Source organism: Arthrobacter sp. FW306-1B-F12A (assembly GCF_058781865.1).
This window is the reverse complement of sequence record NZ_JBYSXD010000015.1, coordinates 1-56,972: the sequence shown is the minus strand read 5'-3', so window position 1 is coordinate 56,972 and position 56,972 is coordinate 1. Positions and strand designations below refer to the sequence as shown.

The following is a 56,972-nucleotide window of genomic DNA, read 5'->3' as shown; positions in this document are numbered from 1 at the left end:
CTCAATGGGCGTCCCGATACCCGGCTGTCCAAGGATGCGCACGAGCGTGTGCTCGCGGCCGCGGCCGAACTGAACTATCGCCCCAACGTTGCGGCAAGAGGTTTGAGGACGCAGAAGACGCGGACCATCGGTTTCATATCGGACCGCGTTGCCACCACCAGATTCGCAAGCGGCCTGATCGAAGGTGCACTTGCGGCAGCGGGAGCCGCCGATCATGTCATGCTTGTGCTCGAAACCGGAGGCGAAGCCAAATTGGAAGCCTCGGCCCTTGAGGCCGTGCTCGATAGGCAGGTAGACGGAATCGTCTTCGCCTCCATGCGCGCTCGAGAGCTTTACATCCCCGAACTGCCTGCCGGAACGCGTTCAGTTCTTTTGAACGCCACCAGCCAGGGGCACGCTGTCAGTGTGCTGTCCGACGAGTACACCGGGGGGAAGACCGCGGTGGAAGTACTCGCGCGCCATGGGATCACCGAGGGGGTGGCCGTGCTCGGGTACTCCGAAGAAGCTGAGCAAGGCCTGTTCCGTTCGGTCGCCGTCAATCGCCGCGTGGAGGGCATCAAGGATGCCCTCGCCGAAAACGGCATTGATGTCTCCGTCTGGGAATCAGTCTGGCTCTGGGACGCGGATCCCGGTTATGCCGCGGCGAAGAAGATCCTCCGCCGGCACCCGGGCGTCCGCGCCCTGCTATGCATGAACGACCGGCTCGCGTTCGGCGCTTATCAGGCGCTTCAGGAGAAAGGTCTTCGGATTCCGGACGATATTTCGATCGTGTCTTTCGATAACGACGAGTTGGCCTCGTATCTGCGTCCTGGCCTCACTACGGTTGCCCTCCCCCACGAACAGATGGGCAGGGATGCCGTCCGTTTGCTCCTATCCGATGATGCGGCTCCAGGCGAGCGGCTGGTTCCGATGCCGCTGATCGAGCGTTCATCGGTCATTCGCTAGGCTTCCATGATTCTTCGCAGGGCGCGCACGATGGATGTCGCCCGGGGATCGTCTTGGTTTTCGAGGGTGTTTGTGACGTATCCAAAGCCGACCTTATGAACGGGATCTGCGAAAGCGACCTGACCGCCCGCCCCGTCGTGCCCGAACGAAGATGAGGTGAGGAACTCCCGTCGCTCGGACGAGAGCATGAAGCCAGTTCCCCACCGGGGGTAAGGGCCCGGAAGCCACCAAACGGGCTCCCCCTCGCTCTGGACCTGGGTCATGTCATTGACGACATCGCTCTCCACGAGGGCGATGCCCTCCGTCGGAACTACCATCGCCGACCAGATCGTGGCGAGGCCAGCGGCGGTTGCGATACCGCCTGCCCCCGGAACTTCGGCCTGATGCACCTCGGGCGAGTCGAATCCCGCGCCAGCCACAACCAGCTCGGGCGGGAACGCTGCTCCAAGCGTCATCGCCCGACCTGCCCAAAAGAGGTCGTCCTCACTTGGTTGGCGGGTGCCGCTCGCTGGCGGATTCCGGATAGAGTCCCCCGCAAGGAGTCGGGCTACCCGCGGCTCCACCGACGGCGGTACCCCGATCCACGCGTCGACGCCCAACGGACCACTTACGGACTGTTGCAAGAACGAGCCCACGCTGGTACCCGTGATGCGGCGGATGACCTCTCCTACATACCAGCCGTAAGTCAGCGCGTGGTAGCCATAAGCCGTTCCAGGTTTCCACAGCGGCTCCTGCGTGGCCAGGACGGATACAATCGAGGGCCAGTCGAGCGCGGTCTCGAGACTGATGTCTTCGCGGGGCGCGGCAAGCCCGGCGCGGTGGCTCAGGAGCTGACGGACTGTGACCGCCTCCTTGCCGGCAGCCGCGAACTCCGGCCAGTAATCGGCAACCGGCCTGTCCAGCCCGAGCCGGCCCTGGCCAACGAGCATGGCAACAAGGACCGCGATGAGGCCTTTGGTGCAGGAGAAGATCACCGTAGGCGTATCACGTGCCCAAGGTCTCCCCTCGTGCCGGTCGGCGAGGCCGGCCCACAGGTCGACGACCGTCTCACCGCCGACCCTGATGTTCAGCGCAGAGCCGCCTTCGCCGTCACCGACGCTTTTACGGTAGGCATCGGCCACCGGGCCGAAGCCATCGGCCACGAACCCATGTACTTCATTCATGTGCATTTTCTCCTCGGATTTGGCGGAATCGGGGCGCGAAAGCTCAGCCCTTAACGCCGGAACTTGCCACGCTGGCGACGAAGGATCTCTGGAAGATCAGGAAGACAACAAGCACCGGCAACACGAAGAGGACTCCGAACGCTAGCACTGGCCCCCATTCCGGCGGCTGCGCGTTTTGGAAAACGCTCAGCTCAAGCGGAAGGGGCCGGAGTTTGGTGTCGGTAATCATGAGTACTGGCCAAAGATATTGGCCCCACTGGCCCAGGAAGGTCAGAATGGCTACCGTCGCGTAAGCTGGCAGGCTCATGGGTGCCACCACTTGGAAGAGTGTCCGCACCGGTCCGGCCCCATCGATCGTTGCCGCTTCTTCCACTTCCACGGGGATGCTGAGGAAGTACGTGTAGAAGAGGAAAATCGAGAACGCATTGGCCAGGAACGGCAGGGCCTGGACGTATAGTGTGTTCCGTTGACCGGAGAGCATGTAGTAAAGAGGCAGTGCCACCGCCTCGAACGGGATGATTGTCATGATGGTCACCAGGAGGAGCACGATGTTGCGTCCCCGCCACTTCATGCGTGCCAGCGCATAGCCGGCGAGCGAGTTCACCAGGAGGCCTCCGAGTACAACAATGGCGGTCACCGCCAGGGAGACCCCAGCGAATTGCCACACATACCCTGTGGTGTCGTTTGAGAACCGGTTGAACACGCCGGCATAGTTGTCGAGCGACAGGTCCGAGGGAACCAAGGCGCTCAGGCCGCCCAGGACCTTGTCACCAGGCCTGAGGCTTCCAACCAACAAGTAGTAGACCGGAACGAAGAAGATCAGGCCGAAGAAGACCAGCAGGACATAGCGCCCGGTCGTCGAGAGCAGCCGGGACCGTTTGATGCTTCGGACGCGGGTCATCGGATGCTTCCTTCCTGACGGACAAGCCGGCGTTGGATGACGGCGACGATGGTGACAATGACGAGGAAGACCACGGCCATGGCTGCGCCTTGGCCGATGTTGTTCTGGTCATAGCCAGTAGTGATGACCTGGTACATCATTGTCTGGGTCGATTCGATGTCAACGGATCCGCTTTGGCCGAGAAGGTACACCTGGTCAAAGAGGCGGAAAGAGAAGACCGTGGTCAGCAGGGCCACGAAGATGAGGGTGTTTCGAATTCCGGGCACGGTAACGTGCAGGAATTGACTCCATCGTCCAGCGCGGTCCAGGGACGCAGCCTCATATAGGTCATGAGGAACAGCTTGCAGTCCTCCGAGGAGGATGATCATCTGGAAGCTCACGCTCTGCCAAATCGACATCACGATGATCGCCCCCATGGCAGTTGCGCTGCTTCCAAGCCAATCGTGCGGACCGATGGAACCGCCCGTGAACAGGGAGATTGCGGAATTCAGCAGACCGTGGTCATCCCGTGCGAAAATGAGCCGCCACACGACGGCAACCAGGGCCAGCGGGAAGACGAGCGGCATGAAGAACATTGTGCGGAACACGGCCATGCCACGGAGCTTGCCGTTCACCAGAAGCGCGAGTCCTAGGGCGAGCGCCGTCTGGACGGGCACCACCACGGCCGCGAAGGTGAAGTTGTTGCCTAGCGAATGGAGGAAGGCTGCGCTGATGTCAGGGTCGGCGAAGAGCCTTGAATATTGCTCCAGCCCGATGAATCGTGGGGCCCGGGTGCTATTGAGCTGAAGCCGGTAGAACGACATCGCGATCGCACCAAGGAACGGAATGGCGAGGAAAACAGCGAGAAGGATGAGCGCGGGAGCTGCCATCGCGGGGCCCATGATCGAATGGGACGAGAGTCGCCTTCGCCGCTGGGTGGGCGGCGGCGCCGTCCGCCCGGCCTGGGATCGAATAAGAAGAGTCATAACCTTGCCTTCGACGGTCGCCGTACGGGGTAGGCAAGCCCACCCCGTACGGTAGCGATCACTTGTAGTTGTTGTTGTCCGCGAAATCGCGGTCGATCGCACGTGCAGCCGCCTGGAGACTTGCAGCCACGTCGGCCCCGCCCCAGATGGCGGTAAGAGCCTTGCCGAACGATGACGTCACCACCGGGTAACCCGCCGTTACGGGCCGCGAAACGGCAACGCACTGCTGGGTCAGCCGATCCTCGGTGGGGCAAGCTGCGTCGAGCTGGTCCCGCAGGAAAGCCAGGGGCTTGCCTGCTCCGTAAAGCGGAGAGGATGCGGCTGTGGTCTTCGTCGCCGGCGGAGCCCCGTTAGCTGCGGTGTACGTGGAAACGACGGGGTCGCTCATGAGGAAGTCAAGCAATTTGCCCGCTGCCGCCCCGTTCTTCGTGTGCCCTCCAAGGCTCCATGCGATCGTTCCGGAACCGGTCTTTGCCCCCTTGCCAAAGTTGGGCAGCGGGCCCACGACGAGGTCGTTCCCGAGTGCCTTGTCATAGGCCGGGTACATCCAGTTGCCCATCCAGTTCAGCGCCACCTGGCCGGACTGAAAGGCCGTGCCGTCGCCGTCGGGGTTGGTGAACTGCTTCCACGAGGCGAACTTCTTCAGGGCACCCACCGCAGTGTCCGAATCAAGCGCACCGGAGGCCTTGCCGTTGGCTATCATCGGCGTGCCGGCAGACCACAGGACCGGAGAGAAGCCGTAAATGCCGTATTCGGAGCTCAGTCCGTTGTTCTCCGCGATGCCGAGCGGCTTTCCGTTCGGCACCACGGCGGAGAGCTTCTTGAGGACCTCGGTGAATTCGTCTGCCGTCCAGGCTTCAGACGCGCTCTTGGGCATCGTCACGCCAGCTTTGTCGAGCAGCTTCTTGTTGCCCCACATGGCCAGACCGGAGTTCATCATGCTCACGGCGTAGAGTTTCCCGTCCACGGTGTTCTGGCCTTTGACGGCGTCGGTCTGGTTCTGCACTGTGGCCGCTGAGACGTAGTCCGATAGTGGAGCGATCTTCTGTCCGTAGGCCAGGTTCGCGATCTGCGGTCCGTCCACTTCAAGGACATCGGGAAGATCAGCAGGACTGGAGGTCTGCAGGGCCTTCGCGAAAGAGTCGGCCGGCAGGAACTGCATCTTGACCTTGATGTCCGGGTGGCTGGATTCGAAGTCGGAGACGATCTTCTGGATCGCGGTGTTCTCTGCGGACTGGCCGTCCAGGGCCCAGACCTTCAGGGTGCCCGTACCCGATCCAGCAGAAATGTTCGATGCTTCCGAGGGCGAATCCGACACCGATGGTCCGCCGCAAGCCGCCAAAGCGACTGAGACGAGCGCAGCAAGCCCGCCTGCTGCGATGCCTCGCAGCCGCGGACGCGGGGTTGAACGGAGGGTACTAACTGTCATAGCGGGTGACTCCTTCGTCGTGTACTCCAGGCCCGAGGTTTGTGCCCGGCGGCACATCCTCTGTCCTGTCCTTGAATAGATGGCTAAATAATTTGCTAAATGGATTTAGCTATGGTGACGAACCTCTCCCAAGTTGTCAAGAGGAGTCCTGTTTTTTGCCTGCCGTTACAACGTGGGCAGGAGGTATGTCAGGTGCGCTCAGTCCCGCCGCACGGCGCGGAGCGCGTCAATAATCTGCGTCGCGCGATCGTCGCCCGCTTCCATCCAGTTGGTGATGAAGGCAAAACCGGTCTTCGAATCGGGGTCCGCGAAGGCTACCTGCCCGCCGGCGCCGTCGTGGCCGAAGCTTCGGGGGCCGCGGTATCTCCGGGCTGCGGAGTCGAGTTGGAAACCGGCGCCCCAGCGCGGCCACGGACCGGGCGCGTGGTAGACCGGTGCGCCTTGGCTCATCGGCACAAGAGCACGATCGAGCGTCGCGTCATCGAGAAGACGGGCGCCCTCTGTGTCGACGATAGTCGCGGACCAGATGGACGCGAGTGCATGTGCTGTCGCCACGCCTCCAGCCCCGGGAATCTGGGCCGCGCGCACTCGGGGGTCGTTGAAACCGGTGCCGTCCCCTACAAGCTCAACGGGCAGCGCACCCCCGAGAGTCATCGCCCGCAGAGTCCACTCGTCCGGCGCGTCCCGGAGCAGGCGCCCGGCTTGCGCCTGGCTCTCACCCACTTGGATATGCGCGACTCGGCCAGCTTCGGAGGCCGGCAGCCCTATCCATGCATCCCGGGTCCACGGGGCGGTCGCACGGCGGAAGTAGTCGCCGACCGACTCGCGTGCCACACGGCGAATGACTTCCCCGACGAGCCACCCATGCGTGATCGCATGATAGGCGTAGCCGGTGCCAGGTTTCCAGAGCGGGTCCTGCTTTGCCAATTGCCCGGTCACGTACTTCCAGTCGAGGATCTCCTCGGTGGTGAATGAAACCCGGGGAGCCGAAAGGCCAGCCCTGTGGGCGAGGAGCTCGCCCACGGTGACTTTCTCCTTGCCCGCTGTGGCGAACTCGGGCCAGTAGCGGTGGACTGGGGCGTCGTAGCAAAGCCGCCCTTCCTGGACCAGCCTGGCGGCAAGGATCGAGACGAGCCCTTTGGTACAGGAAAACACCACTGTAGCGGTGCCTTGCTCCCACAGAGATCCCGTCCTTTCATCCGCGACTCCGCGCCAGAGGTCCACGACGGTTTCTCCGCCGACGAGGATGGCCAGGGCCGCGCCCATGGTTGGACGGCCGTCGAATGCTCGGGTGAAAGCTTCGGCTACGCGCTCGTAGCCAGGGGCGATAGTTCCTTGTGTCTGCATCACCTAGCAGCCGGCCTCTCGTGACGTTCCGTGGCGAGCACGAAGGCCTCACCGTCCCATTCCAGATCGAGTGGATCGGAAATTCGGCCGCCGAAGCCACCCTCGGCGGAAAGGTTCTCGAAGGCAAGAAGAACCGGACGCCCTGAACGGTTATGCACGATCCGACCACTGTAGAGGTGCTCGTCTGCCAGAAGTCTGGCTTGGTCGAGGTCGAAGGGACCCAGTGGAGACGCGGCGGGGGCGAGCCATATCCCGCCCGGTAGTCCCGCCCGCGACCCGGCGAGATGATTCCCGTCGCACGAAAAAAGCAGCCAGTGGCTCCCAGACAGCTCGACGATTTGGGGAACTTCGAGGTGAGCGAACCCGGCACTTCCTGTCAGCGCCGGGCCCACACTCCAGTTCTCAAGGTCGTCGGAACGCGCATATCCGATAACACCCCGGTTTCGTTCGTCGGGTCCGCTCCTGCCGCGGGCGGTGATGAGCATATGCCAGGATCCCGGCGGGCTCTGAAATACCCAAGGGTCGCGCCAAGCCTCTTCATGCCAGACGCCGTCGTCCACGGTTTCATAGCAGCGCGGATCAGCATTCAGGGCGAAGTCGTCGGACTTGTGCCAGGCATGCAAGTCTGGAGAAACCGCTACGCAAATGGTCTCGATGTTAGTGATCGCGTCCGGACGTAGGAATCTCGAACCCGTATAAAACATCCGCCAGAGCCCATCGTCCCCACCCACAACACTTCCCGTCCAGGTTGCCGAGGCGTCCGGTTCCGACGGTTCTCCGTGGACGAGGACTGTGCCGTGGTCCCGCCAAGTACGCAGATCCGCGGAGGTGGCATGGCCGATGGAAGCGTTGCGGTGCCGAAGGTCAGGGTTGCCGAGCGATTTCGGGGCCTGTAGGTAGTACAGATGGTATGCCTCGCCATCGTCGGCGAGCCAGAAATCCCAAACCCAGTGGTCGTCTTTTGCGAAAGTCATCCGGCCAGCACCTGCTGGTGCGTCGCATCGGAATCATGTCGCCGGATGGCGGTCGAAGGCATAAAGGTCTCCCTTGTCTTTGTGCTCTGAAGAGATTTGTCAGAAGGCGTGCTCTCCAAGGCTAAATCCATTTAGCGTCATGTTCAAGACCTAGATACGAGTGTCAAGCGGCATGTCGGAAGTGTCTTCTTGGATGGGTTCGCGCATGGCAATGACGCCAACAAGTGCGGGCACGACCCTGTGCACGGCTCGCGGTTCACGGCCGCGGGGAGGTTGTCAGAAGGACCGGTGTCAACAGCTTGATGAATATGCAGCGGGGCCTGAGATGTTGAACGCCGGTCACCTGCAAGCGGACAGGAAGATCCTCGGGGTCCGAGAGCGAGTCGCTCCGCCGCTCAGCTTGGGCTGAGGCTTAAGCGTGCCGCCACGGTCGCCTCGAGAGCGTCGGGGTCGGAGGCGAAGAGGGTTCCGGGCGGCAGTGGTTCGGCGTCGACGGCGTCATAGATCGAAGCGAAATTGGTGTTGAACGCCTATGCGGTGGGGCCGCCGACAATCGCTTTGACCTGTTGGGCGATCGAGTCTCCCGGGATGGCGACCACCACGACGTCGGCGCCGGTGGCATCACCGCCGTCCCGGCCGAGCGTAGTCACGTCATGGCCCGCAGCTGTCCAGCGCCGCGCGAGGGCGCCGCCGTCGTGACCCGCGCAATCAGGGTAATCCGCATGGATTCCATCTATTCATTTGGAGCGAGTGCCGACGAACGACACCTCTCGGAGGCATCACCGCCGACTATTCGCTGGGGCCCGCCGGCTCGTGGCCACCGGATTCACTACTCGAATTTCGTTCGGCGTCGCGGCAATCATCGCAGCGACCGACGAATTGATGTGGGCAATCGGGCCGGTCATCGCCCTCCCCGCGGAGCAACGTAACTTTCATTCCGGCATCCTAGTCCCGTGTGCGGGTCGCCGGAAGGCTTCGCAGCCTGTGTCCTTCCGGGGGAACTGCGAGAGACCAACGAGGCGTAGATCGAGAAATCTAACCACAGCCGACTGGCTAATCCTCCTTTTGAAATGCAAATTTAAGAACTCACGTAAGACGAGTTTTGCTCGAAATTCCCTTCCAACAAAGGCAAAAAGACCGTATGAATTCTTGCAAGCTGCGGGTCTCAGGGGGCACCTATATGAATAGGAGCCTCAATTGCGACGTCTACATATTTTTGCCTCAGCTACCGCATGTCTTTCTTTGATTGCGACCATCCTTATTGCCGCACCGGCACATGCAGGTAGTGCCCAAAGGAACAGGCACCCCAGGAACAGGAAGATCAGCGGATACGAGCTGATACCGGCCGTGGAGTCCAGCCTGTCGCCTGGGATCAGGGGTTGTCGCCCGGGCCAAGTGCCCTTCCGCTACATGAAATCGCCAAGAAGTACGACGGCGTGGATGTGATGGACGGGAACGCCCCCGGAACCGCGGCAGTCCAAACGCAACCCCCCTGGGGTGCGGTACGGATTACCGTTCCCGGCAAAAGGTCAGAGACGAGACCTGCCCAGCTTAAGGGCGTCCCGATCGGGCACTTTATTGGCGAAGGCGCACCACTTCTAACAACCGCCCTGTCCGGCGCGACAACGACCACCTACAGCACCCCACACGGCTCGCAAACGCTGATCACGGTCGAATCGGACAAAGCACTGCGCGATTACCGATTCCCATTAGCTCTCGCGGCCGGATCCACCGCAAAGGTGGAAGCTGACGGTTCGGTCCCGTGGCCAGTCCTCGCTCTCACCGGCGCCGAGTTGCAGGTGCTAGCGGGACTCTCGGCCGCGGTGTTCGTCGGTGGAACGTGGGTAGGCTGCACATTCAGCAAGCTAACCGGATGGACCGCAACGGTCGTGAATCTGATGTGTAGGGTGAGCGGTGTTAGCGGAGCCATATCGGCCATCGGTATCATCAGTGGCGCGTTCAGGGGCGCCAGTCTGGTTGCCACAAAGTGCTATGGAATCAACCTTTCTAAACCGTCCGCTTCGCTCCGGGATATGCCAGGTCGAGACTGCGGCTTCTGAGAGAAGGCAATCGTGAAATGGTACTCGTGCGCGCATGCGCCGATGTTTGGAGCATCCTTGGCGCCCCTTTTTATGACCAATTGGGACCTGTGGCTTCAAATTCTCTTGCCATCTCTGGTCCTGGTTTCCTACGTGATCAATGAAGTAGTACTTCACCGGAGGAAGAAGGCCGCGCGTGCGCGCGCAGCCGAGCTGGATCACGCCGACCCTATGGTGCACGCCTACCGCGAGCCGGATTCGTGAACTCTGGTGAGATCTACTAGGACAGGGGTTTCAAATTGACCGCGAACGTAAATGGTACCGAAAGCGGCATCCGGTTTTCCCGACTGTGCCTAATTGTCGGGGTCATTGGGGGCGTCCTGACAGTCCTTCACCCGCTTCTGGGGGCTGCGCTGTCCGTGCTTGCGTTGGTGTGGGCTATTGCCGGTCAGCGCAGCACCGGTCAGCACGCGTACCGCATAGCACTCTTAGTCAGTCTGGCCGCTCTGGTGATGAACATTGCAAACACCACATATTTTTGCGCACGTAAGAAACCGGCTACTCATTATTGGCGTGATAGTTTGCGCGGGCGGGGTTCTGGGTGGATGGACTATGGGACACAGTAACCGGTAGTCCATCCTGTCGAATGGTGTGGCCGGCCAGTCGGTTTGGCCGGCCACAGACTTGGCTGCTCCGAAAGCAAAGTCTCACGCCCGGTATCTCAGGGGGCTGACGTATCGGGCGCACCATCCGGGGGGCGGCTACCCCACTCCGGGGGCGGCTAACCCACAACGAACGCTATCGTCGAAAAGGACCGATAGGTGGCCGTTTGCTCGAATTTGAGTGGTAATCCCTGCGAATTTGAGTGGTGATCGCTGCGAAATTGAGTGGTCAGCCGCGCTACCCCGGAGTAGGCGGGCAGCCAAACCGGTCGCAATAACCGAACCCCTGGAGGCGAGGGCAAATTCACCGGGGCTATCCTCGCGGCATGGGGAACTACAGCACGGGATATTTGGCCAGGGATGAACGGCGCGAGCGCCGGAGAAGGGTTCAGCGGAAGCTGTCCTACGTTGGATTGGCGATTCTGGCTGCCGCCACCATCTTCGTCGTCACGATCGCCCTCCGCCACTGAGGCCGAAGCCTGAGGCGAGCACTCCGGCAGCCGCCGTCGCGAAACGTAACGCGAGCGCGTCGCCGTCGTGATCTGTCCTGAGCCGTAACAACTGGCTGCTGCCGGTGAATCACTCGGTGTGCTCGGATACCCTTCAACCATGGGGGCTATGGGGTGGGTTCGGCGGGTGCTGGTTGTCGAAGATCAGCCGTTCATGCGCGGGCTTGTTGCCGAGGCTTTGAGGGGCGCGGAATTCGACGTGCATGACTGTGCCTCCGCGTCAGAGGCCATATCCATGTTTGCCGCCGTCGATCCCGATGTTCTTGTGACTGACATCGACCTGGGAACCCGGCCCAACGGCGTCGAACTGGCGCACGTGGTGAAGGCGCTCTCACCGGGGTGCGCCATCGTTTTCCTGACGAACTATCCGTCGGAAGCTCCCTTTTCCGAGTTGCCGGCGGGATCAACGTTCGTCAACAAGTCGTCCCTCGACTCCGTGGACGGCCTCATCAGTGCAGTCAACTCGACCCTGGTGGAGCTTCCCGTCACGGTGACTCCCCCTGTGGAGTCTGGCGCAGCGAAGCTCGGCGCGCTGACCCGCGTGCAGTTGGATATCCTGCGCTTGATCGCGGAGGGATGGTCGAACGCTGAAATCGCCAAACAACGGGGAAGCAGCATGCGTTCCGTTGAGAAGGCCGTCTCGCGCACGTTCGAGGCCCTTGGCCTGAACCGGAATCCGGACGTCAATCCGCGGGTTGCCGCGGCCACGCTGTACTCGCGCACGTTTGGGTTGCCGGCCCCTGCCGATAGCGATCAATGAGCCGCCGCTCCCCTGTGCTCTGGGCCCGGGGTATCGGCAGTAACAATGCCTTGAGCTTCTGGTCGTGGCTTCTGACCTTGCCCTTGGCGCTGACAGTCATGAATATGTTCGCCGGGTCGGTCACGCTCGCTGGGACGGGATCGGTCCCGCTGGCTGAGGAAGCTTCCGGCACGGCCGTCGTGTTTCTGGTGCACGTGGTGCTTGGCCTTTTGGGGATACTCCTGCGCCCCTTGATCCCGGCCCGCCCGAGCCTCAAAGGCAGAATTACGACGGCGTTCGGCACCTTCGCGTTCCTGGGCGCCTGCCGCCCGCTCCTGGTGGCTTGGTCCGCACGGGCCCTGAATATCGCGGACCTGAGTGAAGATCTCTGGGCCCGCGTCCTCATCAATATCGGGGCGGCCCTGGTTTTCCTCTCGGCGATCGCGATGCTGACGGACTCCATCCGCGGGCACGCCGTGCTTGAACGCCGGCTCCGCGCTGCCCAGGCTGCGATCGAGGCCCAGCTCGGATTCGATGAGCACCGCTTGCGCTCGATCCGTTCCGACTATGTCACCGAACTCTCCACACGTCTTGACGCGGTCCTCGCTTCCCGGATGAGCGCAACCCTCCACAGATCCGAGGCTTCACGCCTGCTGCGGACCATCTCCGATGACGTCGTCCGCCCGATGAGCCACCAGCTCTTCCACGACCACACCCCTTTGCCACCTGAGACACCCCCTCCGCGGCCGCCTTCCCGCGCGGAACCCACCGAGGGACTCCCGCATTTGATCAGAGCCGCACCGATCGCATTGCCTGTGCTGCTCTTCGAATCGCTCATCGCAGTGCGACTGGTGACGGAATACGGCCTCCTCTTCCTGCTGGTTCAGGGGGTTGTGGGCGGGACCATCCTGCTCGTCGGGAACGCGGCAACCGCCCGGACGGTACGGAGGATCGCCAGTCCCCTGCGGCGAATTTCCGCCATGACCCTTTGCTACGCGGGCACGTCCGCACTTGGCGCGTCGGTGACCTGCCTCCTACAGGAGGCGTTCGGCTATGCCCAGCTCTTCTACTGGTCCGCCCTCTGGTCCTATCCGCTGACTGCGCTCACGGTGGCGCTTCTTCGAGCTGCCGAACGCCAACGACGGCGGCATGAAGTCAGGCTGGCACGCTCGCTCAACGAGCTACTCAAGCTTGCAGACCGCGCGCACCAAAAGCTGCTCCACACCCGCCGGAGGGTCGCCAGGATCCTGCACACCAAGCTGCAAGGAAACCTGGTTTCGAGCGCCCTCGCCCTGGCCGGCTCCAGAGGGAACGACGCGGAAGAGGATCTGGCCCCGCAGGACGTCAGGGACATCCTGGCGAGCGCCGTGGCTGCTGCGCAGAGTGAGATCTTGGAGGACTCGGCCGGGCAGGCGGGGCGCGGGGCAGCGAGTATCCAGGACCTGCTGAGTACCTGGGGGCGCGTGCTGAGGCTCGCGTGCGACATTGAGCCTGAAGTGTGGGCCTTGTGCGACGAGGACCCGGCCCGAGCTGAGGCAGTCATCGAGGTGCTCTCCGAGGGATTCACCAACGCCATCCGCCACGGTGAACGAAACAATGTCCGCGTCACAATGTCGGCCCACGAACCGCCCACGACACGATCGGTGGCCGACTCCGGCGCCATTCACATAAGCATCAGTTCCCCTGGCCGGCTCCGAGGCCCGGTCCGCCCCAGCCTCGGGATGACGACGCTTCAGGCCCTGTCCAAGGAAGTAACACTCAGTGCGGATGGCGAGAAAGTCGTCCTCCGGGTGGTCCTTCAATGAGTCAGCCGATGGGTCTTGGGGTTAGCAGATAGTAGTCTTAGATCCAGTGCAGCGCTGCCGCCCACATCCCCGCATTGGTAAGAGGACGGTATGACTCTTCTCCGCGATCACGAAAGACAGGCCAACCCGCCTGTTCGAAAGAAGCGTTTGTTCTTTCGCTCGTTTGCTGTCATTGCAGCCTTGGCGATCTTCTGGGCCGTTGCCGGCATCTTTCTGTATGTAGCCCCGCCAGCTGACGAACCGAAGCACGCGGATGTGCTGTTCGTGCTCGGGCCCCCGGACCAACGCATGGTCTATGCCGAACAGCTGATGCAGCAGGGGTACGCACCAACCATTGCTGTCTCGAGCCCGGTGGGGAAGGACGGCAGATTCGAAGCGGCAATATGTGGCGATCACCGGTCGTACCGGATTATCTGCTTCAACCCCGATCCGTTCACTACCCAAGGCGAAGCGCGGGCACTAAAAGACCTCTCGGATCAATATGGCTGGAAGAGCGCTGACGTCCTGACCGCCCAGTTCCACGTGACAAGGGCCCGAGTGATCGTAAGCCGCTGCTATTCAGGAAACCTGCATATGGTCGCTGACAGGATGGATGTGCCGGTGGTTTCCTTGACTGACCCAACGTATTCCTGGGCATACCAGTACCTCTACCAGACGGCGGCCTTCGTCAAGGTTGCGATCCACCCGGACTGCTGAGTCAAAAAGTAATTCCTCCAGCCTGTTTATAAAATAACTCGAATAATAGCGCCGAGGCCCATCCACAAGGAGATTCCGCGACCGCCCGGTTCGCGCGGGCGATTACCAGTTGCTCTCCATAAGATTTGCTCAATTTTAGTAAGTCGCCTTAGTAACCAAAACCCCGAACGCCCAGTACTTGATTCTTAAGGAAATTCAAACCTTACAAGCCCAACCCCTTCACGGGGCATCTCCGCAGACACGGATCTTTCGACGTATTCCCACGTCAGACCCTATTTTCAATTTCGCGGACCATCCATGCAGCTGTGCTTCGCATGCTAAGTTTCGACAAATTGTGTGTGGTTCCGCCGCTCCTGCCGCGAGTGTTCAGATTAATCGCCTCGAATGAAATACGTAGCTCAGCCCGCAGAAGCGAGTATGGACGGCTAAAAAGGCGTAATAGCTACTGTGGTTAGGGGAATCCCGCGCGCTTAGCGTTTGGACATGTCGATCTACTTGTAGGAATGCGTACTACCTCGGGGCTTCTTCAAGCTCCTGTCCACCTGCGCAGCTCTTCCTGGTCGATCAACGGTCTCCTATTAACACCATCTGGGATTGTGATCAGTCATGTACAACGAATCTGAGGAACGAGGTGCGCCGCTGGGGGGTGGCGTAAGTGTCAAACGCCGCGGCCTATTCAAGCTTGGAGCTCTCGCGACAGCGGTGACAGGTGTCTTCGCAGCTTCAAGCTTCGAGGCCGAGCGGGCCCAAGCAGCCGAGTTGTCCGGGCTGGCACAGACAGGAATCGGCACCAGTGATCTCGCCGCCAATTACGTCCTGAAATGGCAACCAAACACCGCCTACATTGTTGGTTCCCCTGTCCTCAACCCGTCCGGTGACATGGTCACGGCGAAGAGGAGTTTTACTTCAGGGGCAAGCTATAGCGCGGCCGATTGGAACCTCAGCCCAACGTACGTTCCGGTGGTTGCCACGGGGACAGGCCTTTATCGGGTTGCAGACGCTTCCGGAACTTACCCCACAACCCCTATTTTTGGGGATGCCGGAAGCATGGGATTCGCTGGTTCAGGTTCGCCGTCTGGGATTGCTGGCGGACTGGGATGGTACAAGCGGTTCGGCTTTGCCTCGCCCGGCAGTCCAGTGCTCAAGACAACGCAGGGCCTCTTCGGGAACACGCTCTACTACGGCCCAACCACCGATGACAGCGCAGAAGGCGGTTCGTCTACGACATATCTCAAAGACGACGGCAACATTGGCTGGGCGCAGGCGAAGCCGGTAATTGGCTGGGAAGCCAATGTTCGCGTCGAGGGCGCGGTCCAGGCCGTAGCCGGGGACACCGCCCCTGTCGGCGGTATGGGGACCCGTCTCAACGTCCTCGGCACAGCGCACGTCGCCTCCGGGTATGGCTTCAAGACCTCCACCCAAACCGACCCCGGCGCAACAGGCAGTATTGACAAATACGTAGCCTATTGGCAGCAAGTAGCGTCCGGTGCCGCAACCGCTTTCGGTGTGTATGTCATTGATCCAGCAAATTCCGAAACCCAACTCAGTGTAGGTCGCTCCGCTGGCACTGCATTCAAGGCCAAATATGGAGGCGACAAGGACGGATCGACGTCGCTAGTTCAAGTTGGGCAGCCCACCGCGAGCTATGGCACACTTTCCGGCGCATATACCCTGACAACCACGCCGCAGACACTTACCACTAATCATGGTGCGACCCTTCCAGCTGGCGGCGGCACGTTCATGTTGGACTCATCTAGTCGGACCATCGTCGCCTACACTGCCTTCTCAGGAGCGACCATAAGTGGCGCTGTCATTGCCTCAGGATCATTCGCAACCACTAATGGTCAGCTCATGCTCGACCCAACAACACCGAACACGACGGCGTTGCGCATCAATGCTCAGAAAGGGCAGGCGAAAAACCTTACGGAATGGTTTGACAGCGGGTCAAACCTCCGCGTCCGCGTCAACGCCCAAGGCAACTTGGTCACCCAAGGAACTAGTTTCTTCGCCGCCAACGGATCCGCAGCCACTCTCGCATCAATGAACGGTGCTACCGGAGCTATTACCCCCGGAACAACGGCTGGCCTGGGTTCAGGGATGTACTCGGGAAACGGCGCGCCCAACGTGGTCGGGTCAGTCGCCGGGGACTATTACTTCCGAAAAGACACTCCTAGCACCGCAAACCAACGCATTTATGTTGCGACTGCGGCTAACACGTGGATAGGAATAGCGTGAGGCAAGCGGAAATGTTCGGATCATCGACGTCCTAAACATCCGGATACCTTCGCTGACCCTACAAATCCGCCAGCACCGTCCCAGGGTTCTCGATCGCGTCCGCAACATACCGCAGGAAACCCGCAGCCGTCTCGCCATCACAAACGCGGTGGTCAAATGCCAGCGTCAACTCGGTGACCTTGCGGACTGCAAGCTGGCCGTCCACCACCCAGGGCTTGTCGATAATGCGGCCCACACCGAGCATGGCAACCTCGGGGTAGTTGATGATCGCAGCGGATCCGTCCACTCCGAACACTCCGTAGTTGTTCAGGGTGAAGGTGCCGCTGGCCAACTCCGTCGGAGTTGCCTTGCCGTCGCGTGCGACGGCAGTGAGCCGACGGATTTCGGTATCGAGTTCGCGGGCGTTCAACAGATGGGCGTTACGGACTGAGGGAACCACGAGTCCGCGGTCCGTCTGTGCGGCGAAGCCAAGGTTGATGCCGTCGAATGCGATGATCTCCTGCATCACACCGCCGGCCGTATCCTCGGCCGTGACAAACCGGGTGTTCAGCTCGGGGAATTTTTTTAGTCCGGCTGTGACAAAACGAGCGATGAACGCGAGCAGGCCGGGAGCGCCGTGCGGATCGCGCTTCTTGAGTTCTGCACGCATCTCAAGGAGCGCGGTAGCGTCAACGTCCACCCAGACAGTTGCCTCTGGGATCTCGGAACGGCTGCGGGTCATGTTGGCCGCAACAGCTTTACGTATCCCACGGACCGGAGTGCGCGATGCCACGGTCAAGCCGGTACGGGCGTCCTGGACTCCGGTGGAAGGCTGGACTCCGCTGGAAGACTGCGTAACGGCGGGCACCTCAACGGGAGCGGTCTCGCGCGTGGCCCCTCCGATGGCGGCCTCAATATCGCGGCGCAGGATGAGCCCGCTCTCCCCCGAGCCAGGCACGGCGTCCAACGAGACTCCATGGTCCCGGGCCATCTTGCGCACCAATGGGGAAATCACGGCGGAGAGCTTCCCTGGGATCCGCGTACGGGACAACGAGAGTTCGGCAAAGTCGGGCTCCGAGGTCACAGCAACGGCAGACCCACCAGACATCTTCCGCGGCCGGGTACGGCGGGCTTCGCCGCCTCCGGATGTGCCGTAGCCAATGAGGACGTTCCCGGATCCGGCTTTCTCTTCGGTCCGGTAGGTCTCGGCAGCGACGGCCACCGCGGGCGCCGCAGGGACCTTTTCTTCCGCAGGCTCAGGCTCAGGCTTAACAGCAACCGAAGCACCGACAGGAGCCACCGAGATCAGCGGCTTCCCAACGTCCAGCGTCTGGCCGGCTTCACCGTGCAGCACGGCGACTATGCCTGCGTACGGCGAAGGCACCTCCACCATGGATTTGGCGGTTTCAACCTCAGCGATCGGCTGATCCACGCGGATCTCGTCGCCCACGGCCACAAGCCAGTTGACGAGTTCAGCCTCGGTGAGGCCCTCGCCCAGGTCCGGCAGCAGGAACACCTGCATTTCTGTGCTCATGGTCAGTTCTCCCATTGAAGGTCGTCAACGGCGTCGAGGATGCGGTCGACGCTCGGCAAGTAGTAGTGCTCCAGCTTCGGAGCCGGGTACGGGACATCGAAGCCGGTCACGCGGCGGATGGGCGCGGCCAGATAATGGAAGCAGCGCTCCTGCACCCGGGCCACGATTTCGGAGGATACGGAAGCGAATCCGTGAGCCTCGGCGATGACAACAGCTCGGCCGGTCTTGCGCACCGATGCGCAGACTGTTTCGTCGTCGAAGGGCACGATGGAGCGGACATCAATCACTTCAAGGCTGCGGCCCTCTTCAGCCGCCGCAGCCGCGGCGGCAAGTGCGGTCGGGACCGAGGGGCCGTAGGCAATGAGCGTTGCATCAGTGCCGGGGCGCGCGACGGCGGCGCGGCCCTCGCTGCTGGATCCTGTCGCAGCATTCGCGGCGTGTTCGGCGCGCAGGGCGCCCAAATCTACCTGGTCTTTGGACCAGTAGAGCTTCTTGGGTTCCATGAACATGACGGGATCGTCGGAATCGATGGCTTCGCGAAGCATGCGGTAGCCGTCCGCTACCGTCGCCGGCGTGTAGACCTTTAGGCCGGCGGTGTGGGCGTAGTAGGACTCGGACGAGTCGCAGTGGTGCTCTACGCCGCCGATCCCGCCGGCATACGGGACGCGGATGACCATGGGCAGCGTGACGGCGCCCTTGGTTCGGTTGTGCATCTTGGCGACGTGGCTGACTATCTGTTCGAAGGCCGGGTATGCGAAGGCGTCGAACTGCATCTCAATTACGGGCCGCATTCCGTTCATGGCCATACCTACTGCCATGCCCACGATGCCGGACTCGGCCAACGGGGTATCGAAGCACCGCTGCTCTCCGAATTTGGCCATGAGGCCATCGGTGATCCGGAAGACGCCACCGAGGCGACCAACGTCTTCACCGAATACCAGGACGGACGAGTCGGCCTCCATGGCGTCCGCCATCGCGGTGTTGAGGGCCTTGGCCATGGTGATGGTCTGCGGGCCGGAGGCTTCGGCGACTGCGGCTGCGCTGGCTGCCGCACTGGCGGTGGCAGAGCTGACATCACCGATTGCGGCGTGCTCGGTGGCCTCAGAGGATGTGGTGACGGCGGGGCTCATTTGCCTGCCTCCTTCTGGCTGGATGCCTCACGGGCGAGTTCGTCGGCGAGCAAGGCGGACTGCTCCTTCAGTTGCGGAGTGGGTGTGGAGAAGACGTAGCGGAAGAGGTTCTGCGGGTCGACCGGGACGTCCTCCCCCAAGCCTTCGCGAAGCTGCGACGCAACGGCTTCAGCCTTTGCCGCGATTCGTGTCGAGCCGTCGTCGTCGAGGAGTCCTCGGCCGGTGAGATAAGACGTCATGCGGCTGATGGGGTCCTTGGCAGTCCACTCGGCCACTTCGCTGTCCTGCCGGTAGCGGGTGGCGTCGTCGGCGTTGGTGTGGGCCTGCATGCGGTAGGTGTGGGCCTCGATCAGGAGCGGGCCGGAGCCTTCACGGGCCAGTTTCACCGCCCGGTCCAGAACGGCAAGTAGCGCGACCAGATCATTGCCGTCAACGCGCTCACCGGCCATGCCGTAACCGACGGCCTTGTGCGCCAGCGACGGTGCCACGGACTGTTGGCTCAGAGGCACAGAGATCGCGTACTTGTTGTTCTGTACGAAGAAGATGACAGGCAGGTGGAAGACCGCGGCGAAGTTGAGAGCTTCATGGAAGTCCCCTTCGCTCGTGGCACCGTCGCCGCACATTGCCAACACCACGGTGTCTTCGCCGCGAAGTTTGGCGGCATGGGCAACTCCGACGGCGTGGAGCAGCTGGGTGGTCAGCGGCGTGCACTGAATGCCGACCTTGTGCTTGGTGGGGTCGTAGCCGCCGTGCCAGTCGCCTCGGAAGATCGTCATGGTCTCCACCGGGTCCACTCCGCGGGACATGACCGCCACAGCGTCGCGGTAGGTGGGGAACAGCCAGTCGCCTTCGCGGAGGCACAGAGCAGCCGCTACCTGGCAAGCCTCCTGGCCGTGGCTGGACGGGTAAACGGCCATGCGGCCCTGACGGACGAGGGCGGAGTTCTGATCATTGACCCGTCGCCCGACAACCAGTTGCTCGTAAGCCGCCATGAGTTCGGCATCGCCGGGGATGGGATATTCGTGACCGGGTTCGGTACCCTGTTCAGCTTCAGGCTTGAGCACGCCAGAAGGATCGACCATCTGGATCTGATGGCGGGCAGGCAGCATATAGTCTTCCACGCTGATTCCGAACTTGCGCCGCACTTCAGAAGCTTGATCGTTTGCTTCGGTTTCGTCCGGCCGAGCGTCAGCAAGACCCTGGGCCTCATGGTCCGCGGAGATCGTCATTGGTCCGTCCTTCTGTATCCACTATTTGTCACCAGTATGTTCCCTAGCGAAGTTTCGTATCCAGCTCTGGCCAGAATCGTGGAAAAGCTTGCCAGAAACCTATAGTCTGGAAGACAAATCGCAAATGTGAGCTGGCTAACGGGCCCACACTGTGGACGAATTGGAGATGCGATGGCCGAGGTCGAAACCGACCAAGCAGAAGTTCCTCTTGACCAAGTGGATAGGGACATCATTGCCGAGCTGACACGGGACGGCCGGATGTCCGTGACCCACGTAGCTGAAAACGTCCACATCAGTCGAGCGCATGCATACTCGAGAATTTCCCGGCTGACGGGCGAAGGCGTGCTCACTAAGTTCACCGCACTTGTGGACCCCATCAAGGCCGGCTTGAAGTCATCGGCCTACGTCACGCTCAAGGTGCAGCAGCACTCGTGGCGCGAGCTCCGTGAAGAGCTTCGGCTCATTCCGGAGGTGCAGCACATCGCGCTTGTCGGCGGCGATTTCGACGTCATCCTGCTGGTCCGCGCCACTGACAACATTCACCTTCGCAGGGTCATTTTCGACCAGTTGCAGTCGATGCCGGGCGTGCAGGATACGCAGACGTTCCTGGTGTTCGAGGATCTGGATACGCGGTAGGACCACGGCTTGAGGCATATTCAGGGAACGCTACGTGCGAACTCCAAGGCCGTTCAACCTACGTCGTTGGACAGACACACGTTGTCGCGGGAGCGCAACAAGCAGGACGAGTCAGCTTAGTCTTTCCCCGCATACGAAGGGCGATGATCAACATGCCAGCTCCTCCGACAATTCCAAGAGCACCAAGCATCGTTGACAGGCCTTCGACGTAGTCTTCAATGGACATCGAGCGCTACCGAGACAGCGCCAGGTAGACCACTCCGGCCGTTACCAGCAACAAGACAATCAAACCGCCGAACTTGAACCGTTTCCGGGTGGCCTTTCGATATGGATTGATGTCCACGTACGGCAAAGCGTCCTCCACTTTTGATGTTCCTGAATGTCCCGTGAATAAGTATCGGCGATGAACCGCTCGACGTAAGGGATTCGGAACATGTTGTCCCTAAGAAGGACTCGCCGAACCCATCAGGAGCTGGGCTGAACAGAGGATTTCTCCCCTTGGGCTCTTCGACTCCGATAGCAGGCTCATGAATCACCACGGTGAACGGTCAAATGAAACTTGCCGAAAACTCAAGCGCCCCCGAAGTCTTTGCCACCTTCTGGTGCGAAGATCTCTCCTTAGAACAAATAGACCGATCGTGCCAGCGACTGGAGTCGTGCCCAGTCTGCTCGTCTCCTACTTGTCCAGCCGGGCGCGCGGGAACGAACGGGCCTGCCTAATGTCATCTGGTTTCATGACATAGTCAAGAGCATCCAAGGCCCCAGCATCGTTTGAACCCTGTATCCCGGAGCTGGTCGACGGACCGGCTTTCGAGTCACTTGAAGCGCTTGCGTACTCCCCGCCGTAATAGCTGTATGCGTAGGAATCTGGGCCCTTAATAGGAACCCGATTAAGGACCACACCGAGAAGCTTCGCGTCAACCATCTTGAGCGCGTCCAGGGACTTCCGCAAATCGTGATGCTTGATCTTCTGAGAACCGATTACGATCACAACACCTCCAACGTGCTGGGACAATACGGCTGCGTCTGTGACCGGAAGGAGCGGAGGAGCGTCAACGATCACTGTGTCGAATGCATGTTCCAATCTCGTAATGAGATGTTTCATCTCTTCGGAGCCCAAGAGTTCACTCGGATTCGGCGGAATCTGGCCCGAAGTAAGCACAAATAGATCATCTTCACCCCAAGGTTGGATTAGATCATTTACGTCGGCAGCTCCCACCAGAGCAGTTGTTAGACCTGCATTTCTATCTAGGCCCAAATAATCATGAACCATGGGGCGCCGAAGATCTGCATCTATGAGACACACCGTTTGCCCCGCCTGGGACAGAGCAATTGCCAGGTTAGTCGCCGTCGTACTCTTTCCTTCTCCCGGAAGGGACGACGTGATCAACACGGTCTTCGCTTGCCCGGCTACATTGGCAAACTGAAGGTTTGTACGCAGCTGACGGTATGACTCGGCCCTTGGGCTCTGCGGGCCAGATTGAGTCAGGAGCGGCTTTCGAACTGCGTCAGCATGGAACGCGATCCCGCCGAGAACTGGAGCGTCAGTAATTTTGCGAAGGTCGGCTTCTCCTCGAATTCGAAAATCCAGGTTCGTCCTGAGAACCGCAGCGCCGATACCCAGAACTAGTCCCAGAGCAAGGCCTAGCAAGAGATTCAACTTCGTATTGGGCGCTGAGGGTTCCGAAGGGGCTTCGGCGGGCGTGATGATTGAAAGGCTGACTGGCGATGTACCGCCAGTTTTCGGTTTCTCAAGCAGGTCGATCGCCTTGATGAGACTGTTGGCGACAGATTGCGCGGTTGCGGCCGCCTGCACCGGCGATGTGTCCGAAACCGAAATGTTGATGAGGACTGTGTTGACATCCGTACTCGCTTTTACGTGTTTAGCGAGTTGATCAGCGGTGACCTTCAAACCCAACGCGTCGATCGCGGGCTGCAGCACTACCGGAGTGGTCACTGTCTTGACGTATGACTGCACCCGAGCCTGAGTGAAGGTGTTCCCCTGCTGCAGTTCTTGCACCGTACCGGAACTCTGAATGGCCACAAAAAGTTGAGTCTCTGCGGTGTAGGTGGGCTGAATTAATACGGATGTAACGCCTCCCCCTAAGAGGCCTGCGAGCGTGAAGGCTACAAGCAATATCCAGTTTCGACGCCCAATGCGCAGATAGTCTCTTAGGTCCAAACCAGATCCCCCTGTATCGATGAATGGAGCCCTGCCGGATGGCATGCCACCATAACTGCTCAATTCTTGCGGTTACGGCAATTGTAGCTGTTTGGAAGTGTTGCGGATTACGGTCCAAGCTCGCCAGAAGACCTTCACGAGCTCGTCGCCGACCATGAAGAGGAGCCCTAAACACTGTCGACGACCAGAACTCGCCAACGACGACAGATGGAAGGCGACGGTTGGAGATGAGACTCCGGAAACTTGTCAACGCGTTGTTCACGTGTTCCCCTATCTGAGCGTTGCAGATCCGTACTCTGCAGCAAGACCTCACCGAGCTCCGCCCCCACCACGACGCCCACGGTCATACCCCTACCGATGAGATCCCGAGGAGGCAAGGAGGGTCGACTTATAGATATCGACTATCCGACCTACCATCGCATCCCGCGTGTACATTGATAGATCACGCTTTGCCAACTCCGCTCGCTTGGCCGCCAAGAATGACGGATCACGAACTATCCTGGACAGCGCCTCCGCAAGTGACTCGACCAAAGCACCAGGATCAATGTCTACGGTCCCAGCACCGGAGAGCTCTGATAGCGCGCCTCGCCCAGTCAAGAGAGCAGGAGTCCCGCGCACAAGGCTTTCGAGAGCAGACAATCCCATGGTCTCTGGAACTATCGATGGCATCACGGTCGCTTCCGCCATCGAAACTAGATCCAACAAATGCCCTCTATCAATTACTCCCAAGTACTCAACACTTGGGTCACTTGCCACTGCCGCGCGAACAGACGGTTCCAGAGAACCTCCGCCGACAACAATCAGTTTGTAGTCTTCTTTGGTTACCAAACCGGTCCAAGCATCCAAAAGCTGCCCCAAACCTTTGGACTCGTGGAGTCGGCCGGCATACAGCACAAACTTCGAACCGTTAGCGGGAGATTCAGACACCAGGACTGTCTCGGGAGAATTGGCGGGGACCCCCCAAGGGACAACGGTCATCCGCTCTTCCGGAATGCCCGATTCGACCAACATCTGGCGCAGAAAGCTAGACGGAACTATAAACTGATCTACAGAATCTATGTACCTACTCTTGTAGATCACTTGCTCCGCAGCACACACCACCGATGCAATTGCACTCCCCTTGACGCAACGGTTCAGAACGGCTGGCAGCGCAAATTTTCGTCCCACGCAGTCAGTGCAGATCTGAGAATCGCGGTATAGCGAGTAGCAAGGAGCGACCAACTTGTAGTCATGCAGGGTCATTATGGAAGGAACCGACGAAATATCAAGCACGGATGGACTCAACTGGTGGTAGATGGAGTGATAGTGCACCAAGTCCGGTTCAAACTTCTCAATGGCAGCGGCAAGAGCCTCTCGCGCAGCTGAGTTCCAGAATAGCGAACCGACCGATCGGACTTTTGCCGCCAGACCACGCGCTCGAGCATCGAATCCATCACCGGGTACATCCTCCGAACTAAACAACTCCACTCGATGTCCAAGTTCAGAAAGGCCCGCAATCAAATCTAGAATATGCGACTCAACGCCGCCGTGAAACTCCCGATACTTCGAGACCATTAGTATTCTCACCAAAGTCCCCTTTCACTCGATCAAAACCGAACAGACAAATCACGGCAGCGAAAAGAAGATTTGGTTTCGCTCCGACGTAACTATAAACAGACATCAGAATATACGCCGAAAAATAATAAGCCCACACCAAATTGGCCAAATTCAATCTAAACAACCCGCGAGATCGAAATATTTCAAGAAGTATCCCAATCGCAACGGCGCCTACTATGACCCCCGCGAGACCCCAATCCAGGTACAACCCTCCAAAAAGAGTGGGCGGCAACCCGCCAACCTGATCAGGTTGTCGATCGAGCAAAACTGTTACAAGTCGATCCGACGGCATAACCTGAAATCCGAGAAAATTCTGTAGATCGGCCCAAAAGAACTGTCCGGAAAGGAAACTTTCGTGAATGGATTCTCGGGCCGCCGACATTACCCGAGGTCCGGTCTGAAGTGAAATATCCAAAGCGCCGAACCAGGAGTCTTGTTCCCGGGTACCCAAATACGCAAGGCTAGCTTGACTGCCATTTGATCCAAGTGTTCGCGCATAACCAAAAGCTCCAATAACCCCAAAACCAGCAGCCGCAAACAACAAAATTGTCCTGAATCGCGGTCTAAAGAAATCGACGCTGAGCAGTCCGATGGCAATAAGCGGGACAATGAATAGTGATCTCCCTCCACTCAGAAAAAGAAAAACGAGCGACAGACCACCAAGTACGAACCACTTGCGGCTTCCGCGGCCTGCACAAAGTCGGGCAAAAGCTATAATCACAACTATCTGCAGAATTGGAAGTATAATTGGCCAGAATCGACCTAGGACTCCGTAGTTGCCCGTGAATCTACTACCGTCCACGTCATTCGACAATACTGGAATTCCCCCAGTTGCATAGTTCACCACGGCGGCAGTCATTGCCAAACCCGAAATGACAATTATCCTATGGTCTCCTCTGAACAGTACCTGTCCGAATTTCGGCTTGGATTCGAGGGTATAATCACTCTTAAATCGAAGGTTGGCGGCGATCAACGAACCGGCAAAAAGACTTATGAGCCCGATAGCGACTAGCTCATAGTCTTGACTCGTTGGGTTAATACCAAATACTGGGCCTGATCGATCAACCAGCCCAACGCCGTAGACAGCTGCTATGAGGAGAATGACCAACGCAGACGATCCTTCTAAGCCCCGACCAGCCGTTGAACGAAGGCGAAACAGACAGAAACCGCAAATTGCAATTAGAACCGCAAAGCTAACAGATGTTTCATTCGGGCCGCCAGATACGAACGGAAATAGCAAGGCAATAGCGATCGCAGTCAGGGATCCGATAAATCTCACATTAAGTCGATGAAACATATAACTCTTCAATCAGACTCGCAGTATTTTCGATCCCGAGGCCTGCTCGATGCTCGGAGAAATTGCTGTGCCCAATTAGCTCTGCTGAATCTAGGGCCTTCGTCAGCGCATGAACATCCCCGGGTTCAATCAGCACGGAAGGCGCAAGCCTGGCAATATCTGTAATGCCCGGAATGGCTGTTCCAACAACCACGCATCCTGCAGCTATTGCTTCCGCCAGGCTGTTCGGCATTCCTTCGCTGTAGCTTGGTAGTGTGAAGACATCGCTCGCCCAGTAGATTGAAGGCATTTCTTGCGGGTCAACGTGCCCGAACAATCTTATTTTGAATCCCACGGCCTGCATGGCGCTTATTTCACTTATGGCCCGCGAAGTCAATTCGCGATAAAAACCCTCATATGGTCCAACAAGCCATAACTCGCTATTGCTGGTTTTCGATCTAAGCTTCCAGGCCGACAAGAGATCTAAAATGCCCTTGTGCTCAACCAGATAACCGATAAATGTAGTAACTTTCGTCTCGGGACCCACGCCATATTTTTTTCGGGCGCTTTCCCGTCGTTCCTCGGTCCGGTCCAAAGCATGAAGGTCAACGCCATTTCGAACCAACCTGAGACGTTTCGCGGGAACGAACGCCTTCGCCTTTTCGTAGGCTTCCGTGCTGAGCACAACTACGTAATCCGACGCCCTGAGCGACAGCCCGTACAGCCAGCCCAAGGGGACTGCCCGTAGGAACTTCCGTCCCAACACGGTCTCTGGATCATCCTCGCCGTCTCGGGTCACCTTCACAACCGTGGTGGCCGACACAAGCCGACCAGCAAGCACAGCCGGAATACTCCACCAATATGCTCCGTGAACGTGGACTGCCGTGGGGCGCCTCTTCAAAATTATCGACGCCGCGCCCAACCCCAGCGCGATGGTGGTCAGTGCTCTTTGAAGCTTGCCCGTCCCCGCGATACCCCGAAGCAGCCGAACCACTCCGAGCCCCTGGCCGAGAGAGCTTCCGACGCCCTTCTGATCTAGGGTGACTACAGCCACTTCCCAACCGCGACTAACAAGAGTCTGGCTCAGAAGCTTCGCCTGCTGTCCTGCTCCCCCATAAATTGGCGGATACTGGGAGCACACCATAACAACCGACTTATTCACGAAGTCCTTCCCTGCAATTCTTATCGAGGATCAGTCTTGCAAAAGTTCCACTGTCCCAGGTTGCGAAGACCTCCTCTCGGGCTTCCAGCCAAGCACCGTCCGGGGATCGGGTTAGCGATCTTTCAATAGCCTCGGCCCAGGCCGAGGCGCTGCCGCCCCTTACGAGTTCGCAAAGCTGCTCGGTCCTTTCCCCTAGGAGAGTCCTTATAATCTGAGAATCTTCAACAACGGGAATAACCCCGTGCCGCAGATATTCGAGTACCTTATAGCCGGCCTTCCGCTTGTTCCAAACCGTGGCCTCCAGAGGCATCAATCCTGACCAGCACCGCCTCAATGCGTGTTCTTCAACCGAAGCTGTCCATTGTTGTCTTCGAATGGATCCAGTCAAGTCCACGTCGATCGGACTGCCGACGATTAAGAATTCTAGATCCGGGAGCAGTGCAGCAACTGCTGGAAGAATCGATTCCACGTTAGAAATTGTTGACGGACTTCCGAGCCAAAGAACCGCGCGCTCTTTAGAAGCTAGATCCTCCTCGGTTTCGGGCAGAAGCGGGCTCGGTCCGGGAAAAATGACACACCTTGAATCCGAGCTCAATCCCAGGTCATTCCGTATCATCGCGTTCGAAGTCAGCACAAGATCGAAATATCGAAGACCTCGTCGTACACGCGAACTGGCCTTAGTCACTTGTCGACTGGACGAACCTGGATATCCAAGATAAATCGCGTCATCCAGATCAAAAACCATTCTGGCGCACAGCGAACGAGAAATCTGAAGAAACCACGGCGGAGGCATTACTTTCTGAAAGAACAAAACTTCAGGCCTACGAATCAGCGTTGAAAGAAATAAATAGATCGGCCAGAACCTTGACGAACTTATGATTCTTATGACCCGGTATCCAGAATGCTCGATATGGTCCAAGGGAATGTGGGCGCGAATTCGACTACTCGCAACATCTCGTGTTCCAAGCACTAGGGCAACAACGGTCTTAATTTTCACAGTTTCCCGCCTGTGGCTGCTCGACATTGCTTCCAAATTGGCCTATAGAATCGAATAAACAGTACAGACACTATGAAGAAGAACCCCAATAGTACGTTTGTCAAACCCACGTCGCTTCCTACGGTTAGGCGGGAAATTACGGAAATGCCAAAAGAAACAATAACCGAGAAGCTCGAAAAATACAGTAGGGTCCGATACGCGCCAAGCTTACGCCGTAAATGGGGCCAAATGGGAGACCGCGCAACGAGCCAGATAATCCAAAAAAGAGTGACAACCGCTCCGGCGCTGCTCGCTATTGGGACGGCAGTCAGTTCGAAGGCTTGCTGAAGCAGACGAGAGACTATGAATGTGACAACTAGTCCGATCACCGCGGCGGTCGCGACGCGTACGTAGCTACGCTCAATATACAAATATGATGTGAGTGCCCCGGTAATTGCGCATGCGATCACCCAGGGTAGTTGGCACAACAATACATCGCCGACATCTGCGGCATCCGAACTAGTGAATTCACCTCGTACGAAGAGGACACGAATTACGAGATCTTTCAACGGTAAAGCGACCAATAGAACTATCGCGGAGAACACGATCGTGGTGACGACTGTTTTGGCCATGAGATCGGCAGCGCTTTCCAAATCCTCTGATTTCACTTTGCGGGCGAGCGTCGCGTTGGCCGTAAGGGCGAGACCAAACGCCGCGAAAAGCAACAGTCCCTGGGCGAGTTTCTGTCCAAACCCCAATGTCGCGGTTGATCCCGTTGGGCCAACCACGGACAAGAATCTTTCCAATAGCGGCTGAAATTTTGACAATAGTGTGAAACCAACAAGAAACACGTAGAGGCGAATGGAAATATGGGATCCTACCCCGAATGGACCCCCTCGATTCATGGAAAATACACCGACGAAGATCATCTGGCACATGTAGCCAATAGTTAGACAGGCGCCTATCGAAGAAGGCTGTTGGGTCGTTCCGGTCAGCATAAATGAACCTAGGAGCGCCGCCCCATTGATTGCCGGACCAATTCCGGCGACCACGAAGCGTTTCCTTATGTAGGCCACGGCCAGTGGTATTGCCGTCATAGCTGCAAACAAATGGCTGGGAGCAGACCATCGGAGAATATCTGCAAGGCCAGGCTCACAGTAGTTTGCGATAAGAAGCTGGGCCAGCGTCAATACTGTGCCCAGCATGACGAATTTCGGCCAGTCGCCGAGGCCAATCTCGCGCGTTATCGGATTCTCAAGTCGTGGAACCAGTAATATTGGTACAAGCGTAAAGAAAAGCACCGTTCCGAACGTGACAATACTCCACGCCAGTTGAAAGCTGTCAGACGCGCCGGAAAGACCCATTGTCGCCGCAACTGCACTCTGGAAGACAAATCCCAAGATCACATTTAGGAGGGTCAAAACCGTCGTCGTCATGCCTGCCCTTGAGGCCGACACCGTTCGTTCCAAACTTGTCTTAACACCCACGCCAGTCACGAGTGGCTACTGAGGTCTCGAATAGTTCGAGTAGGTTGACCGCCCACCACGAATGAATCAGCGACGTCTTTGTGGATCACTGACCCTGCCGCAACAACAGCACCGTTCCCGATGCTAATGCCTGGCAGGATAGTCACGCCAGCGCCGATCCATGCGCCGTCACCGATCCTCACTGATCTAGCGACAGGTGATCCCGCACGCTTACCCCTGTCGCCGATTTCGTGAGTGCTCGTCAAAATCGTTGTCCCCGGACCGATCGCCACGTTCGTGCCAATGAAGACTTCGGCAGAAGTGTTCGCCTCGATCAAAACCCCTGCACCGATGAAGCACCCTTTTCCAATCCTCACAGTGTTGCCGGTCATACGGGTACCCCCGCATATCTCAACTCCTGGGGCGACCCGTGCGCCCCCCAACTTGAAACACAAGGCCCGAAGCCGTCTCGTGGAGTACGGAGGAAGAAGGACAGCAGCCAAGCAGTGACCAAAGGCAAGTCGCAACGCTCGAAGCTCAGAGGAAATGCTAAAACTAACCATCAATGCGTTGACCCCCAGGTACCGTAAGTAGGCTCAAGCTCGAACTTCACCTGACGAGCCACTCCTTCTTCGATTTGTACGCGGGGTTTCCATCCCAGGATCTCAGAGGATCGGCTTCCATCGGCTCCAGTACGGAGAACATCGCCGAGTTGAGCTGGATGTCGAGACAAATTCACCGGACCGCCGACCGTCGATTCGACCAGCGATATCAGTTCGTTCATAGAAATATCCCCAGAACCCCCGATATTCAATCGAACAGTTCCGTCAGGGTAGATCGAAGATGTCGCACGAACGCAAGCGTCTACGATATCGGCTACGAAAGTAAAGTCCCGCCTCTGATGTCCGTCACCATAAAGTCGAAACTCCCCGCCATCAATTGCAGACCTAATCAATCGCTGAATAGCCATGTCTGGCCGCTGACCCGGGCCGTAAACCGTGAAGAAACGAAGGGCAAACACCTCGAGACCGAAGTTCGCGGCGTGCGCATCAAGAAGACTCTCCCCTGCGAGTTTGGTAACCCCGTAGGGACTCCTTGGGATCGTTGGGGTAGTTTCGTGCGTTGGGTAGGCGTGCGCGTCACCATAGACCGATGAGCTGCTGGCGAAGACAAATCTCTTAACGCCAGCCTCCCCGGCCGCAGTTGCCAACTTATGCGTGGACAGCAAGTTTTCATTGATATAGTTGTCAAACTTCGCCCAAGATGCACGAACGCCGGGCTGGGCAGCTAAATGAATAATAGCGTCAACTCCAGTCAACTCAGCCTTCGTGAGTATCGCTAAGTCCATCTCAATGAACTGGAACGATTCTTTCCCCATGTTCCAAGCGTTGTTTCGTTCTTTTAATTCGCGAGGGTAGTAATCGGTGAAGGAATCAATCCCCGTTACCTGATGACCGTCAGCTAGCAGTCGATTTACTAAATGGCTTCCGATGAAACCGGCACATCCCGTAACCATAACGCGCATGTCGTATCGCTCCGTCTTTATTCTATCTAGGGTCGGTTCTTGTTCTTTTTGCGCTCAACCAAACAAAGTAACCGATCTTGATACTTCTCTAATACTGAACTCCATGAATACAGACTCCTCGCACGCTCGATATTCGAGGTAGAGGTTGCTTCCTGAAGTGATTCGGACTCCATGAGTCGCACGATCGAGTCGTAAATATCCATCGGGGAATTAGATGTAAAAATCGAATCGTTGCCTAGAACTTCGCGATTGAACGCAGTGTCAAGGGCGACGATCGGGGCGCCCGTAGCCATTGCCTGAACCAGGGCAGGATTGGTGCCGCCGACGCTGTGGCCGTGGAAATATGCTCCCGCATGTTGCCACAATGCAAACAATCGCGCATCATCGCTAATTCTTCCGAGCCAATTGAAGTTCGGATGCTTGCGATCCAACAACTCCGCCTTCTCATCAAGTGCGCCACCATACCCCGACGCACCGACCACTACAACCGGATACTCCTTGGCAAGCCGGTCCGCTGCTTCGAAGAATTCATGAATCGTATTCTCTGGAACAAATCTTGCGACGACGAGCACGTACGATCGAGATCGCAGTTCTTCACCAAGCTCGAGGGGCGATATCTCATCCCCGCCATACGGAATAAATGTACTTTCCCTACCGAATTGAACTTTCCACCGATGTTGGATTTCTTTGGCATCCGCCACCAGTTCGTCCGCAAACTTTGCGGTGAGCCTGGCTCCCAAACGAAAGACGGTTCGGGCAAGACGTCCCCATTTCGCCCGCTCCCACTCCATGCCATCAACATTAACGAGAGTTGGAATTCCCCTGAGCTTCAGAAGAGGCAACCAGAATCCGTTAGCGACATTCATAACGAGCGCTACATCTGGCTTTGTGCGAACCGCATGCAAAACGGATGTGAGGCCGAACGAGAGGGTGCTGAATGATCGATTCTCTATCCCAAACGTAATCTTTTGACTGATTCTGGGATCTGCCTCCGCAGCAACTTCCCTTGACGCCTTACGGCGGCCGTAGACGGTAACCGTCCAGTCGCAATCGGCGAGGAAAGGTGCTAGCTTCCGAACCGCAGTTTCGAAGCCGCCGTAGTAACTTGGATAGCCTCGAGTACCTATTATTGCTATCGATTTGGTCATGCTCACCCCAATTTTATTGCTTTGCTCATCGATAATTCAGGTTGATTTCGACGTGCTCACCGGAACGTTTCCCCGCCTCGCTTTAGTCAAACCGTAAGTGTCCACCGCTACGCCGTTGCGGCTGAGTAGAGCCGCCGACCCTGACAAGTGCTCCCAGATGGAGAGGCGTGGTCTCACGGATGATGCTATCCCGCCGAAGGACATGACTGGAACCGAGCGGGAAGTGTGTGTCAGCCTGGGGAGGCTTGGCTTACCGTTGACATTCTCGACCCGCACTGCCCGGATCAGTGCGACGGCACTGATAGAATTTGCAGCCATTCGCCTTCTTCCGTAGATCGAGGCAATCAAGCGACTCCGGCGGGGCGGGGGATCAGGTTTGGGTCTGGGCGCTGTTTGAGATTAATTTTGTCCCTGGTTCGCAACATTAGAGGTGGCATCCCGGGCGGCTGTATCCTAGGCCCGGGGACTCCCAAAAACTGAAAACGACTACATACATGGGGATGCTGGTGGGGACAGTTTCTGATTGGCGAGTAAGGACGTCTCGTACCTTGAGGGTAGTTGATGCCTTTGTGATTGTTTGGGCCGTGGCTGGCGCATACAGCATTCGGTTCGGCCTGGATTCAGGATTCAGCATCAAGGGTCAGGATTCCAGCTACTTCTGGCTGTCAATATTCCTCGCCATTACATGGTGGCTCATGCTGGGGGCGTGGAGCACAAGGCAAAGCCGAATCCTCGGCTCGGGGCCGGATGAGTACAAGCGCGTGGCGGCAGCATCCCTCTGGCTTTTCGGTTTCGTTGCGATTTTCTCTTACGTCTTCCGTGTAGAAACCGCCCGGGGGTATGTCGGAATCGCTTTACCTGCCGGACTTGTTGGACTCCTCCTTGCGCGATGGTTACTTCGCCAGCATCTGAGCGTCCATCGCCAGAAGGGCCGACGAATGTCTCGGCTCATGTTGCTAGGAAGTCCGAGCGCGATCGTTCACCTTGCCGCGACCCTAGTGCGGGAGAAACATGCCGGCTATATGCCCGTTGCCGCTTACACGCCCGGCGACTCATCGCAATCGCACGAATTGACAGGTGTCGGGCTGCCCGTGCTTGGCCATGAGTCGGAGACGAAGGCAATACTTGACGCGATCGGGCGATGCGAAGCTGACGCCGTGGCCGTGACGGCGGGGGTCCTTCTGCATCCAAGGACCCTCCGCCAGCTCGGTTGGGAATTAGCGGAACGGAATGTCGGGCTGATTATGGCCCCTGCCCTTACTGATATAGCAGGACCGCGTATTCACACACAGCAAGTCGCTGGGCTCCCGCTTATTCACGTCACAACGCCTACGCTCGAAGCCGGGCAGCGTGTCGCCAAACGACTGTTCGACATTGTGGTTTCCGCGGGGCTGGTTGTAGTGTTTTCGCCTCTGCTGGCGGTCCTAGCCCTCCTGGTGAAGCTCGATAGCCCCGGCCCGATCCTGTTTAAGCAGGAACGCGTGGGGTTTGAGGGCACTCCATTCAAAATGCTCAAGTTTCGTTCCATGGTTGTCGATGCCGAAGCGCGGCTCGCTGAGCTGGCACACCGGAATGACGGCAACGGGATCCTCTTCAAAGTCAAGAACGATCCACGCATTACGCGTACTGGACGCTTCTTGCGAAGATACAGCCTGGATGAGCTCCCTCAGCTATTCAATGTTGTTTCCGGGTCCATGAGTTTGGTGGGCCCGCGGCCGCCCTTACCGCTCGAGGTGGAGGCCTACGAACAGGATGCGCGTCGACGGCTTCTGGTCAAGCCTGGAGTGACCGGGCTGTGGCAGGTAAGCGGAAGGTCCGATCTCTCCTGGCAGGACTCCGTACGGTTGGATCTTTACTACGTGGAAAACTGGTCTCTGGCCGGGGACTTGATAATTTTGCTTCGCACTGCCCGTGCCGTCTTGGGCGGCGACGGCGCCTACTAATTAGGCCGTGTTGGACCGTGACGCAGAAACGACCCTCTGGGGGAAGGCAACATAATGCGCATTTCAGTTATTGGCTGTGGCTATCTCGGGGCTGTGCACGCAGCTTGCATGGCCAAACTTGGCCACGAGGTGGTCGGAATCGACGTGGACGAACGAAAGATCAGTGCCCTATCGGCAGCCCGTGCCCCGTTCTTCGAACCCGGTTTGGACGAACTCCTTAGCGACGTGCAGGGGACGGGAAGGCTGTCATTCACCACTGACATGTCGAAGACTGCTGGGAGCATCGTCCATTTCATTTGTGTGGGGACACCCCAGAAGAAGGGCGAAAATGGCGCCGATCTGCGCCACGTCGATGCCGCAATGGAGGCGCTCCTTCCGCACATAAGACCCGGCGACCTTGTGGTCGGCAAGTCCACTGTCCCGGTGGGGACCGCTTCCCGTCTGGCTGACCTCTTGTCCGAATATCAACCCAGCGCTCACCTCGTTTGGAATCCCGAGTTCTTACGCGAGGGGCACGCCGTCAAAGATACTCTTTCCCCAGATCGTCTGGTCTACGGCGTCGAGGAAGGCTCGGAAGACCACCCCGCCGTCACCATTTTGGACGAGGTTTACTCCGGTCCGCTGGCAGATGGCACCCCCAGATTGGTCACAGACCACCCGACAGCCGAACTCGTCAAGGCAGCAGCCAACTCCTTCCTCGCCACCAAAATTTCGTTCATCAATGCCATGGCGGAGGTCTGCGAAGCAGCAGGCGCGGACGTCACTAGTTTGGCAGACGCTATCGGCATGGATGACAGGATCGGCCGAAAATTCCTTAACGCCGGAATTGGTTTTGGTGGTGGATGCCTCCCCAAGGACATCCGGGCATTCATGGCCAGGGCCGGCGAACTCGGCGCCGATCAGGCCCTGACCTTCCTGCGAGAAGTGGATTCGATCAACATGCGACGCCGCACGCGTGTCGTAGAACTTACCCGCGAGCTTTGCGGTGGAAGCCTGCTCGGTCACCGCGTCACCGTGCTCGGTGCTGCTTTTAAGCCCGAGAGCGACGATGTCCGGGACTCGCCGGCCCTGAGCATCGCCGCCCAACTCCAGCTTCAAGGTGCCGTCGTGACGGTAACTGACCCGAAAGCCCTGGAAAACGCCGCCAAGCGATTCCCTGAACTGCAGTACGAATCTGATTTGGATACAGCGATCGCAGGAGCCGATACACTCCTCCTGCTCACCGAATGGCAACAATACAAGGAACTCGACCCATTTGAAGTGAGCAGCGGCGTTGCCGGTCTCCGGATCTTGGACGGACGAAACGTGCTGGACGCCGCAAAATGGCGTGCTGCCGGATGGCAGTACCGTGGACTCGGAAGGCCCTAGGCGTGACGGAAAACGAACTGTCCGATACCACCCCGAACGAACCCGAGCTGCGTCGGGGCAGGGGGAAATCCCAAGCAAGCAAGCGCCGTCGTCGCCAGTTGACAGCCGGAATTTGCCTTGGGGCCTGTCTGGTGGTTGCCGGCGCCGCCGCCCTATGGCTTGGTGCTAAGGCTTCCACCATCCAGACCGAGCTCGAAGCATCCACCCAGTTGGTGCCCAAACTCAAAGAAGACATCCTCCAGAACCGCCCCGCAGATGCCACGGCTTCTGCCGACGAGCTTCGGCGCCACACTGCGGCGGCCCGCGACGCTGCCTCCGATCCGCTCTGGTCTTTGGCGTCGGCCACCCCGTGGCTCGGCGCGAATTTCTCGGCCACTGCCGAAATTGCCCGTTCAGCCGACGACGTAGCCTCGCTGGGCGTCACACCCCTTGTAAAGGTTTACGATTCCCTGAAATGGGACAAGCTGATGCCGAGCGCAGGCGGCACCGACCTGGAACCAATCCGCAAGGCAGCCCCCGCGGTGTCCTCCGCCGCTCAAGCCGTGCGCGCATCTGCGCAGCGCCTGAACGGTATCGATGCCGGCGGCCTGCTCCCGCAGATCGCTGGGCCACTGATACAAGCCAGACAACAACTTGGCTCTGTTGTGGACGAGTTGGACACGGCGTCCGACGCCGCGGGACTAGCTCCGGGCCTGTTGGGCTCCGATAAGCCGCGGCACTACCTGCTGCTGGTCCAAAACAACGCCGAGGCCCGAGCCACGGGAGGCATCCCGGGCGCCTTGGTCGTCCTTACCGCCGACAAGGGCAAAATCAGCCTTTCCGCCGAAACCAGCGCTACGGAACTTGGCCGTTTCACCCCTCCGGTATCGGTGGATGAAGAGCAACAACGCATCTATACGGACCGTATGGGCACCTTCATGCAGGACGTTAACTTCACCCCAGATTTCCCGACGGCTGCCACCACCGCGTTGAAGATGTGGGAACAGAAAAAGAGTGAACAGCTGGACGGAGCAATTTCGATCGATCCAGTGGCTCTGGGCTACATCCTGGACGCCACAGGACCTGTCAGCCTTCAGGACCCGCAGATGCTTGCCCTAACTGGAGGGAAACTTCCGAACCAGCTTTCCGGCAAGAATGTGGTAAAAACCCTACTTTCCGACGTATACGCCCAAATCAAAGATCCAAAGGCGCAAGACGCTTACTTTGCAGTGGTGGCCAAGGAAATCTTCGGTGCTCTCTCCTCCGGCAAGGGCGATGCCAAAAGCCTGCTCGCCGGAGTAGGGAAAGGCGTAGAAGAACACAGGGTCCTGCTCTGGTCGGCAGATACCACCGAACAGTCCGTTCTCGCGAAGTACACGCTTAGCGGCTCAATATCCGGCCCTAGCGTGCCCGCTGCCCAATTCGGCGCTTACTTCAATGACGGTACTGGCGCGAAAATGGACTACTACGTGAAACGCACTGTTCGGCTTGTCGAGCAATGCACGGCTGCCGATGGTTATGCAACAGTCAAGGTTCGAATCACAAGCACTAATACGGCTCCTGTTGACGCGGCCACATCGTTACCGGCATATGTTACAGGCGGTGGAGCTTACGGAGTCCCGCCCGGTACTGCACAAAGCAACGTGATCGCGTACGGGCCTTCCCAATCCCTGGTTGAAACTGCCACGCAGGACGGGAAGACTGTTCCGTTTGGTGCGCAGCGCCACGACGACCGACCAGTTGGCACACTCTCCGTACGGCTGGCCCCTGGACAGAGCAGTACCGTGGAATTCACTTTCGGAAAAATCGTCCAGCATAGCCAGCCTGAAGTGGTGGTCACGCCAACTATCCAGCCCATTGACAAAGTGGTTCTCACGACCGAATCAGAAACTTGTGGAGCCCTCGGATAGACAGGGTGTTAACCCTTTGTAACGAGTTTGGATTTACTTTGCAGTAAGCACCCTTAGGGTGGTAGCTTCTCTCTTGGGTAGGTCTCAGATTTCAGTTCACGTGTTCGTGGTGGATGAAATCACATCACCACAATGAATTTCGCAGCAGGTCTCAAGCACATACCAAAGGTCTCAGGGGGACAAAAATTGAAGAAATCACTTGCAGCGCTCGCGCTTGCGGGCACCATCGCTCTCGCCGCTTCGGCTCCGGCAATGGCCGTCGATTACCCGGCACCGGTCCCGGGCACCGTTTCTAGCGCGACTGTAACGGTGGGCGGATCCGTCGTATTCTCCGGAGGCGGCTTCACGCCCGGCGAAACCATCACTGTCACAATCACATTTACTGCCGCTCCTCAGGGCGCAGCAGCACCCGGCACCAGTGGCGGCCTCGCCTTGGCCGTACCCGGCGCCCTTCACCTGGCACCCACAACGGTGACCGCTGTTGCCAACAGCTCCGGCGCTTTCTCCACCAACGTTACGCTGACTGCTGCAGGCACCTACCAGTTGACCGCTGTCGGCGCGACCTCCGGCCACAGCGTCACGTCGACCGTGGTTGCTGCAGGAGTTAGCGGCGCAGGTCTTGCAAACACCGGTGGCACCGGGCTTGCCAACACCGGCGGTACCGGTTTGGCCAACACCGGCGTCGACTCCAGCCTGATCCTTTGGGGCCTGGTTGGTGCTGGCGCACTCGTAGCCGGCACGGCCTCCGTAGTGGTGGTTCGCCGCCGCGCAAAGAACGAAACCGTAGCCGCAGCCTAAACGCACAACGAAAAGGAGGGGTTGTTTCCGGTGATCCGGAAACAACCCCTCCTTGCTTGCGCCTACGGTAACTTATGAACATGGGGAGACATTGGCGACGCCGCAAGCGGCTGAGCTTCAGGGTGGAGTTGCCAGCGATTCCAAGAATTCCAGCGATTCCGAGTGCGGCCTGGCCAATCATTTTTCTGATCCTGCTGGCCGCGATTTCCTTCGGCCTGGCTGCCTTCGCCCTGCTACGTCACTCGTGATTATGACTCTGGGTGTTAACTTGTAAAACACAGGTGTCACGCGCGCCTGCCTGCCAGCCAGCCAGCCAGTGAAAGAGCTATACCTTTGGAATCGCCCCACCCCGTTCGGATACTGACCGTTTGCACCGGCAACATCTGCCGCTCCCCCGTAGCCGAACGCTTGCTTCAGGCAGGCCTGGACCAGGTTCTTCCCGGCGGCTTCGAAGTCCGCAGCGCCGGCACCCGCGCCATGGTTGGAAGCCCCATTCAGCCGCTGTCAGCGGACATCATCCGCACGTATGGCGGCACGCCCGATGACTTTGCCGCGCGCCAGCTCACTTCAAAGATCCTCAGGGAATCGGACCTGGTACTCACCATGGCGTCCCACCATCGCGGGGAAGTTCTGCAACTGGACGCCTCCCTGCTCAAACGGACGTTCACCATCCGCGAGTTCGCACGGATGGTGACCGCCCTTGAAGAACGAGCCGACCCACCGCCGTCGGGCTCTGACTACACCCAACTATGGCGAGAACTGCCGGCACGGGCATCCTCAGTCCGCCACCTCGTCCTCGCGGCGAACTCCTCGGACAACGACGTCGCGGACCCCTACAAACAGGGCGCCGAGGCGTACCTGCGGATGGAAGACGAGCTGGCCCCGGCCATCCTCAGGATTCTGCGCTACGCGCGTCTAAGCATGCAGCCGTCCTAGCCGAGGAAGCCTTTCATCCAGGTTTTGAGGTCTTCACCGAATTCGGCGCGCTCGGACGCCAGGGTGATGACGGCCTTCAAGTAGCTGAGCTTGTCTCCGGTGTCATAGCGACGTCCGCGGAAGACCACCCCGTAGACGCCCGTGCCTTCGCCGTTGCCCTTCGCGAGGGTCTGAAGCGCGTCGGTCAGCTGGATCTCGCCGCCGCGCCCCGGCCCGGTCTCTTCGAGGACATCGAACACGGCCGGGTGCAGGACATAGCGGCCAATGACGGCCAAGTTCGAAGGAGCCTCTTCCACGGAAGGCTTCTCCACAAGGCTGTTGACCCGGACGTAGTCCTCCCCCGCAATGGGTGTAATGTCGGCGCAGCCATACGCGCTGATCTGCGACGGCTCCACTTCGATGAGAGCGATCACCGAGCCACCTGTCTTCGCTTGGACGTCGATCATGGTTGACAGGAGCTCCTCGCTCTCGTCAATCAGGTCATCCCCAAGAAGCACTGCAAACGGTTCGTCGCCCACGTGCTGCTTGGCGCACAGCACGGCATGGCCCAAGCCCTTCGGTTCGCCCTGCCGCACATAGTGGATAGGCCCAAGCCCGGAGGCATGCTGCACGGCGTCCAAGCGAGCTTCGTCGCCTTTCAGCTCCAGAGAGCGTTCAAGATCAGGTGCGCGATCGAAGTGGTCTTCAAGGGCGCGCTTGTTGCGGCCTGTAATCATCAGCACGTCGCTGAGGCCCGCCTTCACGGCCTCCTCAACCACGTATTGGATGGCCGGTTGATCCACCACCGGCAACATTTCCTTCGGCATCGCCTTGGTGGCAGGCAAGAAACGCGTGCCCAATCCGGCTGCCGGAATAACTGCTTTACGAACTAATCTCCCCATAGACATAGGCAAATCCTACGAATGGATTATCGGAAGCACGAATCCCTGGGGCAAGATTGCGACATTTCCGGCCAAGAAGTCGTTAGCTCCGGGCCTTGCGCACCGGGTGCTCGCTCAGGATAGACAGGCGGTTGAAGGCGTTGATGCCGATGCACGCCATGCACAGCACGCTGATCTGCTCCTCGGTGTAGACCTTCCGCGCGCGGGAGAACAGCTCGGCCGTGGGACGGGCACTGCTCATGCGCGTGATCTGTTCGGCAAGCTCCAGCGCCACCTGCTCGGCCTCATCGAAGAGGCCCACCTCGCCATGCACGGACACCAAGGAAAGCCGCTGCTCAGTCTCCCCATAGCCGATGGCGCGGCGGTGATGGAGATCCAGGCAAAAGGCACAGCCGTTGATCTGCGAAGCGCGGTAGTTCAACAACTCCAGCGTGCGGCGCGGGATCCCGGTCCTATCAGCCTCGGCAGTTACCTTACCCGCGTAGTCGGACAGGGCCTGATAAAGCCCGGGCTGTTGCTTGTCCAGGTAGCCAGCGAGTCGCGGTGTATTTTCGCTCATTCGCCGAGCCTATCGGAGAGATAACCCGGCAAAAACCACAACGGCTGTGGGAACAGCGCGGGGTCGTGAGACGGTTGTTTCATGAGGATCGATGAGCGAATCGAACAGCATTATCCGGCGCTTGGCCCGCAGGAACAGCTCGCGGCAGACACTATCCTGAACCACTTGGGTGATCTCGCCGTCTACAACGCGGCCGAACTGGCGCGCCTGAGCGGTGTCTCCAAGGCAACCGTGAGCCGCTTGTTTCGCCGCCTCGGCTTTGCCGATTTCAATGAGGTCAAGGAGCACACCAGGGCACTGCGGTCCAGCGGCGTGCCGCTCGCCACCAGGGAGTCCGACGGCGGTCTGCCGACCCACGGGGCACTGGAACAGCGGAACCTTCAGCGCCTGTTCGAGTCCATTGACGAAACACGGCTGGGCGAGGTGGCCAATCTGCTTGCGGGGGCCCGGAAGGTACTGCTGATCGGCTTCCGAAACAGCTTTCCCCTCGCGCTCCATTTGCGGCAACAGCTCCTCCAATGCCGCGACGGCGTCGGGCTGGCCCCGCAGCCAGGCCAAAGCGTAGGCGAAGAACTCGCGGGGCTCGGTCCTGCCGATGCTGTGGTGCTGCTGGGTTTCCGCCGCCGTCCAGAATCCTTTCCAAACGTCCTCAAAGCAGCTGCCGGAACAGGTGCATCCACCATCCTGATTGGCGATGCCAGCGGGCGCCGGATGGCCGGCGACGCCAAGGTGTGGATCGAGTGTCCCGTGGAAGGCGCTGGAGCCTTCGACAGTTATGCTGCGCCCATGAGCCTCCTGAGCGTCCTGGCCAACGCGGTACTTTCGGCCATGGGAAGACCAGGGACCAAACGCATCAGTGAAATCACAGGCCTTTTCGACTCGCTCGGAGAGGTTGAAAGGCTTCGGTAGATCCGGCTCTCAGACGGTGAGGAACCGTCCTCAGACCAGCGATCCGCGCACCTTTTGAAACAGATGTTTCAAGGTTCCGATAGTTTAATACATTCGTTTCAGGCCGGAAACAATGCTCCCCTACGTTGGAGGGGTCCCTTGAATTTCGGCCGCGGACCTCTGGTTCCGCATGAGGATTGGCTTCGCCATGAAACTCGACATCTATGCTGCGCAGGCAGCCGCCATCAAGAAACCGCTGTACAAGTCCCTGTTCCTCCAGATCTTCGTCGCCGTCGTCGCCGGCATCCTGATCGGATATCTTTGGCCGTCGATCGGGGCAGGACTACGCCCGCTCGGTGACGGGTTCATCCAGCTCATCAAGATGATCATCGCGCCGCTGATCTTCCTGGTGATCGTCACAGGGATCGCGGCCGTTGGCGATGTCAAAGCCGTGGGCCGAGTGGGAGTCAAAGCGCTCTTGTATTTCACCGGGGCCACGTTGTTCGCCCTGGCCTTCGGCCTCGTGGTGGCCAACATCGTCCAGCCCGGTGCGGGGCTCAACATCGACCCCAGCACCCTAAGCCAGGACGCCCTGAAGGCTAAGACCGGCACCGCTCCGCCCAGCGACGCCGGACAATTCATCCTTGGCATCATCCCGACGAGCGTGATCGGCGCCTTCGCGAGCAACAACCTCCTCCAGGTCCTGTGCTTCTCTGTCTTCTTCGGCGCGGCCATAGTGGTGATCGGCAAGGACCGCTGTGCCCCTGTCATGAAGGTCCTGGACACCATCCTGGAGGTCTTCTTCAAGATCATGGGCTGGGTGATGCGCCTGGCCCCGATCGGCGCCTTCGGTGCCATGGCGTTCATCATTGGCCAGTATGGACTGAGCACATTGGGCACCTATGCCTTGCTCATCGTGGCCTGCTACGGTGCAGCGATCGTGTTCATTGGCCTGCTGTTCGTGATCGCCTGGGGCCTGGTCCGGGTCCCGTTGTGGCAGTTCATCAAGTACACGCGCGAGGAGTTCCTCCTGGCTCTGGGCACCGCGTCCACTGAGTCGGTTCTGCCGCGGATCATGACCAAGCTGACGGACGCCGGCTGTTCCCGCTCCACCGCCGGCCTGGTGGTCCCCACCGGCTACTCCTTCAATCTGGACGGTGCGGCCATCTACTTGTCGATCTCGCTCTTGTTCCTTGCCCAGGCCTTCGGCCACCACTTGGATCTCGGGCAGCAACTGGCCGCCCTGGGCATTCTGATGCTCACCTCAAAGGGCATGGCAGGCGTCCCGGGTTCGGCCTTCCTGGCACTCTCCGCGACGGCAGGCGCATTGGGGATCTTCCCTGTGGCCGGCGTCGCTCTCCTGCTCGGAGCCGACCGCCTCATGGACTCCATGCGCGTCGTCGTGAACCTGCTGGGCAACTGCGTTGCGACGTTCGTCGTCGCCAAGTGGGAGGGGCAGTTCGACCGTGAAGCCATGCTCCGTGCCTTCAGCGGAGACAAGCCCGCAGCTGAAGGCGGCCCGATCAATGCCGGGAACCTTGCCGTGCAGGCTGCAGGGACGCGCAGTTAGATGGCCAATTCATTTCACCCCGAAGGCGCCATTCCACAAGCCCAGCTCCCAAAGGACCGGGCCATGGTCAAGGACGCCTATACCGTCATACCCAAGGGCGTCCTTAAAGACACAGTCACCAGCAATCTCCCCGGCTGGGAGAACACACGGTCTTGGATCATCGCACGCCCCATCGAAGGTTTCGCGACACGGTTTTCCCAGCTGATCGTCGAGGTGGGACCCGGCGGCGGTTCGCGGAAGCCCGAGCCGGAAGCCGCCGTCGAAGGGGTCCTCTTCCTGACAAGGGGATGGCTTACCCTGACGCTCGACGGTGAACTGCATATCTTGGAGGAAGGCAGCTACGCGTATGTCGCCGCCGGGGCCGACTGGTCCGTAAAGAACGATTCGGACGGCATCGCAAATTTCCACTGGATCCGTAAGGCCTACGAACCGGCGGACGGCTACACGGCCACGTCCTTTGTGACCCGCGATCAGGATGTGGAGCCCAGCCAGATGCAAGGTACCAACGGCAGCTGGGCCACGACTCGATTCGTGGATCCCGACGACCTCGCGCATGACATGCACGTGAACATCGTGACCTTCGAGCCTGGCACTTCCATCCCGTTCGCTGGAACACCAGCCATGGAACATGGGTTGTTCGTCCTCGAAGGCAATGGCGTCTATCTGCTCAACGACGACTGGGTGAAGGTCGAAGCCGGTGACTTCATGTGGCTGCGCGCCTTCTGCCCGCAGGTCTGCTATGCAGGAGGCCCGGGCAAGTTCCGTTACCTGCTCTACACCGACGCAAATCGCCAGATCCGTCTCACATAAGCGTCCGGGTGGTCATAGTGCCCTGACCTCACGACCACTCCGCTACTTCACGCAGGCGATCGCACCGCCCTGCAGCGCCCCGGTGGAATCCGCGTAGACATTGCTGGCGGGTGCTGAGGGTGTGGCTGGTGCTGCAGCCCCTGGGGCGGGTGCCGCTGGGGGTGCGGCTGCCGCAGGCGAGGTGGTCGCCGCCGTCCGGATCGCCGTCGTCGTCGGTGCGGGAGCCGGCGGGACCGGGGTAAGGAGTTCCTTGACGGTCGCCTGCACCTGCTTGACGTCCACCGTGTTGATGGATGCGCCATCCGGGGAGGTGCCGAAGCCTGTGATCGGCAGGGTGGAGAAAGAGATGTTGCCCCCGGTCAGGGACGTTGCCTGCTGGGCAAGCTGGATCAGGTTCAAGTCCGAATCCACCACGATGTTCTTGCTCACCGCATCCAGGACACCCTGCATTTTCCCGATGTCGGTGAAGGTCCCGGCGTCCTTGAGCTGGTGCGAGACCGAGGCGATGAAGGCCTGCTGCCGGCGTTCACGGTCGAGGTCCGAGAACAGGTACGTCGGATCGGTGGTGTCCCGACGCTGCCGCACGAAGGCCATGGCCTGTTTGGCGTCGATCTGCTGCATGCCCGCCTTGAAGTCGGCCCCGGAGAAGGTGTCCTGCGTGGCTCGGTTGACGCACACGGTGATCGGCGCGATGGCCTGGGCCGTCTGGTAGAACGCGGCCATGGTGACTTCGAGGAAATGGTCGATGTGCACGCTGCCCAGGAACTTGGTCACGGTGGCGATTTCGGCCTTGCGCCCGGCGTCGCGGGCCGCCTGGTAGGTGGCGTCGTCGTCGGGCTTTCCCGCATTGATCAAGGAAGTCTTCTCCGCAGCGAAACCGTAACCGTACGCCTCCTTGATCTTGGCTTTGAACGGGCCGCTTCCGGGGATGCCGTCCACCTGGACGTAGTCATCCCGGGGAATCGAGATCCCTGCGGCTTTGGAACCGTCCGCGGGGATGTGGATGAGCATCAGGACGTTCGAGTTGTAACCGCCGATATTCTCATCCCCCGCGTGCAGCGCGTCATACATCTCCGGAGGAAGAGGCTTACCCTTCTCGTCAACCCTCGTATCCAGGCCCATAATCAGGATGTTCGTGTCCTGGCTCAGCTTCGGCACCGCCTGGGGCTGCGTCTTCAGGTCATTGAGGACATCCGATCGGTGGACGTTGTTGTTGACCGCAACCGCCGTCGCGCCCACATACGTGACCACGACGGCGGCCGCCAGGGCCACGGTCGCCGCGACCGCCGTCGTCGAGATCAGGAGGACGGACTTGCGCCGGGACTTGTGGCGCATATGGCGAGGGCCTTGAGAGCTTGCCTCCCCGCCGGGTGATCCGGCATGCGTTCCGCCGCGTCTTCCGGCGCGTCTTCCGCCGCGGAGGCGGTGGGGCCGATCATTCATGGAATTCTCCTGTCCCCGCCGCGGTTGGCGCGGTGGCTGGGTCCGCGGCGGGACCAGCGGGTAAGCAGATTGTAATCGGACATCCAAGGAATGGACTCGATGACGCGGGGCACGGCGCCGAGGGTGTTGCTTCCGCCTCTAGCGGCGCTTGAGCATCACCGCGACCGCTGTCCCGATGCACACCGCGACGGCGAGGACCCCAGGCCCGGTCACGGCCTGACCACGCCACCCCTCCCATGGCGCGGCCGTCGGCAAAAGCAACACCGCGGCGATCGCGGCCAGCACGAGCACCGCAATGTTGACGGCCAGCCGCATCCGGCGTCCCCCGGGCTCCGGTTTCCCGCGCTTCTGTTGGACGGTGCGGCGCCGCCAGTCGTCGGCTATGAGACCGGGTACCCGCCTTACGTACGCGAAGACGTGCACTGCGAGGGTAGCGAGCCAGAACAGGAAGCTGACAACGTGCACCCGGATCAGGATCTCGGGGGCCGGGCCGGTGATGGCCAAGGCGATGCCGCTGCCGATCAGCACGAGCGTCGAGACGATGAGCAGCGGAGCAGTCAGGCGCAGAAGCAGCCGGGGCGGACCCTTGCGGCGGTAGGCGGGATCCCGTGTGTAGTAGCGAATGAATCGCCACCCGGTGCTGGCCGTCTTGGCCACCACCGGGCCGGCCAGCAGCACGCCAATGAAGAAGTGCGCCACGATCAGGCTGCCCAGGGTGGGAACTGTGGCGATCTCGGCCACCGACAGCACCAGCACCACGGCCCCTGTCAGGGCGGTGAGGCGCTCGTTGCCGACGACGCCGGAGGGTGCTCCTTCTGTCACGCTTTGACGTCCTGGCGGGGGAACACGACGGCGGTCACCACAACGAAGCCGACAATCCACAGGAGCGCTGCACCTACGGCTGCCGGATAACCTTGGAGAGGGGTCGGGCCAACCAGGGGCACGGTGGTCCCCACGATGGTGTTGAATACCCGGCCCGGGAACCACTGGCTGACCTGCGGCAATACCACCGCGATGATGCCTTCGACCACCAGGATGTAGGCCAGGCCGATCCCGACGCCGGCCGCGACCGAACGGGTGAGCACCGCGATGACCATGCCCAGGGCGCTCACGCCGACGAGGCACAGCACCTCATTGCCCAAGAAGGCCAGGAAGACCTGCAACCCCTCCGGAGAGGTCCAGGCGGCGGTCTGAATCCCTTGGCCTTGAGCAGCGACAAGGATGAACGTGCCGCTGATAACCAAGGTGAGCAGCATCGAGAGAAGCACAAAAAGTACTAGCGCCAGCATTTTGCCCGCCAACCACCGCAGGCGGCGCGGCTCACAGACCAACAAGTTGCGCAGCGTGCCTTGCGACCATTCGGCGGCGAGATTGGCTGTCACCATCACCAGCGCGATGGCAATGATCACGGAGCGGGCCTGGCCAATGATCGAGACCAATCCCTGGGGTGTGGGGAACGCGGCAATCAGGCCGGTCATCTCCCGGCCGGTGGCTCCGGATGCGATCTGGTGGAACGTCAGATAAGCGATAAAGGTGCTCACCACCAGCATCGCCCCCGCGACCGCCACAACACTCCAGCGGCGGAACTTGAGCACTTCGCTGCGAAACGCACGGATCACGGAAATCATGAGTGGTCTCCTTTCAGCAAAGCCAGGAACAGTTGCTCCAGGCTGGCTTCCCTCACTCGGATGGTCAGATCCGGCGCGCCGGCCTCCCTGGCCTGCCGGTTCAAGGTCTCGGCAAAACCGGCAGGACAGGCGATGCGCAAGGCCTGATCCTCCCGCGTGACCGTATATCCGGCCTCGCCCGCGATCCGGGCCACCAGATCCAACTGGACCGAGTCCTGGGCTTCGACCACTACCTCGACGCGTTCGGCGAACAGCTCCCGGGCGGGCCCGCAGAACAGGGCCTTCCCTTGATTGAGCATGATCAGCCAGTCGGTGAGCTGTTCCAACTCGCCGAGCAAGTGACTGCTGAGGAGGATGGTTTTCCCCTGACCGGCCAAACGGCGCAGCATCTCGCGCATCTCGATGATGCCGAGGGGATCAAGGCCATTGGCTGGCTCGTCGAGAATGAGGAGCTCCGGATCGGGCAGCAGGGCCATCGCCACCCCAAGGCGTTGCTTCATGCCCAGCGAATACGTTCCTACCCGGTCACGCGCCCGATCGGAGAGTCCCACCACTTCCAGCAGTTCGCTCACGCGGGAACCAGGACGGCCTCCAAGACGGGCGAGCACCTCCAGATTGCTCCGCCCGGAAAGGCCCGGATAGAACGCCGGCGCTTCCACCAGTGCCCCGACGCGCGGCAGGTAGCGCTCGAATTCAGTGAGCGAGTGGCCCAGAACCGTGGCGCTGCCCGCATCCGCCCGCACCAGGCCTAAGAGCAGGCGAAGGGTGGTGGTCTTGCCTGCCCCATTGGGGCCAATAAACCCTGCGATGGCTCCCTGAGGCACGCGCATGGTCAAGCCGTCGACGGCGATATGCCTGCCAAAGTGCTTGCTCAGGCCATGTGTTTCAATCGCGAAAGCTCCTGCGGGATCAGAAGAGAGGGGCATAAGAAAGAATGTATCTTGAGGTAGCGGAGGGAAGTGTGATGGAAACGAAACCAGCTGAAACAACCCTGCTCGACCGGACATTTCGCGTGAGCCTCATCCTGAAGGGCCTGGACGGCGTCCTGGAACTGATCGGCGGCGTTCTTCTTTTGCTGGTGACGCCTCAACAAATCGGTGATCTGGTCCATTTCCTCACCCAGCACGAACTCGCCCAGGATCCGCACGACTTCCTGGCGAACAGCCTGGTGCACCTGAGCTCCAACCTCTCAGGGTCCGCGACGCTGTTCGGCGCGATCTACCTACTGCTCCACGGCTTGGTCAAGATCGTCCTCGTCTGGGCCGTCCTGAAGGACAAACTCTGGGCCTACCCGTGGATGATCGCGTTCCTGTTGGTCTTCATCGTTTACCAGGGCTACCGGATCGTCGTGGCCTTCTCCTGGGGCCTTGTCCTTTTGACAGCCTTCGACATCTTCATCGTCTGGATCACCGCCCGTGAGTACCGGCTGCACCGGGCACGGAATCGACAGCACTCCCCTACGGCTTAGCAGGGCGAGTGAGGGCACCTGCTCGCTTTCTTGTCACCGCCGGTTCGTGGGCGCGGGCCCAGCGCTAGGTACCGGAACGCAGCGGTGGGACCTCCCCCACGATTTCAACAGACCAGGGCTTGCTGCGAGGAGCCTGCTACCCCTTAAAGACCGGCGCCCGCTTCTCTTGGAACGCCCGGAAACCTTCGGCGTAGTCCTCGGTTTGCACAGCCGGGCCTACTCGAATCGCGACGCTAAAGACGAGCATCGGCAAAGTAGTCCGCGCCCTCCGCGAGCACTCCCAGCGAATTGGCCGAGATCCCCACAACGAGCAACCCGGCCTCCAGCACCAGGTTCAAGTTCGACCTTCGGGCTCCGCTGAGGGGGTTCGAGACACAACGCGGACATCTGCGGTCCCGAAAAAGTTTTACTAATTTTCCTGGTTTTCGGTGAGGAAGCGGTTTCCTGGGCCCTAAATTGTCAGACCCCCCTGGAATGCTTTGGTTATGGAAGGGATTCGGGGAACACAGCTGATGGAGACGGGCTCGCCAGTCGGCGGCGCGGCTCCATTGTCAGGTGCCTGGGTACGGGACGTGATCGATGCCCTGACCTCGTTCCGGCCAGCCCTCCCGAACGGCACGGCACCCGATGGCCGCGCCGAGCTGATCGAGCAGTTGCGTGCCCTTGAGGATCTGAAGTCCGCGGCCGCCGCTGCGCAGGCCCGGATTGCCGTCTCCTTCGATGCGGCCCAGCGCAGCGCCGAGACGAACCTGGGCGTCCCCGCCGACGAGCGCGGCCGCGGCGTCGCAGCCCAGGTTGCCTTGGCCCGGCGGGAATCCCCCGCCAAAGGATCCCGGTTGCTGGGCCTGGCGAAAGCCCTCGTGAGCGAAATGCCGCGCACCCTCGCCGCCCTGGACACCGGGCAGCTGAACGAATGGCGCGCCACCCTGTTGGTGAAGGAAACAGCCTGCCTGAGCGCCGAAGACCGCTGCGCGGTGGACGAGGAACTGGCCGCCGACACAGGGACCTTCGACGGCGCCGGAGACAAGACCATCATCTCCGCCGCACGGGCCGCCGCCTACCGGCGGGACCCTCGCTCCGTCACCCAACGCGCCAGCCGTGCCGCGGCGGAGCGGCACGTGAGCTTGCGCCCGGCACCGGACACCATGACCTACCTGACCGCCCTGCTTCCCGTCGCCCAGGGCGTGGCCGTGCACGCGGCCCTGACCCGGCACGCCGACACCCTGCGCTCAACCGGGGACACCCGCAGCCGCGGGCAAATCATGGCCGATGCGCTCGTCGAACGCACCACCGGCACCCCCGGCGGGATCACCGGAGTGGCCATCCAACTCGTCATGACCGACCGGATGCTGTTCCAGGGCGACAGCGAACCGGCCCGGCTGACCGGCTACGGGATCGTCCCCGCCGGTTGGGCACGGAACCTCCTCAGCGGCAGCAGCGGGAACACCAAACATGGCGCCGGTCCTGGCGAGTCTGAGGGCGGGCAAGAACTCAAGCTCTGGCTCCGGCGTCTTTTCACCGCCCCCGGAACCGGGGAACTTGTCGCCGTCGATTCCCGGCCCCGGTTCTTCCCCGCCGGGCTGCGGCGCTTCATCCAGGCCCGCGACGACACCTGCCGCACCCCCTACTGCGACGCGCCCATCAGGCACTTCGACCACATCATCCCCTGGCACCACGGCGGACCCACCACCCTGACCAACGGGGCGGGCCTCTGCGAAGCCTGCAACCACACCAAAGAACTCCCCGGCTGGACAGCACAAACCGGGACAGCAACAACAAGCCCCGGGACACGGCACGTCCTCGACATCCGCACCCCGACCGGACACCACTACCAATCAACAGCCCCGCCCCTGCCAGGCAGCAATCCACTAGGAACCGGCCCACCCGACACCGCGCCGTCGCATCCCAGGCGCCGGCGCAAACTCCGCCACCAAGCCAAGGCGCTGAGATACGCCCATCTCACGCAACTCCAGGCCGCTTGACACTCCAGGTCCCTTGAGCAACGCCACCGTTGCGTCCCGGCGTTCGGCCGCGTCCTCAAAGGGCCGCGGTCACCAGATGGGTGCGGAGATTGCTTTGCTGCCCTGCGTCCCTGGCTTCCGGGGTCCGGGTTAGCCGGCCGAAGTTTGCTGCGGGCTGTCCGGCCTGGACCACCACGGCGTTCCTCCATCCGCCGGCCCGGAAGAGTGCCTCGGGGGAATCCGTACAGAACGGTAGCGGGCGTCCGGCACTCCTGCGGGCGGCCACTAGTGGTGCCATGCCCTCAAGCATCAAAAGCCCGGTGCCAAAGATATCTGCCAGGAACGTGGACCGTCCCGCGGAGAGGGCTGCGGCGTCGTGGACCAGGGACTCGGCATCGGAGGCCGCAATCCACCGGCCCGTGCCTACACGGGCTGCCCATGCCCGGGCATCATCAAACCCCGCCACCATGCGGCCTTAGGAACCCACGGGCTTCATGCGCATCCGGCGCAGGGCGGCTACCGCGAACACGACGGCGAGCGGCAAGGCGACGACGACGGCGGTCAGCCACCCGCCCGTGCCTTGCCAGCCTTGGACGGCGGCGTTGAGGGCCTGGATGCCGGTCGCTGCGGCGGCGAGCAGGAAAGCCGCGGCCGCGAGCGACGGCGCGAGGCCTGCCGGGAGCGCGGCGTCGCGCGGCAGGAGCCGCCATATGAGCAGGAGGACAAGGCCCAGCACCCCGAGGACCACCCGATATTCGACCACCTCGCCCCAATGGTGCTCGGCAGCGGCCTGGGCACAGTCGAGGCCAGCGTAAGGTGCCTGCAGGACCGCGCATCTCGCGGCCGTGTAGGCGACGCCGGGGAGGTCGCCGGCTACGAAGCCCGCGCCCCAGATCCGACCGAACAGCTCCGATACGACGCCGCTCGCCCCGACGGCGATCGCGCCCACAGCCGCAAGGCCAACCAAGGGCCGCACGAACGCCCGCAACGGCAGCCGGGCAACATCTCGAAGTGACGGGCGCAGGACGGGCGTCACGGTGCTGACCGGGCCGAAGCGCCTGACGGCCTCGCGTTCGGCGTCCACCGGGTCCAAGCCTTGCCCACGGAGCCGGGCGGCGCATTCGCGCAAATGCGCCTCGGTTTCAGCGAGGAGCCTGCGTGCGGCAGCGGGATCGCCGTCGCGCGCAGCTACGAACAGCTCGTCGAGGTATGCGTCGATGGGCCCCTCTTCGGCCCCGGCGCCGTTCCCCGCGTTCATGATGCTGCTCCAAGAACGCCCCGCACCGCCGCCGAGAAGCCTTTCCACTCCTCCACCTTGCGGGCAAGCTCGGCGTGTCCGGCCCCGGTGAGCGCATAGACGCGACGTCGGCCGCCGTCGTCCTCCGCCCAGCGGCTCGCGACGCACCCCGCCGCCTCGAGCTTGTGCAGCGCGGGGTAGACCGAGCCCTCCTGAAGCTCAATCCGCGCGCCGCTGCGCTCGTGAATGCGCGCGATGAGCGCGTAGCCGTGCGCCTCGCCCGCTCCGAGCGAGCTGAGCAGCAGCAGGTCAAGCTGTCCGTTCACTGAACTTCGTCCCATACCTAGAGAGTCTAGGTATGGGACGGAATGCTGACAAGCTACCCCTTGAAGACCGGCGCCCGCTTCTCCTGGAACGCCCGGAAACCTTCGGCGTAATCCTCGGTCTTGCAGAGTCGCGCCTGCTCGTCGTTCTCCTCGGACATGGCGGCCCACAGGCCAAGGCGCTGATCGCGGATATGGGCCACGAGCTCCTTGCTTGCCGTGAACGCACCGGTGGCACCCGCCGCAACCCGCTCCACGATGATCCGCGTGGCCTCCAGCAAGGCGTCGTCCGGCATGACCCGGCTGAACATGCCCTGCGCCACGGCCTCGGCGCCGCTGATCAGGTCCGCGGTGTAAATGAGGTCCAAGGTCCGGTGCATGCCAAGGCGTTCGGTGAAGTACCAGTGCCCGCCCGAGTCCAGAGTGGCACCCAGTTTGGCGAACGGCGAACCGAACTTCGCGTTCTCCGCCACGTACACCACGTCGGTAGCGAGCAACAGGCCGAGCCCGACGCCGAGGCACGCGCCGTGCGCTGCCGCGAACGTCGGGGCGGGGAAGGCTGCCATCTTCTTGAGCAGCGGCTCCACGAGCCCGTTCAAGTACGCCTTCGCGTCGTCGCTCTCCGGCGTCACCCCGGCAATGTCGCGTCCCGCGCAAAAGGCGCGGCCCTCTCCGCGGAGGAGCAGCGCCCGCACCATCCCGCGGGAGGCTGCGGCAGCGGCGTCGTCGTACGCTCTATCCAGTTCCGCGAGCGCCGCCTCGTCCAGCGAGTTCAGCTTTTCAGGGGCATTGAGGACAATTTCGGCGATGCCGTTGGCGATGGAGAGCTCGATCATTCGTATATTCCTTAGACGTCGAAATCGACCGTGACGGATTCACTCGTGGGGTGGGACTGGCACGTCAGCACGTAGCCCTTGTCCAACTCATCCTGCTCCAAGGCGTAGTTCTCGTCCATGCTGACCGTCCCGGAGACCAGTTTGGCGCGGCACGTGCCGCACACGCCACCGGCACACGCAAAGGGGACGTCCGGGCGGACACGCAAAGCCGCATTCAGGATGGATTCCCGCGCGTGGGTGGGGCTGGCGACATCGCCCGTCAAACCATCCAGCTTGAAGGTGATCTTGAACGTGTCCTTCGACTCGTCCTCCACAACGGGCCGGCCGGCGTTGCCCTCAGGACGGTCTGGGCGACCGGTGGTGAAGAGCTCAAAGCGGACGTGTTCGGGCTCCACGCCACGGGCAGCGAGGGTATCCCGGCACAGCTGGACCAGCTCGAACGGCCCGCACAGGAACCATTCGTCCACATCCTGCGCGTGGATGGCCGTGCCCAGCAGCTGCTGGAGCTTCTCGGCGTCGATACGTCCCGTCATGAGCGGCGCGATCCGCTGCTCACGGGACAACACATGGTGCAGCGCCAATCGCGACGGGTACTTGTCCTTCAAGTCCGCCAATTCCTCGAGGAACATGACGTCCATGGCGGCCTTGTTGGCGTAGATCAGGTCGAAGCGCGTGCCCGGGTTCGCGGCCAGCAGCGTGCGGGCGATCGCGATCACCGGGGTGATGCCCGAGCCGGCGGCGATGGCCACGAACGAACCGGCGTCGGAGAGCTCGCTGGCCATGTTCTCCGGATTGTTCATCGAGTTCATGACGTTCTGCTGGACAGTCTTGCCGTCCTTGCCATGCTTGGAAATGAACGCACCCATGGGGCTCATGACGTCCAGGGTGTCGCCGGCTTTGAGCTCCGCGTTCGCCCACGTGGAGAAGATGCCGCCCAAGTCCTTCTTGATGGCCACGCGGATCTCGCTGCTGCCGTCCGCGAAGCTGCGCGGCTCTGCGCAGATGGAGTAGCTGCGGCGGACCTCGTGCGGCTCCCCGCTCTCGTCAGGAAGCGTGGTCCGCAGGGCCACGTACTGGCCGGGAAGGTAGTCATACTGGCCGGCGAGCTCAGCCGGGACATCGAACGTGACCTCGATGGCGTCGTCAGTCAGGCGGCGGACTTCCGAAACGCTGAGGGAATGAAAAGACGCACGACGGCGGCCGGTGGCCTGCGCTTGTTCGGCTGCGGTCTGGCGGACAACGGGCATGTCGGATTCCTTACAGGACTTTGAAGTAGTCGAACGGTTCCTTGCAGTCCTGGCAGACGAAGAGCGCCTTGCAGGACGTGGAACCAAAGCGGGTGAGTTCCTTGGTGTTCAGCGAAGAACACTGCGGGCATTTCACGGCGAGCTGGAGCCTTACCGGGCCTGAGTGGCCGCCGGCGGCCGCCCTGCCGCTCGGAGGTGCGATGCCGTATTCCTGCAGCTTGGCCTTGCCCTGCTCGGTCATCCAGTCCGTGGTCCACGCCGGGGCCAGGACGAGCTCGACGTAGACGCTCGGGTACCCCTCGTTGTGGAAGGCGGTCTTGAGGTCGTCGCGGATGGCATCCATGGCGGGGCAGCCCGAGTAGGTCGGCGTAATAGTGACCTGGACCGCGGGGACAAGCCCGCCGTCGTCGAACAGTTGGACGTTCCGGAGGATCCCCAGATCCTCAATGGTGAGGACGGGAATCTCGGGATCGCAGACCGTGGCGGCAATCCCCCAGGCCTTCTGCTCGGCGGTTTGCTGAGTCTTGACCTGCGCGGTCCTGGCGCTGGTGTCATGAACGAACATGTCCACCGTCACCAGCTTGCACCGGGATGTTCGCGGGCAAGCACCTGCATCTCGGCGAGCAGGTAGCCCAAGTGCTCGGAATGCTTGCCTTGGCGGCCGCCACCCAAGGATTGCGGGATCCGTTCGAGGCTGAGTTCGCCCCCCGAAGCGGCATCGAGGCCGGCTTCGCCCAGGATCTCGCCCGTGAGCTGGTCGAAGTCCGGACGGAGGCTGGAGGGCTGCACTCCTGCTCCGCTTTCCGCGAGGCGGGCCGTGAGCTCGTCGTCTTCGAAGAGTTCTTCCACATACGGCCAGACGAGCTTGAAAGCCTGGACAATGCGACGGCGGGATTCTTCCGTGCCGCCGGCAAGCCTGAGGACCCACTGTGCGCTGTGGTCACGGTGGTAGTCGACCTCTTTGAGGGCCTTCGCCGCGATGGCCGCGATGGTTTTGTCGCTCGAGCCGGTTAGCCGTTTGTAGAGCTCGAACTGGTAGTAGCTCACGATGAACTGCCGGGCGATGGTGACGGCGAAGTCCCCGTTGGGCTGCTCGAACAGGTGCGCGGAACGGAACTCGTGCTCCCGGCGGAAGTACGCCAGATCGTCCTCGGACTTGTCCCACGCCGCTCCGGCGTAGGTGAGGAAGGAACGGGCGTGGCCGAGCTGGTCGAGCGCGATGTTGCCCAGGGCGACGTCTTCCTCGAGCTCGGGTGCGCGGGAAATCCAGTGGCCCAGGCGCTGGGCCAGGATCAGGCCGTCGTCGCCGATGCGCAGGGCGTACTCCGCGACGTCCTCGCTTGGCTTGACTTGTCCCTTGCGGATTTCAAGGGCGATGTCCTCCGGGCGCAGGGCGTTCCCGGGCGTGATGCGCGTAGCGCTTGCCGAACCGTCTCCGGAAGCACCCGCACCTTTGACGCCGACGGAGATATCGCCGTGGCCCTCGATGGCGAAGTCCGGGTTGTTTTCGTTTGCGTTTGCGTTTGCGGGGGCGGTCACAGGTGCTTCACGCCTTCGCTCTTGGTGTAATACGTCGCGTGGCGGTAGTCCTTGCCCTGCGGGGACTCGAAGAAGGAGCCCTTGGAATCCGGGTCGCTCGAGGAAATAGCATCGGCCGGAACCACCCAGATGGACACGCCTTCGTTGCGGCGCGTGTACAGATCGCGGGCGTTGCGCAGCGCCATCGCCGCGTCAGGAGCGTGCAAGGAGCCGGCGTGGACGTGGGACAGGCCGCGGCTGGAGCGAACGAAGACTTCCCAGAGGCTCCAGGGGGTCTCGTGGGGTTCGTTGGTCTCGTGGGCTGGGGTGGTCATGCTGCGTCTTCCTTTTCTGCTTGCTTGCGCGCGTATTCGGCGGCCGCTTCGCGGACCCAGGCGCCGTCGTCGTGAGCTTCACGGCGGCGCTCAAGCCGCTGCGCGTTGCAGGGACCCTTCCCGGCGAGAACGTCTTTGAACTCGTTCCAGTCCAGGGGCCCGTGCTCCCATTTCTTGGTTTCTTCATTGAAACGGATGTCCTTGTCCGGGAGCGTGAGGCCCAGGACCTTGACCTGCTCCACCATCATGCCGACGAAGCGGCTGCGGAGCTCGTCGTTGCTGAACCGCTTGATGTTCCAGGCCATGGATTGCTTGGAGTTGGGTGAATCGTCGTCGGGCGGGCCGAACATCATCAGCGCCGGCGCGTACCAGCGGTTGACTGCGTCCTGGGCCATCTGCTTCTGGGCGGGCGTGCCGTTGGACAGTTCAAGGAGGATCTCGAAACCCTGGCGCTGGTGGAACGACTCTTCCTTGCAGATACGCACCATTGCGCGTCCGTAGGGTCCGTAGGAAGCACGGCACAGGGGAACCTGGTTGCAGATCGCGGCACCGTCGACCAACCAGCCGATCGCACCCATGTCCGCCCAGGAAATCGCGGGGTAGTTGAAGATGGACGAGTAGCGGGCCTTGCCGGCGATCAAGTCGCTGGTCATCTTGTCCCTGCTCTGGCCGAGGGTTTCCGCGGCCGAGTAGAGGTACAGCCCGTGGCCTGCCTCGTCCTGCACCTTGGCCATGAGGATGGCCTTGCGCTTGAGGCTCGGAGCCCTGGTGATCCAGTTGGCTTCCGGCTGCATGCCGATGATCTCCGAGTGCGCGTGCTGCGAGATCTGGCGGAGCAGGGTCTTGCGGTAGGCCTCCGGCATCCAGTCGCGGGGTTCGATGCGCGAATCCTCAGAGATGATGCGGTCAAAATACGCCTGACCGGCCTGCTCCCGCTCAAGCTCTTCGGGGGACAGCTCAGCGGGCACAGACTGCAGATTCTGCGATGCCATGGTTGCTCCTAAATATTTACCGACCGTTCGTTCAGAATATGCGGAAGGCGCGAGATGCGTCAAGCGTTGCATCACTACACGCAACAGGTAAGGC

At 60.6% G+C, this 56,972-nt stretch carries 52 protein-coding genes (1 of these 52 running past the window's edge); 18 read left to right on the top strand and 34 right to left on the bottom strand.

Annotated elements, in window-relative coordinates; translation table 11 throughout:
* Positions 1–945, top strand: the 3' portion of a protein-coding gene (locus AC3WJU_RS09795; RefSeq protein WP_306959085.1) for a LacI family DNA-binding transcriptional regulator. The gene continues 75 nt to the left of window position 1, outside the view; 945 of the gene's 1,020 nt are visible here — the last part of the coding sequence; the start codon falls outside the window, past its left edge; it ends in the stop codon at positions 943–945.
* Here the strand turns inward: AC3WJU_RS09795 and AC3WJU_RS09790 are convergent.
* From AC3WJU_RS09790 to AC3WJU_RS09765, 6 genes are all read right to left on the bottom strand, one after another.
* The gene (locus AC3WJU_RS09790; protein WP_492259746.1) at positions 942–2,108 is read right to left on the bottom strand and encodes a serine hydrolase domain-containing protein; all 1,167 of its coding nucleotides are present in this window, start codon (positions 2,106–2,108) and stop codon (positions 942–944) included. The two genes, AC3WJU_RS09795 and AC3WJU_RS09790, sit on opposite strands and share 4 nt — an antisense overlap.
* Positions 2,109–2,151: 43 nt before the next feature.
* Complete coding sequence (locus tag AC3WJU_RS09785) at positions 2,152–3,009, bottom strand: carbohydrate ABC transporter permease (RefSeq protein ID WP_492259745.1); 858 nt, start codon at positions 3,007–3,009, stop codon at positions 2,152–2,154.
* Positions 3,006–3,974: a carbohydrate ABC transporter permease gene (locus AC3WJU_RS09780; RefSeq protein WP_492259744.1), complete on the bottom strand. Its 969-nt coding sequence runs from the start codon at positions 3,972–3,974 to the stop codon at positions 3,006–3,008. Before AC3WJU_RS09780 ends, AC3WJU_RS09785 begins: the two co-directional genes overlap by 4 nt.
* A gap of 58 nt (positions 3,975–4,032) precedes the next feature.
* Positions 4,033–5,403, bottom strand: coding sequence for an ABC transporter substrate-binding protein (locus AC3WJU_RS09775; protein ID WP_492259743.1), 1,371 nt, complete (start codon positions 5,401–5,403; stop codon positions 4,033–4,035).
* 198 nt (positions 5,404–5,601) lie between these two features.
* Positions 5,602–6,750, bottom strand: coding sequence for a serine hydrolase domain-containing protein (locus AC3WJU_RS09770; protein ID WP_492259768.1), 1,149 nt, complete (start codon positions 6,748–6,750; stop codon positions 5,602–5,604).
* The gene (locus AC3WJU_RS09765; protein WP_492259742.1) at positions 6,750–7,724 is read right to left on the bottom strand and encodes a glycosyl hydrolase family 32; all 975 of its coding nucleotides are present in this window, start codon (positions 7,722–7,724) and stop codon (positions 6,750–6,752) included. Before AC3WJU_RS09765 ends, AC3WJU_RS09770 begins: the two co-directional genes overlap by 1 nt.
* A 2,132-nt stretch (positions 7,725–9,856) precedes the next feature.
* Here AC3WJU_RS09765 and AC3WJU_RS09760 point away from each other — a divergent pair.
* The 6 genes from AC3WJU_RS09760 to AC3WJU_RS09735 all read left to right on the top strand — a co-directional run bounded on the left by AC3WJU_RS09760 (position 9,857) and on the right by AC3WJU_RS09735 (position 16,409).
* Positions 9,857–10,027 (top strand): hypothetical protein, encoded by a 171-nt coding sequence (locus AC3WJU_RS09760; RefSeq protein ID WP_307053644.1) that lies wholly within the window; start codon positions 9,857–9,859, stop codon positions 10,025–10,027.
* Between the two features lie 724 nt (positions 10,028–10,751).
* Complete coding sequence (locus tag AC3WJU_RS09755; RefSeq protein WP_332602715.1) at positions 10,752–10,895, top strand: hypothetical protein; 144 nt, start codon at positions 10,752–10,754, stop codon at positions 10,893–10,895.
* Between the two features lie 139 nt (positions 10,896–11,034).
* A complete protein-coding gene (locus tag AC3WJU_RS09750; protein ID WP_306959095.1) occupies positions 11,035–11,694 on the top strand; it encodes a response regulator transcription factor in 660 nt (219 codons plus the stop codon).
* On the top strand, positions 11,691–13,478 hold the full coding sequence (locus AC3WJU_RS09745) for a hypothetical protein (protein WP_492259741.1): 1,788 nt from the start codon (positions 11,691–11,693) through the stop codon (positions 13,476–13,478). The genes AC3WJU_RS09750 and AC3WJU_RS09745 overlap by 4 nt, the downstream gene beginning before the upstream one ends.
* A gap of 90 nt (positions 13,479–13,568) precedes the next feature.
* Positions 13,569–14,174: a YdcF family protein gene (locus AC3WJU_RS09740; protein WP_492259740.1), complete on the top strand. Its 606-nt coding sequence runs from the start codon at positions 13,569–13,571 to the stop codon at positions 14,172–14,174.
* 759 nt (positions 14,175–14,933) lie between these two features.
* Entirely contained in the window at positions 14,934–16,409 is a 1,476-nt protein-coding gene (locus tag AC3WJU_RS09735) for a hypothetical protein (protein ID WP_284989991.1), read from the top strand.
* Between the two features lie 58 nt (positions 16,410–16,467).
* On the opposite strand, the gene AC3WJU_RS09730 is transcribed toward AC3WJU_RS09735, so the two are convergent.
* From AC3WJU_RS09730 to pdhA, 3 genes are read right to left on the bottom strand one after another with little or no spacing between them, the layout of a single operon-like run.
* Positions 16,468–17,922: a dihydrolipoamide acetyltransferase family protein gene (locus AC3WJU_RS09730; RefSeq protein WP_284989992.1), complete on the bottom strand. Its 1,455-nt coding sequence runs from the start codon at positions 17,920–17,922 to the stop codon at positions 16,468–16,470.
* 2 nt (positions 17,923–17,924) lie between these two features.
* The gene (locus AC3WJU_RS09725) at positions 17,925–19,052 is read right to left on the bottom strand and encodes an alpha-ketoacid dehydrogenase subunit beta (RefSeq protein ID WP_284989993.1); all 1,128 of its coding nucleotides are present in this window, start codon (positions 19,050–19,052) and stop codon (positions 17,925–17,927) included.
* Positions 19,049–20,281 (bottom strand): pyruvate dehydrogenase (acetyl-transferring) E1 component subunit alpha, encoded by a 1,233-nt coding sequence (gene pdhA / locus AC3WJU_RS09720; RefSeq protein ID WP_492259739.1) that lies wholly within the window; start codon positions 20,279–20,281, stop codon positions 19,049–19,051. The genes AC3WJU_RS09725 and pdhA overlap by 4 nt, the downstream gene beginning before the upstream one ends.
* A gap of 171 nt (positions 20,282–20,452) precedes the next feature.
* Here pdhA and AC3WJU_RS09715 point away from each other — a divergent pair, with 171 nt between their 5' ends.
* Positions 20,453–20,917: an Lrp/AsnC family transcriptional regulator gene (locus AC3WJU_RS09715; RefSeq protein ID WP_492259738.1), complete on the top strand. Its 465-nt coding sequence runs from the start codon at positions 20,453–20,455 to the stop codon at positions 20,915–20,917.
* 232 nt (positions 20,918–21,149) lie between these two features.
* On the opposite strand, the gene AC3WJU_RS09710 is transcribed toward AC3WJU_RS09715, so the two are convergent.
* From AC3WJU_RS09710 to AC3WJU_RS09665, 10 genes are all read right to left on the bottom strand, one after another.
* Positions 21,150–21,281, bottom strand: coding sequence for a hypothetical protein (locus AC3WJU_RS09710; protein ID WP_492259737.1), 132 nt, complete (start codon positions 21,279–21,281; stop codon positions 21,150–21,152).
* A 312-nt stretch (positions 21,282–21,593) separates the two neighbouring features.
* The gene (locus AC3WJU_RS09705) at positions 21,594–23,144 is read right to left on the bottom strand and encodes a tyrosine-protein kinase domain-containing protein (protein ID WP_442319981.1); all 1,551 of its coding nucleotides are present in this window, start codon (positions 23,142–23,144) and stop codon (positions 21,594–21,596) included.
* Positions 23,145–23,450: 306 nt separating this feature from the next.
* Positions 23,451–24,653, bottom strand: coding sequence for a glycosyltransferase family 4 protein (locus AC3WJU_RS09700; RefSeq protein ID WP_284989997.1), 1,203 nt, complete (start codon positions 24,651–24,653; stop codon positions 23,451–23,453).
* Positions 24,616–26,004, bottom strand: coding sequence for an O-antigen polymerase (locus AC3WJU_RS09695; protein WP_284989998.1), 1,389 nt, complete (start codon positions 26,002–26,004; stop codon positions 24,616–24,618). Before AC3WJU_RS09695 ends, AC3WJU_RS09700 begins: the two co-directional genes overlap by 38 nt.
* On the bottom strand, positions 25,976–27,133 hold the full coding sequence (locus tag AC3WJU_RS09690) for a glycosyltransferase family 4 protein (protein ID WP_284989999.1): 1,158 nt from the start codon (positions 27,131–27,133) through the stop codon (positions 25,976–25,978). Before AC3WJU_RS09690 ends, AC3WJU_RS09695 begins: the two co-directional genes overlap by 29 nt.
* Complete coding sequence (locus tag AC3WJU_RS09685; protein WP_350224971.1) at positions 27,126–27,602, bottom strand: hypothetical protein; 477 nt, start codon at positions 27,600–27,602, stop codon at positions 27,126–27,128. The genes AC3WJU_RS09690 and AC3WJU_RS09685 overlap by 8 nt, the downstream gene beginning before the upstream one ends.
* 524 nt (positions 27,603–28,126) lie before the next feature.
* Positions 28,127–29,545, bottom strand: coding sequence for a lipid II flippase MurJ (locus tag AC3WJU_RS09680; protein WP_284990000.1), 1,419 nt, complete (start codon positions 29,543–29,545; stop codon positions 28,127–28,129).
* A 56-nt stretch (positions 29,546–29,601) separates the two neighbouring features.
* The gene (locus tag AC3WJU_RS09675; protein WP_370872121.1) at positions 29,602–29,967 is read right to left on the bottom strand and encodes a DapH/DapD/GlmU-related protein; all 366 of its coding nucleotides are present in this window, start codon (positions 29,965–29,967) and stop codon (positions 29,602–29,604) included.
* 170 nt (positions 29,968–30,137) lie between these two features.
* On the bottom strand, positions 30,138–31,100 hold the full coding sequence (locus AC3WJU_RS09670) for an NAD-dependent epimerase/dehydratase family protein (protein ID WP_284990001.1): 963 nt from the start codon (positions 31,098–31,100) through the stop codon (positions 30,138–30,140).
* A 26-nt stretch (positions 31,101–31,126) separates the two neighbouring features.
* The gene (locus AC3WJU_RS09665; protein WP_284990002.1) at positions 31,127–32,248 is read right to left on the bottom strand and encodes a DUF1972 domain-containing protein; all 1,122 of its coding nucleotides are present in this window, start codon (positions 32,246–32,248) and stop codon (positions 31,127–31,129) included.
* A gap of 500 nt (positions 32,249–32,748) precedes the next feature.
* Between AC3WJU_RS09665 and AC3WJU_RS09660 the strand changes: the two genes are divergently transcribed.
* From AC3WJU_RS09660 to AC3WJU_RS09640, 5 genes are all read left to right on the top strand, one after another.
* Positions 32,749–34,191 carry a sugar transferase gene (locus AC3WJU_RS09660; protein ID WP_284990096.1) on the top strand — a complete coding sequence of 481 codons (1,443 nt, stop codon included), beginning with the start codon at positions 32,749–32,751 and terminating at the stop codon, positions 34,189–34,191.
* Positions 34,192–34,245: 54 nt separating this feature from the next.
* A complete protein-coding gene (locus AC3WJU_RS09655; protein WP_284990003.1) occupies positions 34,246–35,559 on the top strand; it encodes a UDP-glucose dehydrogenase family protein in 1,314 nt (437 codons plus the stop codon).
* A gap of 212 nt (positions 35,560–35,771) precedes the next feature.
* Positions 35,772–37,448 (top strand): DUF4012 domain-containing protein, encoded by a 1,677-nt coding sequence (locus tag AC3WJU_RS09650; protein WP_492259767.1) that lies wholly within the window; start codon positions 35,772–35,774, stop codon positions 37,446–37,448.
* A gap of 186 nt (positions 37,449–37,634) precedes the next feature.
* Complete coding sequence (locus tag AC3WJU_RS09645; protein WP_284990005.1) at positions 37,635–38,246, top strand: LPXTG cell wall anchor domain-containing protein; 612 nt, start codon at positions 37,635–37,637, stop codon at positions 38,244–38,246.
* Positions 38,247–38,579: 333 nt separating this feature from the next.
* Positions 38,580–39,182 (top strand): arsenate reductase/protein-tyrosine-phosphatase family protein, encoded by a 603-nt coding sequence (locus AC3WJU_RS09640; RefSeq protein WP_284990006.1) that lies wholly within the window; start codon positions 38,580–38,582, stop codon positions 39,180–39,182.
* Here the strand turns inward: AC3WJU_RS09640 and galU are convergent.
* Both galU and AC3WJU_RS09630 read right to left on the bottom strand, forming a co-directional pair.
* Positions 39,179–40,069, bottom strand: coding sequence for a UTP--glucose-1-phosphate uridylyltransferase GalU (gene galU, locus AC3WJU_RS09635; RefSeq protein ID WP_284990007.1), 891 nt, complete (start codon positions 40,067–40,069; stop codon positions 39,179–39,181). The two genes, AC3WJU_RS09640 and galU, sit on opposite strands and share 4 nt — an antisense overlap.
* A gap of 76 nt (positions 40,070–40,145) precedes the next feature.
* Positions 40,146–40,622 (bottom strand): carboxymuconolactone decarboxylase family protein, encoded by a 477-nt coding sequence (locus AC3WJU_RS09630; protein WP_306959111.1) that lies wholly within the window; start codon positions 40,620–40,622, stop codon positions 40,146–40,148.
* An 81-nt stretch (positions 40,623–40,703) separates the two neighbouring features.
* Here AC3WJU_RS09630 and AC3WJU_RS09625 point away from each other — a divergent pair, with 81 nt between their 5' ends.
* The 3 genes from AC3WJU_RS09625 to AC3WJU_RS09615 all read left to right on the top strand — a co-directional run bounded on the left by AC3WJU_RS09625 (position 40,704) and on the right by AC3WJU_RS09615 (position 43,890).
* Positions 40,704–41,531 carry a MurR/RpiR family transcriptional regulator gene (locus AC3WJU_RS09625; RefSeq protein ID WP_284990010.1) on the top strand — a complete coding sequence of 276 codons (828 nt, stop codon included), beginning with the start codon at positions 40,704–40,706 and terminating at the stop codon, positions 41,529–41,531.
* Positions 41,532–41,718: 187 nt separating this feature from the next.
* Positions 41,719–43,080 carry a cation:dicarboxylate symporter family transporter gene (locus AC3WJU_RS09620; protein WP_492259736.1) on the top strand — a complete coding sequence of 454 codons (1,362 nt, stop codon included), beginning with the start codon at positions 41,719–41,721 and terminating at the stop codon, positions 43,078–43,080.
* Positions 43,081–43,890 carry a bifunctional allantoicase/(S)-ureidoglycine aminohydrolase gene (locus tag AC3WJU_RS09615; protein WP_492259735.1) on the top strand — a complete coding sequence of 270 codons (810 nt, stop codon included), beginning with the start codon at positions 43,081–43,083 and terminating at the stop codon, positions 43,888–43,890.
* Positions 43,891–43,932: 42 nt separating this feature from the next.
* On the opposite strand, the gene AC3WJU_RS09610 is transcribed toward AC3WJU_RS09615, so the two are convergent.
* From AC3WJU_RS09610 to AC3WJU_RS09595, 4 genes are all read right to left on the bottom strand, one after another.
* A complete protein-coding gene (locus AC3WJU_RS09610; RefSeq protein ID WP_492259734.1) occupies positions 43,933–45,225 on the bottom strand; it encodes an LCP family protein in 1,293 nt (430 codons plus the stop codon).
* Positions 45,226–45,471: 246 nt separating this feature from the next.
* Positions 45,472–46,155: a hypothetical protein gene (locus AC3WJU_RS09605; protein WP_492259733.1), complete on the bottom strand. Its 684-nt coding sequence runs from the start codon at positions 46,153–46,155 to the stop codon at positions 45,472–45,474.
* The gene (locus tag AC3WJU_RS09600) at positions 46,152–46,961 is read right to left on the bottom strand and encodes an ABC transporter permease (protein ID WP_492259732.1); all 810 of its coding nucleotides are present in this window, start codon (positions 46,959–46,961) and stop codon (positions 46,152–46,154) included. The genes AC3WJU_RS09605 and AC3WJU_RS09600 overlap by 4 nt, the downstream gene beginning before the upstream one ends.
* Positions 46,958–47,887, bottom strand: a complete 930-nt coding sequence (locus tag AC3WJU_RS09595) for an ATP-binding cassette domain-containing protein (protein WP_492259731.1) — start codon at positions 47,885–47,887, stop codon at positions 46,958–46,960. Before AC3WJU_RS09595 ends, AC3WJU_RS09600 begins: the two co-directional genes overlap by 4 nt.
* A 38-nt stretch (positions 47,888–47,925) precedes the next feature.
* On the opposite strand from AC3WJU_RS09595, the gene AC3WJU_RS09590 reads away from it, so the two are divergent.
* Together AC3WJU_RS09590 and AC3WJU_RS09585 are read left to right on the top strand one after the other, a co-directional pair.
* Positions 47,926–48,429: a DUF2127 domain-containing protein gene (locus tag AC3WJU_RS09590; protein WP_441433078.1), complete on the top strand. Its 504-nt coding sequence runs from the start codon at positions 47,926–47,928 to the stop codon at positions 48,427–48,429.
* 485 nt (positions 48,430–48,914) lie between these two features.
* The gene (locus AC3WJU_RS09585; RefSeq protein WP_492259730.1) at positions 48,915–50,411 is read left to right on the top strand and encodes an HNH endonuclease; all 1,497 of its coding nucleotides are present in this window, start codon (positions 48,915–48,917) and stop codon (positions 50,409–50,411) included.
* Between the two features lie 55 nt (positions 50,412–50,466).
* On the opposite strand, the gene AC3WJU_RS09580 is transcribed toward AC3WJU_RS09585, so the two are convergent.
* From AC3WJU_RS09580 to paaA, 9 genes are read right to left on the bottom strand one after another with little or no spacing between them, the layout of a single operon-like run.
* Positions 50,467–50,856 (bottom strand): hypothetical protein, encoded by a 390-nt coding sequence (locus AC3WJU_RS09580; RefSeq protein WP_492259729.1) that lies wholly within the window; start codon positions 50,854–50,856, stop codon positions 50,467–50,469.
* A 9-nt stretch (positions 50,857–50,865) separates the two neighbouring features.
* Entirely contained in the window at positions 50,866–51,648 is a 783-nt protein-coding gene (locus AC3WJU_RS09575; protein WP_492259728.1) for a permease prefix domain 1-containing protein, read from the bottom strand.
* Complete coding sequence (locus AC3WJU_RS09570; RefSeq protein WP_492259727.1) at positions 51,645–51,953, bottom strand: PadR family transcriptional regulator; 309 nt, start codon at positions 51,951–51,953, stop codon at positions 51,645–51,647. The genes AC3WJU_RS09575 and AC3WJU_RS09570 overlap by 4 nt, the downstream gene beginning before the upstream one ends.
* Before the next feature lie 53 nt (positions 51,954–52,006).
* Positions 52,007–52,786 (bottom strand): enoyl-CoA hydratase/isomerase family protein, encoded by a 780-nt coding sequence (locus AC3WJU_RS09565; protein WP_284990023.1) that lies wholly within the window; start codon positions 52,784–52,786, stop codon positions 52,007–52,009.
* Positions 52,787–52,797: 11 nt separating this feature from the next.
* Entirely contained in the window at positions 52,798–54,033 is a 1,236-nt protein-coding gene (gene paaE / locus AC3WJU_RS09560) for a 1,2-phenylacetyl-CoA epoxidase subunit PaaE (protein ID WP_307053684.1), read from the bottom strand.
* A 10-nt stretch (positions 54,034–54,043) separates the two neighbouring features.
* Positions 54,044–54,598 carry a 1,2-phenylacetyl-CoA epoxidase subunit PaaD gene (gene paaD, locus AC3WJU_RS09555; RefSeq protein ID WP_492259766.1) on the bottom strand — a complete coding sequence of 185 codons (555 nt, stop codon included), beginning with the start codon at positions 54,596–54,598 and terminating at the stop codon, positions 54,044–54,046.
* Between the two features lie 8 nt (positions 54,599–54,606).
* Positions 54,607–55,572, bottom strand: a complete 966-nt coding sequence (gene paaC, locus AC3WJU_RS09550; RefSeq protein ID WP_492259726.1) for a 1,2-phenylacetyl-CoA epoxidase subunit PaaC — start codon at positions 55,570–55,572, stop codon at positions 54,607–54,609.
* Positions 55,569–55,886 carry a 1,2-phenylacetyl-CoA epoxidase subunit PaaB gene (gene paaB, locus AC3WJU_RS09545; RefSeq protein WP_284990026.1) on the bottom strand — a complete coding sequence of 106 codons (318 nt, stop codon included), beginning with the start codon at positions 55,884–55,886 and terminating at the stop codon, positions 55,569–55,571. The genes paaC and paaB overlap by 4 nt, the downstream gene beginning before the upstream one ends.
* Positions 55,883–56,878, bottom strand: coding sequence for a 1,2-phenylacetyl-CoA epoxidase subunit PaaA (gene paaA, locus AC3WJU_RS09540; RefSeq protein ID WP_492259725.1), 996 nt, complete (start codon positions 56,876–56,878; stop codon positions 55,883–55,885). The genes paaB and paaA overlap by 4 nt, the downstream gene beginning before the upstream one ends.
* Between the last annotated feature and the right edge of the window lie 94 nt (positions 56,879–56,972).

What these genes read in the sequence shown, in the direction of transcription:
- paaE (WP_307053684.1), bottom strand. Translation starts at nt 54,033, where the DNA reads ATGCCCGTTGTCCGCCAGACCGCAGCCGAACAAGCGCAGGCCACCGGC.
- paaD (WP_492259766.1), bottom strand. Translation starts at nt 54,598, where the DNA reads ATGTTCGTTCATGACACCAGCGCCAGGACCGCGCAGGTCAAGACTCAG.
- paaA (WP_492259725.1), bottom strand. Translation starts at nt 56,878, where the DNA reads ATGGCATCGCAGAATCTGCAGTCTGTGCCCGCTGAGCTGTCCCCCGAA.
- AC3WJU_RS09665 (WP_284990002.1), bottom strand. Translation starts at nt 32,248, where the DNA reads ATGACCAAATCGATAGCAATAATAGGTACTCGAGGCTATCCAAGTTAC.
- AC3WJU_RS09575 (WP_492259728.1), bottom strand. Translation starts at nt 51,648, where the DNA reads ATGAACGCGGGGAACGGCGCCGGGGCCGAAGAGGGGCCCATCGACGCA.
- AC3WJU_RS09675 (WP_370872121.1), bottom strand. Translation starts at nt 29,967, where the DNA reads ATGACCGGCAACACTGTGAGGATTGGAAAAGGGTGCTTCATCGGTGCA.
- AC3WJU_RS09765 (WP_492259742.1), bottom strand. Translation starts at nt 7,724, where the DNA reads ATGACTTTCGCAAAAGACGACCACTGGGTTTGGGATTTCTGGCTCGCC.
- paaB (WP_284990026.1), bottom strand. Translation starts at nt 55,886, where the DNA reads ATGACCACCCCAGCCCACGAGACCAACGAACCCCACGAGACCCCCTGG.
- AC3WJU_RS09725 (WP_284989993.1), bottom strand. Translation starts at nt 19,052, where the DNA reads ATGAGCCCCGCCGTCACCACATCCTCTGAGGCCACCGAGCACGCCGCA.
- AC3WJU_RS09785 (WP_492259745.1), bottom strand. Translation starts at nt 3,009, where the DNA reads ATGACCCGCGTCCGAAGCATCAAACGGTCCCGGCTGCTCTCGACGACC.
- AC3WJU_RS09730 (WP_284989992.1), bottom strand. Translation starts at nt 17,922, where the DNA reads ATGAGCACAGAAATGCAGGTGTTCCTGCTGCCGGACCTGGGCGAGGGC.
- AC3WJU_RS09620 (WP_492259736.1), top strand. Translation starts at nt 41,719, where the DNA reads ATGAAACTCGACATCTATGCTGCGCAGGCAGCCGCCATCAAGAAACCG.
- galU (WP_284990007.1), bottom strand. Translation starts at nt 40,069, where the DNA reads ATGTCTATGGGGAGATTAGTTCGTAAAGCAGTTATTCCGGCAGCCGGA.
- AC3WJU_RS09790 (WP_492259746.1), bottom strand. Translation starts at nt 2,108, where the DNA reads ATGAATGAAGTACATGGGTTCGTGGCCGATGGCTTCGGCCCGGTGGCC.
- AC3WJU_RS09630 (WP_306959111.1), bottom strand. Translation starts at nt 40,622, where the DNA reads ATGAGCGAAAATACACCGCGACTCGCTGGCTACCTGGACAAGCAACAG.
- pdhA (WP_492259739.1), bottom strand. Translation starts at nt 20,281, where the DNA reads ATGACGATCTCCGCGGACCATGAGGCCCAGGGTCTTGCTGACGCTCGG.
- AC3WJU_RS09715 (WP_492259738.1), top strand. Translation starts at nt 20,453, where the DNA reads ATGGCCGAGGTCGAAACCGACCAAGCAGAAGTTCCTCTTGACCAAGTG.
- AC3WJU_RS09755 (WP_332602715.1), top strand. Translation starts at nt 10,752, where the DNA reads ATGGGGAACTACAGCACGGGATATTTGGCCAGGGATGAACGGCGCGAG.
- AC3WJU_RS09590 (WP_441433078.1), top strand. Translation starts at nt 47,926, where the DNA reads ATGGAAACGAAACCAGCTGAAACAACCCTGCTCGACCGGACATTTCGC.
- AC3WJU_RS09610 (WP_492259734.1), bottom strand. Translation starts at nt 45,225, where the DNA reads ATGCGCCACAAGTCCCGGCGCAAGTCCGTCCTCCTGATCTCGACGACG.
- AC3WJU_RS09625 (WP_284990010.1), top strand. Translation starts at nt 40,704, where the DNA reads ATGAGGATCGATGAGCGAATCGAACAGCATTATCCGGCGCTTGGCCCG.
- AC3WJU_RS09600 (WP_492259732.1), bottom strand. Translation starts at nt 46,961, where the DNA reads ATGATTTCCGTGATCCGTGCGTTTCGCAGCGAAGTGCTCAAGTTCCGC.
- AC3WJU_RS09760 (WP_307053644.1), top strand. Translation starts at nt 9,857, where the DNA reads ATGACCAATTGGGACCTGTGGCTTCAAATTCTCTTGCCATCTCTGGTC.
- AC3WJU_RS09680 (WP_284990000.1), bottom strand. Translation starts at nt 29,545, where the DNA reads ATGACGACGACGGTTTTGACCCTCCTAAATGTGATCTTGGGATTTGTC.
- AC3WJU_RS09780 (WP_492259744.1), bottom strand. Translation starts at nt 3,974, where the DNA reads ATGACTCTTCTTATTCGATCCCAGGCCGGGCGGACGGCGCCGCCGCCC.
- AC3WJU_RS09750 (WP_306959095.1), top strand. Translation starts at nt 11,035, where the DNA reads ATGGGGGCTATGGGGTGGGTTCGGCGGGTGCTGGTTGTCGAAGATCAG.
- AC3WJU_RS09585 (WP_492259730.1), top strand. Translation starts at nt 48,915, where the DNA reads ATGGAAGGGATTCGGGGAACACAGCTGATGGAGACGGGCTCGCCAGTC.
- AC3WJU_RS09655 (WP_284990003.1), top strand. Translation starts at nt 34,246, where the DNA reads ATGCGCATTTCAGTTATTGGCTGTGGCTATCTCGGGGCTGTGCACGCA.
- AC3WJU_RS09770 (WP_492259768.1), bottom strand. Translation starts at nt 6,750, where the DNA reads ATGCAGACACAAGGAACTATCGCCCCTGGCTACGAGCGCGTAGCCGAA.
- AC3WJU_RS09745 (WP_492259741.1), top strand. Translation starts at nt 11,691, where the DNA reads ATGAGCCGCCGCTCCCCTGTGCTCTGGGCCCGGGGTATCGGCAGTAAC.
- AC3WJU_RS09615 (WP_492259735.1), top strand. Translation starts at nt 43,081, where the DNA reads ATGGCCAATTCATTTCACCCCGAAGGCGCCATTCCACAAGCCCAGCTC.
- AC3WJU_RS09700 (WP_284989997.1), bottom strand. Translation starts at nt 24,653, where the DNA reads ATGGTCTCGAAGTATCGGGAGTTTCACGGCGGCGTTGAGTCGCATATT.
- AC3WJU_RS09740 (WP_492259740.1), top strand. Translation starts at nt 13,569, where the DNA reads ATGACTCTTCTCCGCGATCACGAAAGACAGGCCAACCCGCCTGTTCGA.
- AC3WJU_RS09595 (WP_492259731.1), bottom strand. Translation starts at nt 47,887, where the DNA reads ATGCCCCTCTCTTCTGATCCCGCAGGAGCTTTCGCGATTGAAACACAT.
- AC3WJU_RS09565 (WP_284990023.1), bottom strand. Translation starts at nt 52,786, where the DNA reads ATGATCGAGCTCTCCATCGCCAACGGCATCGCCGAAATTGTCCTCAAT.
- AC3WJU_RS09660 (WP_284990096.1), top strand. Translation starts at nt 32,749, where the DNA reads ATGCTGGTGGGGACAGTTTCTGATTGGCGAGTAAGGACGTCTCGTACC.
- AC3WJU_RS09705 (WP_442319981.1), bottom strand. Translation starts at nt 23,144, where the DNA reads ATGCCATCCGGCAGGGCTCCATTCATCGATACAGGGGGATCTGGTTTG.
- AC3WJU_RS09775 (WP_492259743.1), bottom strand. Translation starts at nt 5,403, where the DNA reads ATGACAGTTAGTACCCTCCGTTCAACCCCGCGTCCGCGGCTGCGAGGC.
- AC3WJU_RS09670 (WP_284990001.1), bottom strand. Translation starts at nt 31,100, where the DNA reads ATGCGCGTTATGGTTACGGGATGTGCCGGTTTCATCGGAAGCCATTTA.